At 58.4% G+C, this 55,101-nt stretch carries 57 protein-coding genes (2 of these 57 running past the window's edge); 29 read left to right on the top strand and 28 right to left on the bottom strand.

All coding sequences use genetic code 11. From position 1 onward, the window contains the following. The 3 genes in view from PFY00_RS17235 to PFY00_RS17225 are tightly spaced (each overlapping or abutting the next) and all read left to right on the top strand, a layout consistent with a single transcriptional unit that may run on beyond the window. Positions 1–496: the 3' portion of a cell division protein FtsX gene (locus PFY00_RS17235; RefSeq protein ID WP_271433884.1), read on the top strand. 392 nt of this gene lie to the left of the window's left edge; only the last 496 of its 888 coding nucleotides appear in the window; its start codon lies off the left edge, out of view; the stop codon is at positions 494–496. After that, on the top strand, positions 496–1,233 hold the full coding sequence (locus PFY00_RS17230) for a lysophospholipid acyltransferase family protein (protein ID WP_271433834.1): 738 nt from the start codon (positions 496–498) through the stop codon (positions 1,231–1,233). Before PFY00_RS17235 ends, PFY00_RS17230 begins: the two co-directional genes overlap by 1 nt. Further along, positions 1,214–1,831, top strand: a complete 618-nt coding sequence (locus tag PFY00_RS17225) for a pyridoxamine 5'-phosphate oxidase family protein (RefSeq protein ID WP_271433833.1) — start codon at positions 1,214–1,216, stop codon at positions 1,829–1,831. The genes PFY00_RS17230 and PFY00_RS17225 overlap by 20 nt, the downstream gene beginning before the upstream one ends. Positions 1,832–1,997: 166 nt before the next feature. Here PFY00_RS17225 and lpdA read toward each other — a convergent pair whose 3' ends face one another. The 10 genes from lpdA to mdh form a co-directional block, all read right to left on the bottom strand. Next, positions 1,998–3,386 carry a dihydrolipoyl dehydrogenase gene (gene lpdA / locus PFY00_RS17220; RefSeq protein ID WP_271433832.1) on the bottom strand — a complete coding sequence of 463 codons (1,389 nt, stop codon included), beginning with the start codon at positions 3,384–3,386 and terminating at the stop codon, positions 1,998–2,000. A gap of 172 nt (positions 3,387–3,558) precedes the next feature. After that, the gene (locus tag PFY00_RS17215) at positions 3,559–3,948 is read right to left on the bottom strand and encodes an MAPEG family protein (RefSeq protein WP_271433831.1); all 390 of its coding nucleotides are present in this window, start codon (positions 3,946–3,948) and stop codon (positions 3,559–3,561) included. A 424-nt stretch (positions 3,949–4,372) separates the two neighbouring features. After that, positions 4,373–5,890, bottom strand: coding sequence for a 2-oxoglutarate dehydrogenase complex dihydrolipoyllysine-residue succinyltransferase (gene odhB, locus PFY00_RS17210; RefSeq protein ID WP_271433830.1), 1,518 nt, complete (start codon positions 5,888–5,890; stop codon positions 4,373–4,375). A 4-nt stretch (positions 5,891–5,894) separates the two neighbouring features. Continuing rightward, complete coding sequence (locus PFY00_RS17205; RefSeq protein WP_271433829.1) at positions 5,895–8,867, bottom strand: 2-oxoglutarate dehydrogenase E1 component; 2,973 nt, start codon at positions 8,865–8,867, stop codon at positions 5,895–5,897. 84 nt (positions 8,868–8,951) lie between these two features. Next, positions 8,952–9,704 (bottom strand): alpha/beta hydrolase family protein, encoded by a 753-nt coding sequence (locus PFY00_RS17200; RefSeq protein ID WP_271433828.1) that lies wholly within the window; start codon positions 9,702–9,704, stop codon positions 8,952–8,954. A gap of 3 nt (positions 9,705–9,707) precedes the next feature. Next, complete coding sequence (gene sucD, locus PFY00_RS17195; RefSeq protein WP_271433827.1) at positions 9,708–10,595, bottom strand: succinate--CoA ligase subunit alpha; 888 nt, start codon at positions 10,593–10,595, stop codon at positions 9,708–9,710. Between the two features lie 21 nt (positions 10,596–10,616). Further along, positions 10,617–11,153, bottom strand: a complete 537-nt coding sequence (locus PFY00_RS17190) for a hypothetical protein (RefSeq protein WP_271433826.1) — start codon at positions 11,151–11,153, stop codon at positions 10,617–10,619. A gap of 182 nt (positions 11,154–11,335) precedes the next feature. Next, positions 11,336–12,529: an ADP-forming succinate--CoA ligase subunit beta gene (gene sucC / locus PFY00_RS17185; RefSeq protein ID WP_271433825.1), complete on the bottom strand. Its 1,194-nt coding sequence runs from the start codon at positions 12,527–12,529 to the stop codon at positions 11,336–11,338. A gap of 233 nt (positions 12,530–12,762) precedes the next feature. After that, positions 12,763–13,410, bottom strand: coding sequence for a class I SAM-dependent methyltransferase (locus tag PFY00_RS17180; protein ID WP_271433824.1), 648 nt, complete (start codon positions 13,408–13,410; stop codon positions 12,763–12,765). Positions 13,411–13,641: 231 nt separating this feature from the next. Continuing rightward, complete coding sequence (mdh, locus tag PFY00_RS17175) at positions 13,642–14,604, bottom strand: malate dehydrogenase (RefSeq protein WP_271433823.1); 963 nt, start codon at positions 14,602–14,604, stop codon at positions 13,642–13,644. Positions 14,605–14,795: 191 nt separating this feature from the next. Here mdh and PFY00_RS17170 point away from each other — a divergent pair, with 191 nt between their 5' ends. Further along, complete coding sequence (locus PFY00_RS17170) at positions 14,796–15,521, top strand: sulfite exporter TauE/SafE family protein (RefSeq protein WP_408648478.1); 726 nt, start codon at positions 14,796–14,798, stop codon at positions 15,519–15,521. Positions 15,522–15,540: 19 nt separating this feature from the next. Here PFY00_RS17170 and PFY00_RS17165 read toward each other — a convergent pair whose 3' ends face one another. After that, positions 15,541–15,861: a hypothetical protein gene (locus tag PFY00_RS17165; protein ID WP_271433821.1), complete on the bottom strand. Its 321-nt coding sequence runs from the start codon at positions 15,859–15,861 to the stop codon at positions 15,541–15,543. Positions 15,862–16,157: 296 nt separating this feature from the next. Here PFY00_RS17165 and PFY00_RS17160 point away from each other — a divergent pair, with 296 nt between their 5' ends. From PFY00_RS17160 to PFY00_RS17110, 11 genes are all read left to right on the top strand, one after another. Then, positions 16,158–17,009, top strand: coding sequence for an HpcH/HpaI aldolase/citrate lyase family protein (locus PFY00_RS17160; protein ID WP_271433820.1), 852 nt, complete (start codon positions 16,158–16,160; stop codon positions 17,007–17,009). Positions 17,010–17,014: 5 nt separating this feature from the next. Continuing rightward, positions 17,015–17,563, top strand: a complete 549-nt coding sequence (locus tag PFY00_RS17155; RefSeq protein WP_271433819.1) for an NnrU family protein — start codon at positions 17,015–17,017, stop codon at positions 17,561–17,563. Positions 17,564–17,567: 4 nt separating this feature from the next. Further along, entirely contained in the window at positions 17,568–17,771 is a 204-nt protein-coding gene (locus PFY00_RS17150) for a DUF1737 domain-containing protein (protein WP_271433818.1), read from the top strand. A 42-nt stretch (positions 17,772–17,813) separates the two neighbouring features. After that, a complete protein-coding gene (locus tag PFY00_RS17145) occupies positions 17,814–18,839 on the top strand; it encodes a MaoC family dehydratase (protein WP_271433817.1) in 1,026 nt (341 codons plus the stop codon). A gap of 97 nt (positions 18,840–18,936) precedes the next feature. After that, positions 18,937–19,713, top strand: a complete 777-nt coding sequence (locus PFY00_RS17140) for a DUF4344 domain-containing metallopeptidase (RefSeq protein ID WP_271433816.1) — start codon at positions 18,937–18,939, stop codon at positions 19,711–19,713. 237 nt (positions 19,714–19,950) lie between these two features. Further along, positions 19,951–20,334 (top strand): succinate dehydrogenase, cytochrome b556 subunit, encoded by a 384-nt coding sequence (sdhC, locus tag PFY00_RS17135; protein ID WP_271433815.1) that lies wholly within the window; start codon positions 19,951–19,953, stop codon positions 20,332–20,334. An 11-nt stretch (positions 20,335–20,345) separates the two neighbouring features. Further along, positions 20,346–20,717, top strand: a complete 372-nt coding sequence (gene sdhD / locus PFY00_RS17130; protein WP_271433814.1) for a succinate dehydrogenase, hydrophobic membrane anchor protein — start codon at positions 20,346–20,348, stop codon at positions 20,715–20,717. Positions 20,718–20,786: 69 nt separating this feature from the next. Continuing rightward, positions 20,787–22,589 (top strand): succinate dehydrogenase flavoprotein subunit, encoded by a 1,803-nt coding sequence (sdhA, locus tag PFY00_RS17125; protein WP_271433813.1) that lies wholly within the window; start codon positions 20,787–20,789, stop codon positions 22,587–22,589. A 2-nt stretch (positions 22,590–22,591) separates the two neighbouring features. Then, positions 22,592–22,885, top strand: coding sequence for a hypothetical protein (locus PFY00_RS17120; protein ID WP_271433812.1), 294 nt, complete (start codon positions 22,592–22,594; stop codon positions 22,883–22,885). Positions 22,886–22,902: 17 nt separating this feature from the next. After that, entirely contained in the window at positions 22,903–23,229 is a 327-nt protein-coding gene (locus PFY00_RS17115; protein WP_271433811.1) for a hypothetical protein, read from the top strand. 9 nt (positions 23,230–23,238) lie between these two features. Then, positions 23,239–24,018, top strand: coding sequence for a succinate dehydrogenase iron-sulfur subunit (locus PFY00_RS17110; protein WP_271433810.1), 780 nt, complete (start codon positions 23,239–23,241; stop codon positions 24,016–24,018). 169 nt (positions 24,019–24,187) lie between these two features. On the opposite strand, the gene PFY00_RS17105 is transcribed toward PFY00_RS17110, so the two are convergent. Then, positions 24,188–24,367 carry a hypothetical protein gene (locus PFY00_RS17105; RefSeq protein ID WP_271433809.1) on the bottom strand — a complete coding sequence of 60 codons (180 nt, stop codon included), beginning with the start codon at positions 24,365–24,367 and terminating at the stop codon, positions 24,188–24,190. A 147-nt stretch (positions 24,368–24,514) separates the two neighbouring features. Here PFY00_RS17105 and PFY00_RS17100 point away from each other — a divergent pair, with 147 nt between their 5' ends. Next, positions 24,515–25,369, top strand: a complete 855-nt coding sequence (locus PFY00_RS17100) for an urea carboxylase-associated family protein (protein WP_271433808.1) — start codon at positions 24,515–24,517, stop codon at positions 25,367–25,369. 36 nt (positions 25,370–25,405) lie between these two features. On the opposite strand, the gene PFY00_RS17095 is transcribed toward PFY00_RS17100, so the two are convergent. Continuing rightward, positions 25,406–26,734 (bottom strand): serine hydroxymethyltransferase, encoded by a 1,329-nt coding sequence (locus PFY00_RS17095; RefSeq protein ID WP_271433807.1) that lies wholly within the window; start codon positions 26,732–26,734, stop codon positions 25,406–25,408. Between the two features lie 104 nt (positions 26,735–26,838). Here PFY00_RS17095 and PFY00_RS17090 point away from each other — a divergent pair, with 104 nt between their 5' ends. Then, positions 26,839–27,723: a LysR family transcriptional regulator gene (locus PFY00_RS17090; RefSeq protein WP_271433806.1), complete on the top strand. Its 885-nt coding sequence runs from the start codon at positions 26,839–26,841 to the stop codon at positions 27,721–27,723. On the opposite strand, the gene deoD is transcribed toward PFY00_RS17090, so the two are convergent. The 3 genes from deoD to PFY00_RS17075 all read right to left on the bottom strand — a co-directional run bounded on the left by deoD (position 27,720) and on the right by PFY00_RS17075 (position 30,991). Continuing rightward, a complete protein-coding gene (gene deoD / locus PFY00_RS17085; protein ID WP_271433805.1) occupies positions 27,720–28,427 on the bottom strand; it encodes a purine-nucleoside phosphorylase in 708 nt (235 codons plus the stop codon). The two genes, PFY00_RS17090 and deoD, sit on opposite strands and share 4 nt — an antisense overlap. A 1-nt stretch (position 28,428) precedes the next feature. After that, positions 28,429–28,737 carry an H-NS histone family protein gene (locus tag PFY00_RS17080; protein ID WP_271433804.1) on the bottom strand — a complete coding sequence of 103 codons (309 nt, stop codon included), beginning with the start codon at positions 28,735–28,737 and terminating at the stop codon, positions 28,429–28,431. Positions 28,738–28,999: 262 nt separating this feature from the next. Continuing rightward, a complete protein-coding gene (locus PFY00_RS17075) occupies positions 29,000–30,991 on the bottom strand; it encodes a protein meaA (protein ID WP_271433803.1) in 1,992 nt (663 codons plus the stop codon). A 230-nt stretch (positions 30,992–31,221) separates the two neighbouring features. Here PFY00_RS17075 and PFY00_RS17070 point away from each other — a divergent pair, with 230 nt between their 5' ends. After that, positions 31,222–32,562: a 1-acyl-sn-glycerol-3-phosphate acyltransferase gene (locus PFY00_RS17070; RefSeq protein ID WP_271433802.1), complete on the top strand. Its 1,341-nt coding sequence runs from the start codon at positions 31,222–31,224 to the stop codon at positions 32,560–32,562. A gap of 8 nt (positions 32,563–32,570) precedes the next feature. Here PFY00_RS17070 and PFY00_RS17065 read toward each other — a convergent pair whose 3' ends face one another. Both PFY00_RS17065 and rbfA read right to left on the bottom strand, forming a co-directional pair. Continuing rightward, positions 32,571–33,320: a phosphodiester glycosidase family protein gene (locus PFY00_RS17065; RefSeq protein WP_271433801.1), complete on the bottom strand. Its 750-nt coding sequence runs from the start codon at positions 33,318–33,320 to the stop codon at positions 32,571–32,573. Positions 33,321–33,324: 4 nt separating this feature from the next. After that, positions 33,325–33,720: a 30S ribosome-binding factor RbfA gene (gene rbfA, locus PFY00_RS17060; protein WP_271433800.1), complete on the bottom strand. Its 396-nt coding sequence runs from the start codon at positions 33,718–33,720 to the stop codon at positions 33,325–33,327. Between the two features lie 86 nt (positions 33,721–33,806). Here rbfA and dapB point away from each other — a divergent pair, with 86 nt between their 5' ends. Together dapB and PFY00_RS17050 are read left to right on the top strand one after the other, a co-directional pair. Then, positions 33,807–34,625, top strand: coding sequence for a 4-hydroxy-tetrahydrodipicolinate reductase (gene dapB, locus PFY00_RS17055; protein WP_271433799.1), 819 nt, complete (start codon positions 33,807–33,809; stop codon positions 34,623–34,625). Positions 34,626–34,740: 115 nt separating this feature from the next. Further along, a complete protein-coding gene (locus PFY00_RS17050) occupies positions 34,741–35,103 on the top strand; it encodes a dihydrodipicolinate reductase (protein ID WP_271433798.1) in 363 nt (120 codons plus the stop codon). An 18-nt stretch (positions 35,104–35,121) separates the two neighbouring features. Here the strand turns inward: PFY00_RS17050 and PFY00_RS17045 are convergent, their stop codons facing one another. After that, positions 35,122–35,322, bottom strand: a complete 201-nt coding sequence (locus PFY00_RS17045) for a DUF1674 domain-containing protein (RefSeq protein ID WP_271433797.1) — start codon at positions 35,320–35,322, stop codon at positions 35,122–35,124. 100 nt (positions 35,323–35,422) lie between these two features. Between PFY00_RS17045 and PFY00_RS17040 the strand changes: the two genes are divergently transcribed. The 7 genes from PFY00_RS17040 to PFY00_RS17010 all read left to right on the top strand — a co-directional run bounded on the left by PFY00_RS17040 (position 35,423) and on the right by PFY00_RS17010 (position 44,226). After that, the gene (locus PFY00_RS17040) at positions 35,423–36,679 is read left to right on the top strand and encodes an RsmB/NOP family class I SAM-dependent RNA methyltransferase (protein WP_271433796.1); all 1,257 of its coding nucleotides are present in this window, start codon (positions 35,423–35,425) and stop codon (positions 36,677–36,679) included. Between the two features lie 121 nt (positions 36,680–36,800). Next, positions 36,801–38,549, top strand: a complete 1,749-nt coding sequence (locus tag PFY00_RS17035; protein ID WP_271433883.1) for a heparinase II/III family protein — start codon at positions 36,801–36,803, stop codon at positions 38,547–38,549. Positions 38,550–38,569: 20 nt separating this feature from the next. After that, the gene (gene purH / locus PFY00_RS17030; protein ID WP_271433795.1) at positions 38,570–40,159 is read left to right on the top strand and encodes a bifunctional phosphoribosylaminoimidazolecarboxamide formyltransferase/IMP cyclohydrolase; all 1,590 of its coding nucleotides are present in this window, start codon (positions 38,570–38,572) and stop codon (positions 40,157–40,159) included. Positions 40,160–40,396: 237 nt separating this feature from the next. Continuing rightward, positions 40,397–40,867 carry a signal peptidase II gene (gene lspA / locus PFY00_RS17025; RefSeq protein WP_271433882.1) on the top strand — a complete coding sequence of 157 codons (471 nt, stop codon included), beginning with the start codon at positions 40,397–40,399 and terminating at the stop codon, positions 40,865–40,867. A gap of 52 nt (positions 40,868–40,919) precedes the next feature. Beyond that, positions 40,920–41,438 (top strand): DUF3035 domain-containing protein, encoded by a 519-nt coding sequence (locus PFY00_RS17020; RefSeq protein WP_271433794.1) that lies wholly within the window; start codon positions 40,920–40,922, stop codon positions 41,436–41,438. A gap of 116 nt (positions 41,439–41,554) precedes the next feature. After that, the gene (locus tag PFY00_RS17015; protein WP_408648476.1) at positions 41,555–42,898 is read left to right on the top strand and encodes a M16 family metallopeptidase; all 1,344 of its coding nucleotides are present in this window, start codon (positions 41,555–41,557) and stop codon (positions 42,896–42,898) included. Next, positions 42,895–44,226, top strand: a complete 1,332-nt coding sequence (locus PFY00_RS17010; protein WP_271433793.1) for a M16 family metallopeptidase — start codon at positions 42,895–42,897, stop codon at positions 44,224–44,226. Before PFY00_RS17015 ends, PFY00_RS17010 begins: the two co-directional genes overlap by 4 nt. A gap of 71 nt (positions 44,227–44,297) precedes the next feature. Here PFY00_RS17010 and dapA read toward each other — a convergent pair whose 3' ends face one another. Beyond that, positions 44,298–45,173, bottom strand: coding sequence for a 4-hydroxy-tetrahydrodipicolinate synthase (gene dapA, locus PFY00_RS17005; protein WP_271433792.1), 876 nt, complete (start codon positions 45,171–45,173; stop codon positions 44,298–44,300). 138 nt (positions 45,174–45,311) lie between these two features. Here dapA and PFY00_RS17000 point away from each other — a divergent pair, with 138 nt between their 5' ends. Next, on the top strand, positions 45,312–47,390 hold the full coding sequence (locus tag PFY00_RS17000; protein WP_271433791.1) for a lytic transglycosylase domain-containing protein: 2,079 nt from the start codon (positions 45,312–45,314) through the stop codon (positions 47,388–47,390). An 18-nt stretch (positions 47,391–47,408) separates the two neighbouring features. On the opposite strand, the gene PFY00_RS16995 is transcribed toward PFY00_RS17000, so the two are convergent. Next, positions 47,409–48,290, bottom strand: coding sequence for a DMT family transporter (locus PFY00_RS16995; protein WP_271433790.1), 882 nt, complete (start codon positions 48,288–48,290; stop codon positions 47,409–47,411). Beyond that, entirely contained in the window at positions 48,287–48,985 is a 699-nt protein-coding gene (mnmD, locus tag PFY00_RS16990; RefSeq protein WP_271433789.1) for a tRNA (5-methylaminomethyl-2-thiouridine)(34)-methyltransferase MnmD, read from the bottom strand. The genes PFY00_RS16995 and mnmD overlap by 4 nt, the downstream gene beginning before the upstream one ends. Before the next feature lie 48 nt (positions 48,986–49,033). On the opposite strand from mnmD, the gene PFY00_RS16985 reads away from it, so the two are divergent. Next, positions 49,034–50,080, top strand: coding sequence for an NAD(P)/FAD-dependent oxidoreductase (locus tag PFY00_RS16985; RefSeq protein ID WP_271433788.1), 1,047 nt, complete (start codon positions 49,034–49,036; stop codon positions 50,078–50,080). A gap of 88 nt (positions 50,081–50,168) precedes the next feature. Here the strand turns inward: PFY00_RS16985 and PFY00_RS16980 are convergent, their stop codons facing one another. From PFY00_RS16980 to mutY, 6 genes are all read right to left on the bottom strand, one after another. Next, complete coding sequence (locus PFY00_RS16980; protein WP_271433787.1) at positions 50,169–50,612, bottom strand: MaoC family dehydratase; 444 nt, start codon at positions 50,610–50,612, stop codon at positions 50,169–50,171. Between the two features lie 102 nt (positions 50,613–50,714). After that, entirely contained in the window at positions 50,715–51,587 is an 873-nt protein-coding gene (locus PFY00_RS16975; RefSeq protein WP_271433786.1) for a TIGR01459 family HAD-type hydrolase, read from the bottom strand. A 33-nt stretch (positions 51,588–51,620) separates the two neighbouring features. After that, complete coding sequence (locus PFY00_RS16970) at positions 51,621–51,890, bottom strand: DUF1294 domain-containing protein (protein ID WP_271433785.1); 270 nt, start codon at positions 51,888–51,890, stop codon at positions 51,621–51,623. Between the two features lie 102 nt (positions 51,891–51,992). Beyond that, positions 51,993–52,913 carry a manganese-dependent inorganic pyrophosphatase gene (locus PFY00_RS16965; RefSeq protein ID WP_271433784.1) on the bottom strand — a complete coding sequence of 307 codons (921 nt, stop codon included), beginning with the start codon at positions 52,911–52,913 and terminating at the stop codon, positions 51,993–51,995. Positions 52,914–53,094: 181 nt separating this feature from the next. Next, positions 53,095–54,243, bottom strand: a complete 1,149-nt coding sequence (locus PFY00_RS16960) for an alkane 1-monooxygenase (RefSeq protein ID WP_271433783.1) — start codon at positions 54,241–54,243, stop codon at positions 53,095–53,097. 53 nt (positions 54,244–54,296) lie between these two features. Continuing rightward, positions 54,297–55,101, bottom strand: the 3' portion of a protein-coding gene (gene mutY, locus PFY00_RS16955) for an A/G-specific adenine glycosylase (protein ID WP_271433782.1). 257 nt of this gene lie beyond the right edge of the window; only the last 805 of its 1,062 coding nucleotides appear in the window; its start codon lies beyond the right edge, outside the window; its stop codon occupies positions 54,297–54,299.

Genomic DNA, 55,101 nt, shown 5'->3' with positions numbered 1-55,101 from the left:
AGGCTATGACAGCGACGGTCTCCGTCTGCGCCTGTCCGCAGAAGTGCCGGGCGCGGTATTGGACGAACACACGCGGTGGCGTCGCCCGCTGGTCGAAGCGGCGGGCAAACTGCGGTCTCTCGGCTGGTTGTCTATCGTGCTGATTGGCGCCGCGACTGGCGCAATGGTGACTCTTGCGGCCAATGCAGCGCTCGCGGCCAATGCACAGGTCATCGCGGTTTTGCGACTGGTCGGGGCAACCGATGGTTACATCGCGTCGGCCTTTGTGCGCCGGTTCACCCTGCGCACGCTCATGGGCGCGACGGCAGGCATGTTGCTGGGTCTATTGGCCGTGTTAATCACGCCGGGGTCCGACGAAACGGGCGCTTTCCTGACCGGTCTGCGCTTTGTGGGCTGGCATTGGATATTGCCCCTGTTCATTCCGCTGCTGGCTGCGGCAGTGGCCTATTTCTCAACAACCCATGCGGCGCGGCGCGTGTTGGAGGACCTTTCGTGATGATCCAGTGGCTTCGCTCCTTGTTCTTCAATTTCCAGATTTACGTCGTTATCGCGCTCACCGGGATCGTCATGTTCCCCTACGCGCTGGTGTCCAGGAATGGAGCGCGCAAAGCCTGCCTGTTCGTGTGCAATTGGGTTCGCTGGACGGCCCCGTGGATGGTTGGCCTGAAGACTGAGATCCGCGGCACACCCCCTAAAGGCGAGGCACTGATCGTCGCAAAGCATCAGAGTTTTCTGGATGTCTTCCTGATTTTTGGCGCTTTACCCGCCGGTAAATTCATCATGAAGCGCATCTTGATGTATTCGCCGATCGTTGGACAATACGGTATGCGCATTGGCTGTGTTCCGGTGGATCGGGGCAAACGAGGTGCCGCGATCAAGAAAATGGTGTCGGACGTTGAAAAAGGCGCCGCAGATCCCGGTCAGCTGATCATCTATGCGCAGGGCACCCGGATCGCGCCGGGGGTCAAAGCGCCATACAAGGTTGGCTCGGCTGTGTTGTACAAACAGCTTGAGCAAACGGTCTACCCGGTTGCCACCAACGTTGGGCTCTTTTGGCCCAAACGCGGAATTCTGCGCAAGCCGGGTTTGGCGGTGGTCGAGTTCCTCGATCCGATTGAGCCGGGGATGGATCAGGATGCGTTCCTTGCGCATCTGGAGGACGTCGTTGAAACGGCGTCGAACAACTTGATGCGTGAGGCGGGATTTGACCCAGATGCCCCAGTCACTGAATAAGATCGACTCGATCGATGCGCTTGAAGCGCTCTATCCCGATGTTGTGCCGTCGGCCCTTTCAAAGGTGGCCAAGCATCTGACCCCGCTCTACCGCCGATGGATCGAAGGCGCGCGGTTCTGTGTTCTTTCTACGGTTGGTCCAGATGGGGTGCACGGGAGCCCGCGCGGCGACGTTGACCCGATTGTCCGGGTTGCCGGACCGAAAACCATGCTCATGCCGGATTGGCGGGGCAATAACCGGCTGGATTGTTTGCGCGACATTGTTTCGGATGGACGAGCCGCGATGATCTTCATGGTGCCCGGAACCAACACGACTGTACGGGTGAACGGCCACGCCACGCTGACCGATGATGCTGATCTACGCGCAAGCTTTGAAAAGAAGGGCCGCCAGCCTGCCACGGTGATCGTGTTTGAGGTGACCGAGGTCTATACGCAATGCGCCAAGGCCTTGATGCGGTCGGCTTTGTGGTCTGGCGAGGACCAGTCTCAGGGCTTGCCCACAGTCGGGCAGATATTGGCTGATATGACCAACGGCGAAGTTGGTGGTGCGGAATACGACGCGACCTACGCCGAAAAGGCCCAGCCACGCATGTGGTGAGCTTGGCGGGTGGCTCTGTTTGGCCTGCGGCCAAAAGCGCCCACCCGCCAACCCTTGTGACGGTCAGGCTTTGGGCAGCCGAGGCATTCGATAGGCTGCTCCGGCATCGTCACGAGCCAAGCCCGTCCTGACGGTACCGATCAAAACCGGACAGTTCATATCGCCCTCAGCTATGAATTGCGCCGTCGCCGCAGGCCAGAGCCGCCTCGCGCACAGCTTCGGAGAAGGTGGGGTGGGCATGGCAGGTCAGTGCGATGTCCTCGGCTGATGCGCCAAATTCCATTCCGACACAGATCTCATGGATCAGGTCACCGGCCGCCGGTCCGATGATGTGTGCGCCAAGAATGCGGTCGGTTTCCTTGTCTGCGAGCAGTTTGACGAAACCGTCACCGGCAAAGACGGCCTTGGCCCGGCCATTGCCCATAAAGCTGAATTTACCGACCTTGTAGGCGCGGCCTTCTGCCTTGAGCTCTTCTTCGGTTGCACCAACGCTGGCGACCTCGGGGTGGGTGTAGATCACGCTGGGGATGACGCCGTAGTTCACGTGGCCATGTTTGCCTGCAATCACCTCGGCTGCGGCCATGCCTTCGTCTTCGGCCTTGTGGGCCAGCATGGGCCCGTCAATGCAGTCACCGATGGCGTAGATGCCCTTGACGTTGGTTTGCCAATGCGCGTCGGTTTTGATCTGGCCGCGGTCGGACATTTCCACGCCGAGCGCTTCGAGGCCCAGACCATCGGTGTAGGGTTTGCGGCCGGTTGAGACGAGCACCACATCGGCATCAACCGTGTGTTCGCTGTCGTCCTTGCGCAATTTGTAGGTGACCTTGGCCTTGGTCTTGGTGGTTTCAACGCCCTGCACAGCGGCACCCAGGGTAAAGGACAGGCCCTGCTTCTTCAGCAGTCTGAGGAAGCTTTTGGACACTTCCTTGTCCATGGTTGGCGTGATGGTGTCGAGGAATTCGACAACCTGCACTTCGGTCCCGAGCCGTGCATAGACGGACCCAAGCTCGAGCCCGATCACACCTGCGCCAATCACAACCATCTTCTTGGGCACTTTGCCTAGTTCCAGCGCGCCGGTCGATGAGACCACGATCTTTTCATCGATTGAAACGTTGGGGATGGAGGTCGGCTCGGAGCCGGAGGCAACGATGATGTTCTTGGCTTCGTGAATGTCGTCCCCAACCTTGACCTTGCCAGCCTCTGGTATGGAGCCCCAACCCTTGAGCCAGTCGATTTTGTTCTTTTTGAACAAAAACTCGATGCCCTTGGTGTTTTGCCCGATCACGTCATCCTTGTAGGCGAGCATCTGTGGCCAGTCGACCGATGGGCTTTTGCCCTTGAGGCCCATCTTGGCGAAGTTGTGCTCGGCTTCGTGCAGCTGATGGCTGGCGTGCAGCAGTGCTTTGGACGGGATGCAGCCGATGTTCAGGCAGGTGCCGCCGAGCGTTTCGCGGCCTTCGACGCAGGCGGTCTTCAGGCCGAGCTGGGCACAGCGGATGGCAGCCACATAGCCGCCGGGGCCAGAGCCGATGACGATGACATCATATTGGGACATTGGGGTCTCCTGTCTTTAGATCAGCGATGCACAGGGCATGGGTTTTCCGTGCAAACGGGATGAGAAATTCGGGCCGGGGGCAGGGGGCGCTGCCCCCGCGGCGCTGGCGCGCCTTCCCCCGGGATATTTGAGGCACAAAGAAGAGCCGGGTCGGATTGGAGTGCGGGGATGGTCATATCAGCGCCGCGATCAGCATGACGGTGGTTGCGCCAAAGCCAAGGAACCAGATGACAGAGCGCCATGGGCTGAGACCGAAGAGATAGGCCGGAACGTAAAGGACGCGTGCAATCAGGTAGAGCGCGGCGCAAGCCGAGGTCAGTTCGGTGGTCTGGTCCGAGTAGGTCAGGATCATGACCGCGATGCCGAATAGGATCAGCCCTTCGAAGTGATTGTTCAATGCGCGCTGGGCCCGGCCGGCATAGCCGGTGAGTTCGATTTTGGCGTCCCGCGGGCCCAGTGCCTTGCGGACCCCGACCTGACGGTTGCCCAGAAACGAGTAGAGGCAGAACTGCGCCACCTGAAGCAGCGCGGCGAGGGTGAGGGCGGTGAGTTCGGGGGTCATGTTTGCCTGCGGCCTCTGCGGCTGAGCAATAGAAACAAAACGCCCGGGATGCCGAATGTCAAAATGTAGGCGATCCAATTCCAATTAGAGAGCACCCAATCCCCAACCAGTCTGTTGGTCGCTTCATAGCCATAGACCTGCCTTGCTGCCATCCATGCAAGAAAGAGGAAAAAAGGAAAGTTTGCCCTTAACTTGAACCATCTTGATCTTGGTCGCCCCAACCAGTGACCGACTAGAACGAAGCCGACAATTAACGGCACAAGCCAAGTTGATAACATAGCGAAGCCATAAAAGCCGCTTTTGTGGATCGGTGCATCCAATGCAAACAGGCCGACACCCGCAACGCATGACCATACTACACATCCGAAGATGAGCAGGTTGCCTCTATGGGTTTGAGAAGGCGCCGACCGTTCCATCTCTGAGCTTACAAATCCATCAGCAACCGGCGTGGGTCCTCGAGCGCCTCTTTCACACGGACGAGGAAGGTCACAGCGCCTTTGCCGTCGACGATGCGGTGGTCGTAGCTGAGCGCGAGGTACATCATCGGGCGGATCTTGATTTCGCCGTTGATCACCATCGGGCGGTCCTGGATCTTGTGCATGCCGAGGATGCCGGACTGAGGCGGGTTCAGGATCGGCGAGGACATGAGCGAGCCGTAGACGCCGCCGTTGGAGATCGTGAAGGTCCCCCCCTGCATTTCAGCCATGGAGAGCTTGCCGTCGCGGGCGCGTTTGCCCTTTTCTGCGATGGCCTTTTCGATCTCAGCGAAGGACATGGAATCCGCGTCCCGGATCACCGGCACAACAAGGCCCTGCGGGGTGCCGGCCGCGACGCCCATGTGTACGAAGTTCTTGTAGACGATGTCGGTGCCGTCGATTTCGGCGTTCACTTCGGGCACTTCTTTCAGGGCGTGGCAGCAGGCCTTGGTGAAGAACGACATAAAGCCAAGGCGCGCACCATGCTTTTTCTCGAACTGGTCTTTGTACTCTTTGCGCAGCGCCATGACCTCGGTCATGTCCACCTCGTTGTAGGTGGTCAGGATGGCGGCTGTATTTTGTGCGTCCTTGAGGCGACGGGCGATGGTCTGGCGCAGGCGGGTCATCTTGACCCGTTCTTCGCGGGCGGCGTCATCGGCTGGCACGGGCGCGCGGGGGGCGGCTGTGGGTGCCGGCGTTGCGGCCGGTGCGGCGGCCGCCGCCGCAGCTGCGCGGGCAACGTCGGCTTTGGTTGCACGGCCATCGCGGCCTGTGCCCTGAACCTGATCACGGCTGACGCCTGTTTCGGCCATGGCCTTTTCGGCAGCAGGGCCATCCTTCACGTCTTTGGCGGCGCTGGCGCTGACAGCGGCTGGTGCGGCCTGAGGCGCTGCTGCCGCGGGTTGGGCCGGGGCACTGCCACCCGAGATCACCGCCAGTTTGCCACCCGCCTGAACCGTATCGCCTTCGCCCGCGATGATATTGGCAAGAGTGCCAGCGGATGGCGCCGGGACCTCGACGGAAACCTTGTCGGTTTCCAGCTCGCAGAGCATTTCGTCCTGGGCAACTGCGTCGCCGACTTTCTTGAACCATGTAGAAACGGTGGCTTCGCTGACTGACTCGCCCAGTGTGGGGACCATCACATCGACGGAATCGCCGCCTGCTGCGGGGGCTGCGGCACTGGAGCCAGCTGCGGCGGCCGCGGCTTTGGGGGCCTCGGCAGAGCCTGCCGCGCCTTCGGTGATATTGGCGAGCAGCGCATCCACGCCGACGGTTTCGCCTTCTCCGGCCACGATATCGGCCAGAGTGCCGGCCACGGGTGAGGGAACCTCGACCGTGACCTTGTCGGTTTCCAGCTCGCAGAGCATTTCGTCCACTGCGACGCTATCGCCGGGCTTTTTGAACCATGTTGCCACGGTGGCCTCGGTCACGGATTCGCCCAGGGTGGGGACGCGTACTTCGGTCATTGTCTTATTTCCCTTCGATCGTCAGCGCTTCGTCTACGAGCGCGGCTTGTTGTGCTTTGTGTGCAGAGGCGAGGCCCGTCGCGGGCGAAGCCGATGTGGCGCGTCCCACATAGCGTGGGCGGGCATTCTTGGCCTTGATGCGGCCAAGGACCCATTCAATGTTGGGTTCGATAAAGCTCCAGGCGCCCTGGTTCTTGGGCTCTTCCTGGCACCAGATCATCTCTGCGTTTTTAAACCGCTCGAGTTCCTTGACGGCCGAAATGGCCGGGAACGGATAGAACTGTTCGAACCGCAGCAGGTAGATGTCGTCGATGCCGCGCTTGTCGCGTTCTTCGAGAAGATCGTAGTAGACCTTGCCCGAACACATGACGACGCGTTTGATCTTGTCATCGCTAACCAGCTTGGTGTCGGAATGGCCCTTTTGGGCATCATCCCAAAGCACGCGGTGGAAGCTGGACCCGGTGGTGAAATCATCGGCGTCCGAGATGCACAGCTTGTGTCGCAGCAGCGATTTGGGCGTCATCAGCATCAGCGGTTTACGGAAGCTGCGATGCAACTGGCGGCGCAGGATGTGGAAGTAGTTCGCCGGGGTCGAACAGTTCGCCACGATCCAGTTGTCCTGACCGCAAAGCTGCAAGAAGCGTTCGAGGCGTGCGGACGAGTGCTCGGGGCCCTGACCCTCGAAGCCGTGCGGCATGAGACAGACAAGGCCAGACATGCGCAGCCATTTGGATTCGCCAGAGCTGATGAACTGGTCGAACATGATCTGCGCACCGTTGGCGAAATCTCCAAACTGCGCTTCCCAAAGAGTGAGCGCGTTGGGTTCGGCCATCGAATAACCGTACTCGAAGCCCAGAACCGCGTATTCAGACAGGGCGCTGTCGATCACTTCGTAGCGGGCCTGCCCTTCACGGATATGGTTCAGAGGGTAGTAGCGTTCTTCGGTTTCCTGATTGATCAGGCCGGAATGCCGTTGGCTGAATGTTCCGCGGGTGCTGTCCTGACCCGCGAGACGAACCGGGTACCCTTCGGTCATGAGCGAGCCAAAGGCCATGGCTTCGGCGGTGGCCCAGTCAAAGCCTTCACCGGTTTCAAACATCTTGCCACGGGTTTCCAGAAGCCGCGCAACCGTCTTGTGCAGCGGGAAGCCATCGGGCGCCCGGGTCAGGGCGTTACCGACCTGCTGCATGGTCTCGGGTTTGATTGCGGTCTCACCGCGCTGGTATTTTTCGGCATTTTGCTTGTCGAGATGCGACCAGCGTCCATCAAGCCAGTCGGCCTTGTTCGGCTTGTAGCTTTTGCCAGCCTCGAACTCTTCGTTCAGGTAAGACTGGAACGCGGCCTTCATGTCCTCGATTTCGCCTTCTGGGATCAGGCCATCTTTGACGAGTCGTTCCGTATAGAGCGAAAGGGTGGTCTTGTGGCTCTTGATCTTCTTGTACATCACCGGGTTAGTGAACATGGGCTCGTCGCCCTCGTTGTGACCAAAGCGGCGGTAGCAGAAGATATCCAGAACCACGTCCTTGCCAAACTTCTGGCGGAACTCGGTTGCGACCTTGGCGGCATGCACCACGGCCTCTGGATCGTCGCCGTTCACGTGGAAAATCGGCGCTTCAACCACCAGAGCGTTATCCGTTGGGTACGGCGACGAACGCGAGAAGTGCGGCGCGGTGGTAAAGCCGATCTGGTTGTTCACGACGATGTGGATCGTGCCGCCGGTCTTGTGACCGCGCAGCCCCGACAGCGCGAAGCATTCAGCCACAACACCCTGACCTGCAAAGGCAGCATCGCCGTGCAGAAGGATCGGCAGAACCTTGGTGCGGGCGTCGTCGTTTTTCTGGTCCTGCTTGGCCCGGACCTTACCCAGAACCACAGGGTTCACCGCCTCGAGGTGTGAGGGGTTGGCCGTCAGTGACAGGTGCACGGAGTTGCCATCGAATTCACGATCCGAGGACGCCCCAAGATGATATTTCACGTCGCCGGAACCGTCGACATCTTCGGGCTTGAAGCTGCCGCCCTGGAACTCGTTGAAGATCGCCTTGTAGGGTTTGCCCATAACGTTCGCCAGAACGGACAGACGACCCCTGTGGGGCATGCCGAAGACGATCTCTTCGAGACCGAGCGCGCCGCCGCGTTTGATGATCTGTTCCATTGCCGGGATCAGCGACTCGCCACCATCAAGGCCGAAACGTTTTGTGCCCATGTATTTGACGTGCAGGAATTTCTCAAAGCCTTCGGCTTCTACCATCTTGTTCAGGATGGCTTTTCGACCTTCGCGGGTGAACTGGATTTCCTTGCCAAACCCTTCGATCCGTTCCTTGAGCCATGCAGACTGTTCCGGATCAGAGATGTGCATGTACTGCAGCGCAAAGGTGCCGCAGTAGGTGCGTTTGACGATCTCGATGATCTGGCGCATCGACGCGATTTGAAGGCCCAGAACATTGTCGATAAAGATCGGGCGATCCATGTCAGCTTCGGTAAAGCCGTAAGACTTGGGGTCGAGCTCCGGATGGTTGGAGTTGTCGCGCATACCCAATGGATCGAGGTCGGCGGCCAGATGGCCCCGGATCCGGTAGGCCCGGATGATCATGAGCGCGCGAATGCTGTCCAAAACGGCGCGTTGGATCGCCTCATTGGAAACCTCGATGCCCTTTTCGGCGGCTTTCTCGGCGATCTTTTTGCCTGCGCCCTTGGCTTCGGCGGGCACCATCGGCATGGGCCACTCGCCGGTCAACGCGCCGGTCAGGTCATCTTCAGGGGCCGGAGGCCAATCACTTCGCGCCCAGGATGGGCCGGTGGCCTCTTTCTTGACGTCCAGTTCAGCGTCGCCCAACTCGCGAAAGAAGGCCTGCCAAGCCTCATCGACCGCATTGGGGTCGGCCGCATAGCGCGCGTACATCTGTTCGAGGTACTCGGCGTTGTGCCCCTGCATAAAGCTGGAGGCATGGAACTGGTCGTTTGAAGATTGATCGGTCATTGGGCTACCTCGTTACGGTTGGGACCGTTTTTTCTGGGACCGGGTTGGAAAGACGAAAGCGTGGACTGGATGCTCATGCGTGCCTCATCGCAAGTTCTTGCGGATTGCAGCATCAACGTGCCGGACGAGCGACGACCACTTGTGGTTCACGCCTTTCGGCACTGACAGGCTGGCATTGACCCCGGCGCTGCGCGCGAGGGTCACGTATTCTTCGGCCAAATGGGGGCGTGTGTTCGGATCATTGGCACCGGTGATGGCCACGACCTTGGTGTTGCGCGATACCTTTTTGGCGTATTTGTGGGGCGATTGGCTGGCGGTCCAGTTGTTCTTGCCGCGTCGATGGATGCGCCATCTTGGGACGTTGCAGGGACAAGAGACCAGAACAGCGACATCGACAATGCCCGGGGCGGTCGCGATGACCGTACCCAGCTGTCCTGCGCCACCGGAATGACCGACCACGATCATACGCTGCGGGCGCAGATCGTTTTTCATCGCCGCCAGAGAGGCGGCCAGAAGTTTGTTGTTGCGGCTGGTGTAGTGATCCTTGCCGCTGTTTGTACCCTTGGACCGTCCCGCTGAGCCGCGAAAGCCGGGTCTGACAAGGGTAACAACCGTGGTGCCTTTGGCGGCGGAGGCAAGCGCCTTGGCATAGCTGTCATAGCGGCCCGGGCCACCATCGCCGTGCAGGATCACCACGAGGTTGCGGTTGCCGCTGCCCCAGACGTCCCCGGCCATTTGCCCCATATCAAGCGCAAACGCGGGGGCAAAGCTACCCAGCCACAGCGCAAAGGCTGTGACTAGGTGAGTGGCAAAAGAACGCAAAGGGGCAACGCGCATGGTTTAGCCTTTGTCGATGGCTTCAAGAACGGCCTCACCCAGTGTCGCCGGGCTGTCAGCCACCACGATACCAGCTGAGCGCATGGCTTCGATCTTGTCCTCGGCGCCGCCTTTGCCGCCCGCGACAATCGCACCGGCGTGGCCCATGCGGCGGCCCGGAGGCGCCGTGCGGCCAGCAATGAAACCGGCGGTTGGCTTCCAGCGGCCCTTTTTCTTTTCGGACGCGAGGAATTCTGCCGCTTCTTCTTCGGCCGAGCCGCCAATTTCACCGATCATGATGATCGACTGAGTTTCATCGTCGGCAAGGAACATTTCCAGCACGTCGATATGCTCGGTGCCTTTGATAGGGTCGCCGCCGATACCCACGGCTGTGGACTGGCCCAGACCGGAATCAGAGGTCTGTTTAACCGCCTCATAGGTCAGCGTACCCGAGCGCGAAACCACACCGCAGGAACCGCGCTTGTGGATGTGGCCGGGCATGATGCCGATCTTGCAGGCGTCAGGTGTAATGATGCCGGGGCAGTTGGGGCCGATCAGGCGGCTTTTGCTGCCTTCCAGCGCGCGCTTGACCTTCATCATGTCGAGCACCGGGATGCCTTCGGTGATGCAGATGATCAGCTCCATCTCGGCGTCGATCGCCTCGAGGATCGAGTCCGCGGCGAAGGGCGGGGGCACGTAGATGACCGAAGCGTTGCCGTCGGTTACGTGCTTGGCCTCATGGACCGAGTTGAAGACCGGCAGATCAAGGTGCGTTGTGCCACCTTTGCCGGGGGTCACGCCGCCGACCATCTTGGTGCCATAGGCAATAGCCTGTTCAGAGTGGAATGTCCCCTGCGAGCCGGTGAGGCCCTGACAGATGACTTTGGTGTTTTCGTCTACGAGGACTGCCATTTGATTGGCTCCTAATTTCTTTTATCGGGTTTTGATTTCGTAATATTCGCCCGTTCCGCCGGCTGGATCGCACGACAGCAGGAGCGTGGTGTTTGCATCGGTTTTGACCAACGGATCGCAATCAATAACATAGGTAAGTCTGACTGCCGCGCCGGGCTTGTCTGGGAAGAGACCATCAATGTTGAATGGTACGTTCCTTTGCGGATCATACGGACCGCTTGGCCACGTCTTATATGCGGCGATATAGATCCGATGAGTCAGGGCTGGCCGCACCGGAAGCTGCGCAGATTCAGTAAAGAATGAGCGCCAAGCACCGGAAACGATATTTGCCAACCTTGAGTTTGGTTGCGCCTCGTAGGCCAGCACCCAAGTTCGCGCCAACTGGTTGGATTGCTCCGGCGTCATGCTCTCAAGTCCGACGACGCAAGTGCTTCCGTGGAACAGAACCGACACTGCCGGGTTTGGCGCCTGTATTACTCTCCGGGTCGTTTCGCGCCCGTTGCGAAGAGCAATTTTTTCTTCGGCAACCTGAAACCCAAACGTGCGGAACGCGTTCACGACTCGTTTCCGATCCGGCATTTTTGCGCAAGCCTCGACTGCTTTTCGCGCCACAGCAAAGCTTTTTGCATCGGCAGGAGAGCGACTAACATCCGCCGTACCAGTAGGCGGGTTAATGCACCCAGCCAGCACGACAGCGCACAGGCTCAGAGATATCGAAACGCGGAGCGGCATCAGGCCCATTACCCCTTAACCGCTTTCACGATCTTCTGGGCGCCGTCCTTGAGGTCGTCGGCGGCGATTACGTCAACGTCGGAGTTGTTGATGATCGCTTTGCCTTCTTCCACGTTGGTGCCTTCAAGACGGACAACAAGCGGTACTTGCAGGCCGACCTCTTTCACCGCGGCGACCACGCCTTCGGCGATGACGTCGCAGCGCATGATGCCGCCAAAGATGTTCACCAGAATGCCTTTGACGTTGGGGTCAGAGGTGATGATCTTGAATGCCTCTGTCACCTTTTCCTTGGTCGCGCCGCCGCCCACATCGAGGAAGTTGGCAGGCTCGGCACCGTACAGCTTGATGATGTCCATGGTCGCCATGGCCAGACCCGCGCCGTTCACCATGCAGCCGATCTCACCATCCAGAGCGATGTAGTTGAGGTCGTACTTGGAGGCTTCCAGTTCCTTGGGGTCCTCTTCGGTGGTGTCGCGCAATTCGGCAATGTCGGCGTGGCGGTAGACCGCGTTGCCGTCAAAGCCAACTTTGGCGTCCAGCACCTTGAGCGAACCCGCGTCGGTGACGATCAGCGGATTGATTTCCAGCATCTCCATATCCTTCTCAATGAAGGCTTTGTAGAGAATGCCCATCAGCTTGACGCATTCCTTGACCTGGGCCCCTTTGAGGCCCAGCGAGAAAGCAACACGGCGGCCGTGGTAGGCCTGATAGCCGGTGGCCGGATCAACAGAGAAGGACAGGATCTTTTCAGGGGTGGCCGCAGCCACTTCTTCGATGTCCATGCCGCCTTCGGTCGAGCAGACGAAAGACACGCGGCTTGTCTGGCGATCCACCAGCAAGGCGAGATACATTTCGGTCTCAATGCCCGAGCCATCTTCGATGTAGATGCGGTTGACCTGCTTGCCTGCAGGGCCGGTCTGATGTGTGACCAGCGTGCGGCCCAGCATCTTCTTGGCTTCTTGTGCGGCTTCTTCCACGCTCTTGGCCAGACGGACACCGCCAGCTTCGCCAGCATCGGCCTCCTTGAATTTGCCTTTGCCGCGTCCACCCGCGTGGATCTGTGCTTTGACTACCCAAAGCGGGCCGTCCATTTCTCCTGCGGCGGTCTTGGCTTCTTCTGCTTTCAGAACAACGCGACCGTCAGAAACGGGTGCGCCGTAGCTGCGCAGCAGCGCCTTGGCCTGATATTCATGGATATTCATCGGATGGGAGCCCCCGTCTTGCTTCGATTTCCTTAGGTATTGGCAGGACTACAGGGTGCAATAAAAGGAAACATTGACGCAGATCAGCAATTTCAGGGATTTTTTCGACATTTGTGATCACAGTTTAAAAAAGTGTGATCACAAAAATATTCAACTCATCGGCAACGTGATTCGAACACGCCGCTTTCTATTAAAATTAGCATGTTTCCGGCATCTTTCTGCGACTGCACATATTAGCGAATTTGCAGCCGCACCATTTTCTGCCCGCGTTCATGCCCCCAGTCGCCGATGTAGTGCGCAGACCAACCCGCATCATTTGTGATCTGTTCAAGTGCCGGGAACGTGTATTGCCACTTTTTATGCGCATCAGATGTGCTGTCTTCGTTGATGGCATCCCCTTCTGAAAACGTCACAAACAGCCGACTCGTTTCTTGAGCGACGGGGCGAAGGTTTTTGAGGCACAGGTGAATGTCTTCGGCCGTCAGGTGGGTAAACAGCGATTGTGCAATCGCATAGTCAAATCCGGTGACAAAGCTGAAATCGAAATCATATCCGTAGCCGAAAGTTGGTTTTTTTGTTTCGTTAAGGTCAAAAAGAAGCTCTTCGCGTAGGCCGGCTTCGACCAAGGCTGGTTCAGCTTCAAGTCCCTGGTAGTGACCGGTCTGAAGATAGGGGATCAGATATTGGCCCAACCTCAGACTTCCGCAGGCAATATCCAAAAAACGATGGTCAGGGCACAATCCCTGCGAGACCAGAAAGTGAAACTGGCGCCGCCCAATCCCATACCAGATTTCTGGAGCCTGCCCGCCCACAAACGCCCGGTGGCCGATGATCGGAATGCGTTCGGAGGGTGGCAGTTTGATCCATTCAGACCGCGGCATTGAGGGTTTGTTGGGCTGACGGTTTGCGCGGGGCGTTTTACGGTTGTCTGAAGTCACTTTGGATCCAATTCCTGCGGGGGCTCGAAAAATGAGTTAATGGCTGATGCACTCTAACCGCTCCTGCCTACGCACCGAAACATCCAATTTTCTGCGCGGTGCAATGCTTTGGCGTTCCAAAACAAAAACGCCCGGCACTGGGACCGGGCGCTTCAAAATTTCTTTAGCCAAGGCTTAGGCGAGCGAGCCGTCGATGCCTTTGCAGGCCTCGACCAGACCTTTGACCGCGTTGACCGAATTGTCGAACATTGCCTGCTCGTCCTTGGTCATCTTGATGTCCACGACCTTTTCGATGCCGCCGGCGCCGATGACAGTCGGGACGCCAACGTAGAAGCCATCAAGGCCGAATTCGCCGTCACAGTAGGCGGCACATGGCAGAACCCGCTTCTGATCCTTGAGGTAGGCCTCGGCCATTTCGATCGCGGAAGTGGCGGGTGCGTAGAAGGCAGAGCCGGTTTTCAGCAAGCCGACGATTTCGGCGCCACCGTCGCGGGTACGCTGAACGATGGCGTCCAGTTTGTCCTGTGTTGTCCAGCCCATGCTAACCAGATCAGGCAGAGGAATGCCTGCCACGGTCGAGTAGCGGGTCAGGGGAACCATGGTGTCGCCGTGGCCGCCCAGAACGAAGGCTGTGACGTCTTTCATGGAGACATCAAATTCAAGCGACAGGAAGTGGCGGAAACGCGCGCTGTCCAGAACGCCGGCCATGCCGCAGACCTTGTTGGTCGGCAGACCCGAGAACTGCTGCAAAGCCCAGACCATCGCATCAAGCGGGTTGGTGATGCAGATTACGAAGGCGTCAGGTGCGTTGTCGCGGATGCCTTCGCCAACGGCTTTCATCACCTTGAGGTTGATGCCGAGCAGGTCATCGCGGCTCATGCCGGGCTTGCGCGGAACACCGGCGGTCACGATGCATACGTCGGCACCAGCGATGTCAGCGTAGTCCTGTGTGCCCTTGAGGCGGGCGTCAAAGCCTTCGGACGGGCCGGATTCGGCGATGTCGAGTGCTTTTCCCTCGGGGGTGCCTTCGGCGATGTCGAACAGAACGACATCTCCCAGTTCCTTCATTGCTGCGAGGTGGGCAAGGGTGCCACCAATCTGTCCCGCGCCAATAAGGGCGATCTTGGGTCTGGCCATGAAAATGATCTCCGGTCCTTCGTGAGTTTGGGCGCGTGGTTAGGCTTTTGCGGCGCATCGTGCAAGGGTGCTGCGCTGCGGCGCAGCGGCGCGGTGGGGCTGTGCACGGGGTTGCGAACAGGCTAAAGCCCTTTAGATGTGAGGGCTTAAAGGGGCACAGCGTGGATATTCTGACTTTTCAGGTTTTCTTGATGGCCGTGCCGGCTGTGGTCTTTGCGGGCATCTCAAAAGGCGGATTTGGCTCTGGCGCGGCTTTTGCGAGCGCATCGATTCTGGCGCTGGTCTTGCCACCCGAGATCGCTTTGGGGCTGATGCTGCCATTGCTCATGCTGATCGATGTCAGCAGCCTGCCCAGCTATTGGCGCAAATGGGACTGGCCGGTTGCGCGGATCCTGCTGATTGGCGGCGTTCCGGGCACTGTACTGGGTGCATTGTTTCTTGCCTGGGCGAATCCAGATGCGATCCGCTTGCTCATCGGTGTGATCTGTCTGGCTTTTGTGGCCTGGCAGGCGGCGCAGAAATCACAAAGGCTTGGTCTTGAACGTATCGAGTTCGGGCAAAAGGCCGGGCTAACTTGCGGCGTTGGACTGGGCTTTACGAGTTATGTCAGCCACGCGGGCGGGCCGGCTGCGGCGATCTACATGCTCGGTCGAGGCTTGGACAAAACGACCTATCAGGCCACCACAGTTCTGGTCTTCTGGGCGATCAATCTGCTCAAATCGTTCTTTTATGCAGGTCTTGGCGTGTTCACCCGTGAAACGCTTTTGCTTGGGTTGGCACTGGCACCCTTTGCGGTGCTGGGCACATGGATTGGCATCAAGGCGCACCACCGCGTCCCGGCGCCCCTGTTTTTTGCCATTACCTATGTTTTGCTGACCCTGACAGGGATCAAACTGATCTGGGACGCGGTCACCTGAGTGCCTTTGCCAAATGGGGTCAGGCGTCGTCACCTTTGGGGGGCAGCGCTTCGGCCAGCTCTTCAAACGCCTGACCGCTCGCCACAAGGCAGGTCACACCGGCGGCCGTGGTGACAGTGATGGTCCATGTGCCGGTTTCCAGAGACGCAAAGACTTCGACAACGGAATTGTTGCCACCAAGTCCCATGCTTTGCCGGGACTCGCCATATTTCACTGCGAGACGTTCGACGATTTGTTCGCGCGGCGCGCATGTGGTGGCGGTTTGTGCGTCCACCAATGTTGCTGCCCCAATCAGAAACCCTGCCGACAGTATCGCCAGTTTGGTCCAGTCTTTCGTCATAGCTCTGCCCTTTCGGCTGCGCACGAGGGGTTCGGCAACTATGTTGCGCCCCGATGCGATGCGTCCTCTCAGTGTGCCGAACGGCCCTGTTCCGCCCGAATGGTCGCTGTTTCGATCTATGTGGAAAACGATCCTTTAGACTGGCTGACAAATGGTTAACGGCTCGTCCGTTGCATCAAAAGCGCCGGACTTTCTGCAATTGCGCTACGTTTTTCTGCGATGCGGCAAAAACGCCCTTGAAGTTTCGTTGAAAAAATGCCCCCTTCTGCGCAACTTTATTACCGTTGGAGTCGCAGATGGACATGCGTGCACGCCCTTACCGTTCCGTTCTCTATATACCCGGCAGCAAGGATCGCGCTTTGGAAAAGGCACGGGGCCTGCCCTGCGATGCGGTTATTTTTGACCTCGAGGATGCCGTCGCTCCGGCTGAGAAGATCGCTGCGCGCGACACGCTGCAGACGGCACTGGCCCAGAGCTACGGCAACCGGACGCGCATCGTGCGGATCAACGGCTTGGACACAGAATGGGGCGAAGCGGATGCGCGTGCTGCTGCGGATATGGATTGCGATGCTGTTTTGTTGCCCAAGGTAGAAAGCGCGGCGCAATTGGATGCGCTGGCCGCGCTGTGCGCCAAGCCGCTGTGGGCGATGATGGAAACGCCGCTGGGTATGCTGAATGCGGCGGAAATCGCGGCACACCCCAAATTGGCGGGTATGGTCATGGGCACAAATGATTTGGCCAAGGAACTGCAAAGCCGGTTTCGCCCTGACCGTTTGCCAATGCAGGCCGGACTGGGCTTGTGCCTGTTGGCTGCCAAGGCCCATGGCTGTGTGATCGTCGATGGCGTTTACAACGCGTTCAAGGATGACGAAGGCCTCAAGGTTGAATGTGATCAAGGTCGGGACATGGGCTTTGATGGCAAAACGCTGATCCATCCGGCGCAACTGGATATCGCCAACACGGCCTTCGCCCCATCCGAGGCCGAAGTCGATCTGGCCCGTCGTCAAATCGAAGCATTCGAAACCGCCGAAGCCGAAGGGCAGGGCGTTGCAGTCGTCGATGGAAAGATCGTCGAAAACCTGCACGTTGCCACGGCGCGTGAAATACTGGCAAAAGCAGAGGCAATAGAAACCCTCTCTGCGGAGTAATCTTCATGTTTGCCATTCTCGTAGCCGGCATTGCCCTCTGGGTCGCCGCCCATTTCTTCAAGCGCCTTGCGCCCGATGCCCGTGCCAACATGGGCGACAAGGGCAAAGGCATTGCTGCCCTTGCGATCATTGTCAGCCTTGTTCTGATCATCACCGGATATCGTGGGGCCGAGATCGTGACTGTCTGGAACCCGCCTGGTTTCATGGTTCACATCAACAACCTTCTGATGCTGGTCGCGGTTTTCATCTATGGGATGTCAGCCACCACCGGAACGCTTCGCGGTAAACTGCGCCATCCGCAATTGCTGGCAGTCAAGATCTGGGCCGTTGCGCATTTGCTGGCGAACGGTGATCTGGCTTCTATCATTTTGTTCGGCAGCATGCTGCTTTGGGCCGGTGGCTCTGTTGCGTTGATCAACCGCGCCGAAGAGTGGAACCGCCCGGAACCTGGCGATCCCTCAAAGAACAAGCTGTTGGTGATCATCACTATCGTCATGTTTGCCGTCATCACCGCCATCCACACCTGGCTGGGTGTCTGGCCGTTCCCGGGGTGATGTTATGAAACTGTATCGTTTTCTGACGGCTGACGACACATCCGCGTTTTGCCACAAAGTGACGGATGCGCTGAACAAGGGGTGGGCGCTGCACGGCGATCCCACCTATGCCTTTGACGCCGCAAATGGCGTCATGCGTTGCGGTCAGGCCGTTACCAAGGAAGCGCCCGGCACCTACACACCCGACACCAAACTAGGAGAGCATTAGCGCCCAGACTGTAGGGCGGTTGTGCGACTGAAGGAGATACTCATGAAGACCAATCCGGGGCGTTATTTCGAAGATTATCAGCTGGGTCAGGTGATCGACCATGCTGTGCCCCGGACGGTTTCAGGCGGCGAACGGGCCCTGTATCACGCGTTGTACCCGGCCCGTCACGCGCTTTATTCTTCGGATCAGTTCGCACAAGCGAGCGGACTGCCCGCGTCTCCGATTGATGATCTGGCGGCCTTTCACGTGGTGTTTGGCAAGACAGTGCCAGATGTGTCGCTCAACGCGGTTGCTAACCTTGGTTACGCAGAGGGCCGTTGGCTGAAGCCTGTTTATCCCGGGGATACGCTGCGTTCATCGTCTGAAGTCATCGGTCTGAAACAGAACTCGAACGGTAAAACCGGGGTCGTTTATGTACGCACCCGTGGATTGAACCAGCGTGACGAAACTGTTCTGGAATACTGCCGCTGGGTCATGGTGCGCAAAGGCAATCTTGATGCGCCTGCACCACAAACCACGCTGCCGGATCTCAAAAAGGTTCTGGCACCAGAGGATCTGGTCATTCCTGAGGGGCTGGACTTCACGAACTATGACTTCACTCTGTCGGGTGAGCCGCATCGCTGGGGCGACTATGAGATCGGCGAGCAGATCGATCACGTTGATGGCGTGACGATTGAAGAAGCCGAACACATGATGGCAACGCGCCTGTGGCAGAACACAGCCAAGGTGCATTTTGATCTGACGTTCCGTCCGGACGGTCGGTTGATCTATGGCGGGCATGTGATTTCGATGGCGCGTGCCTTGTCGTTCAATGGCTTGGCCAACGCCCAGATGATTGTCGGCTTGAACGGTGGGGCGCATGCCAATCCGTGTTTTGCGGGCAATACGGTCAAAGCCTGGTCCGAAGTGCTGGATAAAGCTGAAACATCTGCGCCGGGCGTGGGTGCAATCCGGCTTCGTTTGGTTGCGACGAAGGGCGGTCAACCCTTTGCGCTGAAAGGTGAAGACGGAAAATACGGGCCGGATGTATTGCTGGATCTCGACTATTGGGCGCTGATGCCGCTCTGATCCCGTCGAACGAAACGGTTTTCGCGCTGCTCTTTTACAAACCGCCCGCGCCATGTTTGACTGCCTCAGGTTCAAGCAGCGGCATCAGGGGGCTGATATGAAAATTCCGGGGTTATCAACGGACTGCACACGTGCAGTTTGGGGTGCGGGGCTTGCAGTCGGTTTGTTTGCTGCTGCCTCTGCACTGCATGCCGATCAAGATCGCGAAGATGCTTTTGTTGAAGCGAACCTGATTTCGATCTTTTATCATGAACTGGGCCATGCGCTGATCGATCACCTTGGATTGCCGGTGTTCGGACAAGAGGAAGACGCCGCAGACGTGGCGTCGATCCTGCTGATCAATGACCAGTTTGATGAGCCAAGCGCAGTTGATATCGCCTATGATGCGGCTTTCGGATTTCTGGCTGAGGCTGAAATCGCGCAAAGCGAAGGCGCCGACGTTGCCTATTGGGATGTGCATGGGCCGGATGAGCAGCGGTATTACACGCTCGTTTGCCTGTTTGTCGGGGCCAATCCGGATGAACGCAACGATGTGGCTGAGGATCTCGGCTTGCCCGAGGAACGGTTTGAAACCTGCGAAGAAGAGTTTGAACTGGCGCAGGACAGTTGGGGCCCGGTTTTTGACGATCTTGAAAATGAAGATGCCGAGGGCAAGCTGGTTTTCGAAGGGACGCGCGATAACCTGACCGCCGATGTGGTCTTGGCTGAGGTGTCCGCTTTGAATGATGTGTTCTCCTACCCGGACGACATTCCGGTTCGTGTTGAGCACTGTGGCGAGGCAAACGCCTTCTATGATCCGTCAGACGGCTCGATCACCATGTGTCTGGAATTCGAAGACCATCTGCGGGACTTGTTTGCCGAAATGGCGGACTAAGCCACGCCTGACCCCGCATCTGGTTGATTCTCGGTACATGCTGCTGTGCAGCAACGCCACAGTGGCAAACAGATGACTTTTGTGATCACATGTTTTTAAGTGTGATCACAAAATTCGAAAATCACGCGAATTTTTTCGAAAAACAGCCTGACTGCGGCGCCTCGTCCCGCCTCGGGCACGTGACTTGTAGAATAAAAACGTTACAAATCCCTCCAAGGGAACCGAAAGGACTTCGTCATGGCCGACGTGAACCGGGGCAATCGCCCGCTTTCGCCGCATCTGCAGGTGTATCGCCCCCAGTTGAACTCAATCACTTCCATTCTGACCCGTATCACCGGCAATGCGTTGCTGGTCGGGTCATTGATGATCGTCTGGTGGCTTCTGGCCGCTGCGACTTCCGAATCCTATTTCGCCGTAGCAAACGCGGTGTTGACCTCATGGTTCGGTGATCTCGTCATGCTCGGGTCGCTTTGGGCGATTTGGTATCACACGCTTGCAGGTGTTCGGCACCTGATCTGGGACAATGCCAAGATGCTTGATCTGGAAAGCGCGGACATCCTGAGCTGGATCGTCGTCATCGGGTCGGTCGTACTGACCATCTTTACCGTCATCGTGATCTGAGGAGCGTTTCAATGGCATTTCTGACAGACCGTAAACGCGTTGTGGGCCTTGGGTCCGCAAAGACCGGAACCGACCATTTCTGGGCGATGAAGAAAAGCTCGGTTGCGTTGCTGATCCTTGTCCCGCTTTTCATCTTCACCTTTGGTGGGATCCTCGGGGGCACTTATGAGGAAGTGGTCGCCTACTACAGCCGCCCGTTCCCCGCGATCATCGCCGCGCTGACCTTGTTGGTCGGCTTCAAGCATTTCAACGATGGTGTGCAGGTCCTGATCGAGGACTACGTACACGGCACGATGGAAAAAGTGCTGATCCTCGTGATGACTTGCGTCAGCTACGGCGCTGCAGCGGTGGGTGTTTTTGCTATCGCGCGGCTGGCTCTCTGATCGCTGAATTCTGAATGACACGCCGCCCGGCAGACATGCAGGCGCGGCCCGCAGACACAGGTATGAACAATGGCTGCATATGAATACGAAACCCATGACTATGACGTTGTGGTAGTGGGCGCTGGTGGCGCAGGTTTGCGCGCCACGCTGGGTATGGCGGAACAGGGCTTGCGCACGGCTTGTGTGACCAAGGTTTTCCCGACCCGTTCACATACGGTTGCGGCGCAGGGCGGTATCGCGGCGTCCTTGTCCAACATGGGCCCCGACAGCTGGCAGTGGCACATGTACGACACGGTCAAGGGCTCTGACTGGCTGGGTGACACCGACGCTATGGAGTATCTCGCGCGCGAGGCACCCAAGGCGGTCTACGAGCTGGAGCACTATGGCGTGCCGTTCAGCCGGACCGAAGAAGGCAAGATCTATCAGCGCCCGTTTGGCGGCCATACAACCGAATTCGGAGAAGGTCCGCCCGTTCAGCGAACCTGTGCTGCGGCGGACCGGACAGGCCACGCGATCCTTCACACACTTTATGGCCAATCGCTCAAGAACAACGCCGAGTTCTACATCGAGTATTTCGCCATCGATCTTCTGATGGAAGACGGTGAATGCAAGGGCGTCCTGTGCTGGAAGCTGGACGACGGCACCATGCATGTCTTCAACGCCAAGATGGTCGTACTGGCGACGGGCGGTTATGGCCGTGCTTACTTCAGCGCCACATCGGCACACACCTGCACCGGCGATGGCGGTGGCATGGTGGCCCGTGCGGGTCTGCCGCTTCAGGATATGGAGTTTGTTCAGTTCCACCCGACCGGCATTTATGGTTCGGGCTGCCTAATCACCGAAGGCGCGCGCGGTGAGGGCGGTTACCTGACCAACTCCGAAGGCGAACGGTTCATGGAGCGCTATGCGCCGAACTACAAGGACCTTGCGCCACGTGACTACGTTTCGCGCTGCATGACGATGGAAATTCGCGAAGGCCGCGGTGTTGGCACGGGCGGTGATCACATTCACCTGAACCTGTCTCACTTGCCCAAAGAAGCGCTGGCGGAACGTCTGCCGGGTATTTCTGAAAGCGCCAAGATCTTTGCAGGTGTCGATGTCACCAAGGAACCGATCCCGGTTCTGCCGACGGTGCACTACAACATGGGCGGCATTCCGACCAACTACTGGGGCGAAGTGCTGGATCCGACCAAGAAAGATCCAAATGCCGTTGTGCCGGGTCTGATGGCCGTTGGCGAAGCGGGCTGCGCTTCTGTGCATGGGGCCAACCGCCTTGGCTCCAACTCGCTGATCGATCTCGTGGTCTTTGGCCGTGCCGCCGCAATCCGGGCGGGCAAAGTTGTTGATGCCGATGCACCAACACCCACTGCACCAACCGCTGAAATCGACAAGGCGTTTGATCGCTTTGACGGGCTTCGTCATGCGGATGGCAGCACACCAACGGCTGATCTGCGTCTTGAAATGCAGAAAACCATGCAGGCGGACGCTGCTGTTTTCCGCACCGATGCCACGCTTAAGCAAGGCGTCGAAAAAATGACGGCCATTGCTGGGAAAATGGGTGATCTGAAGGTTACGGACCGCAGCCTTGTCTGGAACTCGGACCTGATGGAAACGCTGGAGCTTGCGAACCTGATGCCGAACGCATTGGCGACCATTGCCGGTGCCGAGGCCCGCAAGGAAAGCCGTGGTGCCCATGCGCATGAAGATTACGCTGAGCGTGACGACAAGAAGTGGCGCGTACACACCATTGCGCGGGTCGACGCCGAGAAGGTCGATCTCAGCTACCGTCCGGTTGTGGTTGATCCGCTGACCAGCGAAGATCAGGGCGGGATCGAGTTGAAGCGGATTGCGCCAAAGGCAAGGACATTCTGACGATGAAATTTGTATGCGCATCAGCCCTGTCTGCGATGCTCCTTGCGACGCAGGCGCAGGCAAACCCCGTGCTTTTGGCCTTTGATGCCAGCTCGGCTTGCCGTGCGGCGGTTGATACCAGTGTCGTCTATCTGAAATCGACAAAGAAGAGCGGCGCAAACGGGGTCCGATTGCAGTTCAAGAAGGTCAAAGGCAGCTCGGCGAGCAATGCGGACTACCGCAAGGAAAAAGACGCCTTTTTGGCCTGCATCAAGGAACGCTTGGCGCCGCATTCGGTTGAGGTGAAATCCAATTGAGACATGCGGGTTCAAAATTGAAAACACGGTTTCTGGCGGCGCCGGTTCTGGGAATGGCGCTGTTTGCTTCGGCCTGCTCGCCGCAGGCGCAGGATCAGATCGCCCGAGAAGCGGCACGCTCGGCCATAACACCAGTCATTGCCGAACGTTTTCCGGGCGTTCCCTTGCAGCCCGCGGTTGACTGCATCATCGACAATGCCTCGGCGGTCCAGATCCGCGCGTTGGCGGCCGATGCAGTTGTTGGCCCAAATGAGAATACGGCACAGATCGTGTCTGACATCGTCTCAAAGCCTGAGACCCTGACCTGCCTGGCGGCCGAAGGCTTGCCGGCCCTTCTTCGATAGGAGCGACAGATGGTTCAATTCACACTGCCCAAGAACTCCAAGGTCCGTACCGGCAAGACATGGCCGAAACCGGAAGGCGCAACCAATGTGCGCAAGTTCAGCATCTATCGTTGGAGCCCGGACGACGGTGAGAACCCGCGCGTCGACACGTATTTTCTGGACATGGACCAGTGTGGCCCGATGGTTCTGGATGCACTGATCAAGATCAAAAACGAAGTCGACCCGACGCTCACCTTCCGCCGGTCCTGTCGTGAGGGGATCTGCGGATCCTGTGCGATGAACATCGACGGCATCAACACGCTGGCCTGTATCTACGGTTTGGATGAGATCGACGGCGACGTGAAGATCTATCCGCTGCCCCATATGCCGGTGGTCAAGGATCTGATCCCGGATCTGACGCACTTCTATGCCCAGCACGCCTCTATCATGCCATGGCTGGAAACCAAGACGAACCGCCCGGCCAAGGAGTGGAAGCAGTCCATCGAGGATCGCAAAAAGCTTGATGGTCTTTATGAATGCGTCATGTGCGCATCCTGCTCAACGTCCTGCCCCAGCTATTGGTGGAATGGCGATCGTTACCTCGGGCCAGCAGCCTTGTTGCATGCGTATCGCTGGATCATCGACAGCCGCGACGAAGCCACGGGCGAGCGTCTGGATGAGTTGGAAGACCCTTTCAAACTCTACCGCTGCCATACCATCATGAACTGCGCGAAGACTTGCCCAAAGGGCCTGAACCCGGCGCTGGCCATCGCTGAAATCAAGAAGATGATGGTGGATCGCGCCGTTTGATTGAGACCTCGGGCCGTGTGGGTTTCGCACGGTCCGAAGCCTTTGCGCGTGTTGCGGCTTGGGTCATTGATGGTCCCGGTTTTGCCTTTTTGCGCTGAATAGCCGTATCAAAACTATGGCAGGTGCAGTATGCTCCGGCGCCATTGCGGATTTTGTAGTCGTGCTGCATTCAAACCTGTTCGATCCGTCCACCGCTTTTGATCGTCCCGAGGGGTGAGCCGTGCTCGTCGTCGTTGGTCTTGTCATCGCTTTCATTCTGCTGGTGCTCTTCACCAATCGTGAAACGCGGATTTGCCGCTGGCGTGAATTTCCGCAGCGGGGTGCAGACAGCCAGTGGCGGTGTGTTCATTGTGGGGCGGAAACCACCGCGCCACGTGGGAAATCACCACAGGTTTGTTTGCGTCCCCCACCTGAGCAAGATCGCTAAACGACGTCCGGGTCTTGTCAAAATGGCCTGCCGGGTCTTGAGTGGTCTGGCACACAATCAGGATCAAGTATGACGCAGTACGTAACCCCGCCCTCTGACGCAGACGACCGCCGCGCGGTTGAGCCTGTGATCTGCTACCCCAATGAAACACTGCCAAAGTCTGACTTGGCGCTTTACCAAAATGCTCTGGATACTGCGGAAACGGTTTCGGTTGTTCAGGCTGCCCCGCGTGAGGCCTGCACGTTCCAAGCGCCCGCAGGCAGTTTCTTTCGGGTTACTTCAGTTGAGGGACCGCAGGTTGGGGACCTGAACTTGTGGAACGCGCGTGATCTGTCGGAACGCTTCTATTCAGGCAAGACACGGGCATTGCATGGCACGCATGTGACCATCGGTGAACGCATGTGGTCGAGCTTTCCGCATTTGCGTCCCATGGCGACAATCGTCGAAGACAGTCTGGCGTGGTACGGTATGGATCGTTTCGGCGGGTCGGTACACGACGTCATCGGTACGCGCTGTGATCCGTATACGGGCAATCTGCTTTCGGACGTTCAGTATCACCATTGTTGCCATTCCAATCTGACCCGCGCGCTGGCGGATGCCTTGGGGGTCAGTCTGCAAGAGGCCGAGCCGCATGTGCACGACGTTCTGAACGTGTTCATGTGCACGGGCTTTACGCGCGACACCGGGCAGTACTTCATGAAGGCCTCACCTGTGAGGCCGGGGGATCATCTGACCTTCTTCGCCGAGATCGACGTTCTGGGCGCCCTTTCGGCCTGTCCGGGCGGCGATTGTTCTGCCAGCCACACGTCAGATGTGGCGCAATGCTATCCCTTGCAGGTCGAAGTCTTGCGCCCGGCAGAGGGTGCCTTGGCCGACTGGCAAAGCCCGGAACCAAATGGGTATGATCAAAGCCACGGCCGATGATACAGACGGGCGCTAAGGCCCGTCCAATCGCCCAGATCATCCGCTGTGTACGAAATGCACCGTATCGAACTGCCGGCGCCACTGTGTCACTTGCGGGGCCAGCGCTTCGGGATCGTTGCGGCGCAAAGCCTCGGCGATCAACCCGGCGAGTTTCGGCATGTCTTTGGCGGTCATACCCCAACGCACCAATTCTGGTGTGCCGATGCGCAGGCCGTTCATATCCCCGTCCGCCCGCGCTTCGATTGGCAACCCGATGCCACATGTCAGAAAGCCCGCACGTCTGAGCACCTTGCTGGCGGTCTGCCCGCCCCCGAGCGGCACAGCATTCAGCGCAAATTGATGCGATGCGGTAAAGCCTTTGCCAGCCCCGAATACGTCAAGCCCATTCGCTGCGAGGTTTTCCGCCAGCGCCTGCGCGGTCTCGATCATTGTTTCGGCATAGGCCGCGCCGAAGTCACGCCAATCCAGAAGGCTCATCGCCAGTGCGGCGGATTTGGCGGCGTCAAAATTCGCAGTCATCCCCGGAAAGGCAATGGCGTCGAGTGTTTCGGCGATCTTCGCATCATTGGTCACGATCAACCCGGAAGGTGGGCCACCCAGCGACTTATATGTGCTCATGGTCATGACGTGCGCGCCTTGTTCGAGTGGGTTGGGCCACTGACCACCGGCAATCATCCCGCATTGGTGGGCTGCATCGAACATCACCCATGCGCCGACCGTGTCTGCGATCTCTCGCACTGTGGCGACGTCATGTGGCCATAGGTTCAGCGATCCGCCCACGGTGATCAGCGCCGGTTTGACGCGTTCTACCATGTCGCGAAGTGCGGTCAGATCCAGAGTGTAGTCCTCCGCATTCACCGGGGCGTCGAAGGTGTGCAGCCCGTATAGCCCGGCGCATCCGCCAGCATGGTGGGTGACGTGGCCTCCGATGCTTGCGGGGGGCGCGATGATCTGCTGGCCGGGTTTTGTCAAAGCCATGAAGGTGTAGAGATTTGCCATCGCGCCCGACGCAACCCGGATTTCAGCGAATTTTGCGCCAAAGACCTCGGCGGCCAGTTCTGCCGCGATCACTTCGACTTCTTCGATTGCCTCCAGACCGGTTTCATATTTATCGCCCGGATGTCCCAGCGATGGTCGCACGCCCATGCCCGAAGCCAGCAAGGCTTCGGCCCGAGGATTCATCACATTGGTCGCGGGATTGAGGTTGAAACACTCCTGTTCATGAATGGCGCGCGAACGGTCAGCCAAATGGGCGATGCGCTTTGCGATATCGTGTGCAGCGGACGTGCTGGCCGTTTCGGCATAAGCGAGCGACATCTCATCGCTGTGTGGCGGTAACCAGGAACGTGGGGCAAGCGCAGTCATAGGGGCCTCCTAGTGTGGTGTTCTGAGCTTGATTGAAAAGGATTGGCAGAAGTCACGCAAACCAGTATTCATGAAATCTACCCTTAGAAAAACTAAAGTTAACTATGGCTGTTGATCCGCCCCGCCCAAAGCCGCCGCCCTTGACCGCACTCAGGGCGTTCGAAGCCGCCGCGCGTTTGGGTAAGTTTTCCAGCGCCGCAGATGAATTGGCGGTGACCTCGGGGGCCGTATCGCAGCAAGTGCGCATTCTTGAGGACTGGGCGGGTGTAAAGCTGTTTGATCGAAAGGCACAGGGCGTCGTTCTGACCGCATCGGGGGCGCGCATCCTGCCGCTGTTGTCGAACAGCTTTGACACCTTGGGACAGGTCACACAGGTCTTGCAGGATGAAGCGGGGCGCCACATGCGGATTGCGGCGTTGCCAGCGATTGCGCAGCTTTGGTTGGCGCCGCGTTTGCCAGCTTTGCGCCATGCTGTTCCGGGCCGTGAGGTTTCGGTCACGGCACTGGAACAACCGCCCAACCTGCTCCGCGAACCTTTTAGCTGTGCGTTGTTTCTTTTGCCGAACGGGCGGGGGCTATCGTTGGAAGAAGACATCTTGCTGCCAGTTTGCGCTCCGGCTCTGGCAGGATCACTCAAACAGCCCGATGATCTTCTGGCGTTGCCATGGTTGATTGACACGTCGTGGGGTGCAGACTGGCAGACTTGGCTTGCCGGGGTGGGGCTGAAAGCACCGGATCGCCCCAAAGGGCCACAGTTCTCTCTGTATTCCATCGCTGTTCAAGAAGCGCTCGCAGGCGTTGGGGTTCTTATGGCGCACAAAGTGCTGGTGCAAAGATATCTGGAGACGGGAGAATTGGTCGCGCCTTTTGATTTGCCGGTAAAAACCGGCAAATCACTGGCGTTGCTGACACCAAATGGGCTGACACGTAAATCGCGCGATCAAGTGGCGGCGCTCTTGACCGATACAGCGATCAAGGATTGGACTTAGCTTGGAAATGCAGCTTCGAGCGCAATTTCCACCATTTCGCCAAAGGACCGTTCCCGGTCTTCCGATGGCAAAGCCTCGTGTGTGACCAGATGATCAGAAACAGTCAAAACAGCCAAAGCACGCACGCCATAGCGCGCGGCAAGAATATAAAGCTCCGCCGCCTCCATTTCGACACCCAGAATGCCATGACGCATCATTTGTTCATTCAGATCAGGGCGTTCGTCATAAAAAACGTCTGATGAATAAATGCCGCCGACGTGGTGCGTGATACCGCGTGCAGAGGCTGCATCGGCAGCTGACCGCAGAAGGCCATAATCGGCGCAGGGTGCAAAATTGAGTTCCCGGAAGATGCCGCGCGATGGTGTCGAAAGCGTCGAAGCCGTCATCGCAAGGATTACATCGCGAATCCCGACCATGTCCTGCATACCGCCACATGAGCCAATCCGGATCAGTGTTTTGGCACCGTAGTCGCGGATCAACTCATTGGCATAGATGGACAGGCTGGGCATGCCCATGCCGCTTCCATGGATGGTGACCGGATTCCCTTTATAGGTTCCGGTAAAGCCCAACATCCCACGCACGCGGTTCACGCACTTTGCGTCGTCGAGAAAGGTATTGGCCGCCCATTCCGCCCGCAGCGGATCGCCGGGCATAAGAACTGTTTCTGCGATTTGCCCGGGTTCTGCGCCGATGTGGATTGTCATTTTAAAGTGCGAGGTCCTCTAGTGATTTGCCGGATTTCAGCGCCTCAACAACCCAATTGGGTTTGCGGCCCCGACCAGTCCAAGTTTGCGATGCATCCGCAGGATTTGCAAACTTTGGTGCGCCCTTGGAGCCTTTGACTGTTGCACCCATAACCTCATCCAACGAGAAACCAAACTCTTTGGCTGCTTTTTCCGCAGCACGCTTTGCTTCGGCTTTGCGACGGGCGTCTACTGATTTCAGCGCTTTTTCCGCGTCCTTGATCAGTTTTTGCAGTTCGTCACGCGACAGTGTTTCCAGATCGATATTCATTTGTCTTCTCCTGCTGAACTCTATTGGTGTTCGGTGCCTGAGCAAAAAACATCAAGCCATCATTTTGTGAAAAGCGTGATTTAAAAACCGAAACAAAGGAACATACGCGCAATAAGTGACGCCAATTCGCGTGAATAAACGCGCTAAGGTTTAACGTCGTATTAATCGGTCAATTTAGGAAAGAGTAGACGATGTCAGGCCAAATGAAAATGGCACCGGAGACCGGTGCCATCTGGCTTGCGACATCAATCGGTTGCCGGGCTTATTCGGCGGCAACGGCCTTTGGATCGACCAGTGTCACGATGTCTTTCATGATCATGTTCAGCTCAAAGTCTTTTGGTGTGTAGACTTTGGCAACGCCCATGGCCCGCAGACGGGTGGCGTCTTCTTCGGGAATAATGCCGCCGACAATCAATGGAATATGCCCAAGGCCCGTTTCACGCATACGGGTTACAACATCCTCGACGAGGGGGATGTGGCTTCCGGAGAGGATGGAAAGCCCGATCACATGCGCGCCGTTTTGCGCGGCCTCAATAATCTGCTCAGGGGTCAGGCGAATGCCCTCATAGTCGATCTCCATTCCGCAATCGCGGGCCCGGAAAGCAATTTGCTCGGCGCCATTGGAGTGCCCATCAAGACCCGGCTTGCCGACAAGGAAGCGCAATCGCTTGCCAAGACGATCCGAAACGGCATCCACTGCCGCGCGAATGTCATCGAGTCCTTCAGTCTTGTTGCTTGGCGAAGACGAAACGCCCGTTGGTGCGCGGTACTCGCCGTGAATGGCGCGCATTTCGCCCGCCCACTCTCCTGTGGTCACGCCGGCCTTGGCGCAGGCGATTGACGCGGGCATGACATTTTCACCCGCTTTCGCTGCGGCGCGCAATGCTTCGAGTGCCGATTCTACGGCCTCTGCGTCGCGTTCGGATTTCCATTCGTTCAGGCGCAGGATTTGTTCCTGCTCGACCGCGGGATCGACAACCATGATGCCACCGTCTTCACCGACCAGCGGGCTCTGCTCACCTTCAGTCCAGCGGTTAACGCCGACAACAACCGTTTCATTGCGTTCGATGCGGCCAAGGCGTTCCGCGTTGGATTCAACGAGGCGGCCCTTCATGTATTCGATCGACCCGATGGCGCCGCCCATGGAGCCGATGTTGGCCAATTCAGCGCGTGCGCCATCCTTTAGCGCTTCGACTTTGCGATCCACGGCGGGGTTGCCATCAAAGAGGTCTTCGTATTCCAGCAGATCGGTTTCATAAGCCAGGATCTGTTGCATGCGCATGGACCATTGCTGATCCCATGGGCGGGGCAGGCCCAGTGCTTCGTTCCAGGCAGGAAGCTGTACAGCACGGGCGCGCGCGCGTTTGGACAAGGTCACAGCCAGCATTTCGATCAGGATGCGGTAGACGTTATTTTCCGGTTGCTGTTCGGTCAGGCCAAGCGAGTTCACCTGAACACCATAGCGGAAACGGCGGAATTTCGGGTTTTCGACGCCGTAACGCTCTTGCAGGATTTCATCCCACAGATCGACAAAGGCACGCATCTTGCACATTTCGGTGACGAAACGGATGCCCGCATTCACAAAGAAAGAGATACGTCCGCACAGCGCCGGGAAATCTTCTGGATCGACACGTGGCTGGAGTTCATCCAGCACGGCACAGGCCGTGGCCAAGGCAAAGGCAAGTTCTTGTTCGGGCGTCGCGCCGGCTTCTTGCAGGTGATAGGAACACACGTTCATCGGGTTCCACTTTGGAACGTTTTTGTAGCAGTATTCGGCCACGTCGCCGATCATCTTGAGCGATGGTTTCGGTGGGCAAATATAGGTGCCGCGCGAAAGGTATTCCTTGATCAGGTCGTTTTGCACCGTGCCCTGAAGTTTGGACACGTCCGCGCCCTGTTCCTCGGCCACGGCGATGTACAGTGACAGCAACCAAGGCGCGGTTGCATTGATCGTCATGGACGTGTTCATCTGTTCGAGCGGAATCTGATCGAACAGCGTGCGCATGTCGCCCAGATGGCAGACCGGAACGCCCACCTTGCCGACTTCGCCGCGTGCCAGAATGTGGTCGCTGTCATAGCCCGTTTGCGTGGGCAGATCGAAGGCCACCGAAAGACCAGTCTGGCCCTTGGCGAGGTTGCCACGATATAGCGCATTCGAAGCTTTGGCCGTGCTGTGCCCGGCATATGTCCGGATCAGCCATGGGCGATCCTTGGCAGGGGTTTCGGCTGTCTGGGCGGCTTTCTGTTCGGTCATGAAGGTCTCCGTCCACGAGAATCATTGGGTCGCAATCATGTTGCGTTGTGGCGAGTTATTGCGAAATATTATGTCGCTGTCAATTCGCCGCGCTGCAGCGTGAGCAGGTGCAGCATAAACGCAACCCTGTTTTCATGACAGTGTTTTGCGTGCGCGGATCGTCACGTCATGGCAACAGACTATACAGACGAACCCTTGCAGTGGGTCACTTGGTCGTTCACGGTGGCCCGATGACCGCACCTGTGACGCTTCCTCTATGGTTTTTTGTACTGATCGTGCTTTTCGCGGCGGTCACTTTTGCCTCTCATTTTCTGTTTCCCTCTGTGCGCTGGTTTTTCCGGCGGCGGATGCAAAAGGCCGTGGACCGGCTGAACGAACGGCTTGATCGTCCGATTGAACCCTTTCGTCTGCTGCGCCGCTACGATCTGATTCAGCGCATTCTGTATGATCCTGAGGTCACTCAGGCGATTGTGGATCACGCCAAGAAAGAGGGCATTCGAGAGGACGTCGCCTTTCAGAGGGCGCAGCGCTATGCCAAGGAAATCGTTCCCAGCTTTTCGGCATTTGCCTATTTCGGCTGGGGTGTTCGACTGGCGCGCTGGTTGTCCAATGCGCTTTACCGGGTTCGGCTGGCGCATCACGACGAAGAGGCTCTGTCCAAGGTCGATCGTGATGCAACTGTGGTCTTTGTAATGAACCACAGGTCCAATATGGACTACGTGCTGGTCACTCATCTGGCTGCGGATCGTTCGGCCTTGTCTTATGCTGTGGGCGAATGGGCACAGGTATGGCCGCTGTCTGGACTGATCCGAATGATGGGGGCCTACTTCATTCGCAGAAAATCGCGCAACGCCCTCTATCGCATGGTGCTGAGGCGCTATGTGCAGATGTCGACGGCGGGCGGTGTCACGCAGGCCATTTTCCCCGAAGGTGGTCTAAGCCTGAATGGTGCTGTGCAGCCGCCGAAAATGGGTCTGCTGACCTACATGGTCGATGGGCTGGATTTGTCTGAACGCGACGTGGTGTTCGTACCCGTGGCCCTTAACTACGATCGCGTTCTCGAAGACCGAGTTCTGATAGCCGCAGACAAGAAGGGCGGCCGCCGGTTTGACGCGAAGATCAGCCATGTCGCCAAGGCAATCATTCGGCAGCTGTGGCTGCGTGTGACAGGCCGGTTTCATCGGTTCGGATATGCAGCCGTCAGTTTTGGCGCGCCGGTTTCCCTGAGGGACGCGCCCGAACTGGCCGAAGACTCGGAGGCTTTGGCGGAACGTTTGATCGCGCGAATTTCGGCTTTGATTCCAGTGTTGCCAGTCCCATTGATCGCACGTCTTCTGTTGAACGGCGCTGAAACGCGTGCGGACCTTGAAATTGCCTTTTCGGAATTTGCGGAAAAGCTACAGGGCGTTCATATGCATGTCCCGCGCGACAACCGGGACTACGCTGTCGAGGTCGGATTGCGCGCGCTGCTGGAACGGGGCCTGATCACAGAAGACAACGGCAAACTGCGGGTCGTCGAAACGGATGTTCTGCAGTTTTATGCCAATTCCATTGAGCAGGTTCAGACCTGACCGATGCGTTAGCTTTCGGGTTCGACAACAGCCACGATCGGGCCCATCTGGCGGCCCCGATCGTCGCGCCCCAGACGAGGCGCAAAGAGTCTTGATACGTTGCCATCCAGAAAAAGCGCATTGGGCAGTTTCAGGACATCCCGGAAGAACTTGGCGAATTCGTAGAACGTGACAGCGTTGTCCGAAATTGCAAAGACCGCCCGGCGCCCATCGATCGACGTGCCCACAGCGTTGCGAATATGGCGCGACGTGCTGTCAGGCAGAAATCGGGGATGCAGCGCGCCGTCGATCACAAGCATCGGGCCGGATTGCGTTGCATGTGTGCAATCCGGGCGGGACGCCAGATAATCGCGCGTCTCGATAACGTCTGCACGTCTGTCCCGAATGCAAAAGATACCATTGGGCAGCAGACCGAAATTGCCTGGACCGGCATTTGGGATCACACGCATCTGTTCGGCACCGTCTTCGACATAATGTCCGACCGGTGCCCGATCCGGGTGATACATGCCGGCATTCATCGCAAAGGCCAGTTTCTTGTCAAAGGCGCCAAGCATCGTTTCAAGTTCGGAAAAGTGGCCGTACACGATACCGGTTGGGTCAGCCCGGAAAAGGCGCAGTTCCTCGGTCGCCGGGTTGACCTCGCATACAGCATAGCTGTTGCCACTGTGTTCCAGCGTTTCGCATTCGACAGCCTTTGCAGCCTGTGGGCTGAGCCAAAGAACGCCGCAGAGCGCAAGGCTGATGGCTGCGCAGCGCAAGAGGCTAGCTCTCCAGATCGCGGCGCACCGCGTCCTGACTGAGCAACCGCCGCGTTTCATCCATGCGGTCAAATGTTTCGTCGAGACGGAACCGAAGCTGCGGCGTGTGCTTAAGGGTCAAACCGCGCGAAATCGCGCGGCGCATTTCTCCGCGATTGCGGTGCAACAGGTCGAACATGTCCTCCTGCCCTTTGCCGCCCAGCGGGACCAGATAGACTGTCGCGATCTGCAAATCAGGGGAAACCGTGACTTCGCTGACCGTCAGATTCAATCTGTTCAGATCGGGATCGTGGATATCGCCACGCATCAGTGTTTCCGACAACTGCCTGCGGATAAGCTCGCCTACGCGGAGCTGCCTTTGACCGGGGCCGCGCCCCTCTTTTGAGTGTTTGCCTGCCATGGCCCAGATGTACGCATATCGCAGGGCTTTGCCAAGCGGCGCAACGCAGGTTATGCAAGCGCGAATAAGCAAGGGAGTGCCGAGACATGAGCGATCTGCCGGGTGTGGTGGTTACAGGCGTATCAGGCCGTATGGGTCAGATGCTGGTGCGTGAGATTCTGGCGCATGACGGCATGCGGTTGGTCGGCGCTCTTGAACGGGCCGGACACGATTGGGTCGGGCGCGATCTGGGGCAATGTATGGGCGGCGTGGAGCTGGGTGTTGTGGTCGAAGACGACCCACTCGAAGTTTTTGCGCGCGCGCAGGCAGTGATTGATTTCACCGCACCGGCCGCAACGGTGGCCTTTTCCGAACTGGCGGCACAGGCTCGCGCGGTTCACGTGATTGGAACCACTGGGCTGTCGGACGATGACATTGCGGCCATCGACCGTGCAGCGCGCCATGCGGTGATTGTCCGGGCTGGCAATATGTCTCTGGGCGTTAATCTTCTGACGCAGGTCACGAAACAGGTTGCGGCCGCTTTGGACGAAGATTGGGATATCGAGATCATTGAGGCCCATCATCATCACAAGGTGGATGCCCCGTCCGGTACGGCTCTCATGCTAGGCGAAGCTGCTGCCGAAGGGCGCGGCGTTGCGCTTGATGATGTGTCTGACCGGGGCCGGGACGGGATCACTGGCGCGCGTAAACGTGGTGATATCGGCTTTCATGCAGTGCGCGGTGGCGACATTGTGGGTGAGCATGAGGTGCTGTTTGCCGCTGCTGGGGAGCGCATCGCCATCAAGCATATCGCCTCTGATCGGGCATTGTTTGCCCGCGGTGCATTGAAGGCCGCGCTGTGGGGCCAGGACAAAGGTCCCGGCGCCTATGACATGCTGGACGTTTTGGGCCTCAAGGCGACCTGAACATCACGACCAGCGGAAAGTTGCACAGCGCACAGTTCGGGCTGATCTTTGTTTGATCTAAATTTTTCCGCCCTACGTATCTTTTCACGACAAACATGCATGCCGTGGGGTGACGATGATGCGCGGAACAATTTCAGTTGCTGGGGTCCTGCTGGGGCTGGTTTTGGCCGGCCCCGCCGTTGCTGAATTTTCCAAGGTGTCGGATCGCGCGTCTTTTGTTCAACTGGTACAGGGCAAAACGTTGACTCGCCCTCTGGTCAAACTGCGGGTTGCCCCGGATGGCAGCATTAGCGGCAAAGGGGCACGCTGGGACGTGACGGGCAACTGGCGTTGGCAAAACGGTTACTTCTGCCGGGACTTGAATTGGGGCGGCGATGAACTTGGTTACAATTGTCAGGAAGTGCGGGCAAATGGTAATCGCATCCGGTTCACATCGGATCAGGGCAATGGCGACTCGGCTGATTTCAAGCTTAGATAAGTATACCCGAAACGCGCCTCAGAAATCGATCGCGATGCCCTTCTTTTCCCAATCACCATAGCGGACAGGCTCTGGCCCATCGCGCCCGCCCAGCTCTTTGGGGGCAGGGTTTGTTTCGGATTCAGCCTCCAGCTTTGCACGCCGTTCTGCCGCCTCGGCAAGGGCACGTTGCGCTGCTGGGGGCAATTCACGGTTCGGGTCTTGTGTATCGTTGTCCATCGCGGCTTTCCTAAGCTCTGTCCCGCTGATATACGCCGCTGCGCTGTTTGAGCAAGCTTTTGCCGCGTGCCCTCTGGGGCCATCAACTTCTGGAGCCTACATGTCCAATCGCTACAGCCCGGCCCGCAAGGCGGCCGTCGATCTATTGGGCTTGGTCTTGAACGATGCCAAACGTTTGGGCGAGGCGGCGTCCAAGCTGAACGAATTGGCCCCGGCTGACCGCGCCGCCGCACTACGACTTGCGGCTGATACCCTGCGGGGGCTTGAGCGTGCAGACAGATTGCTTAAGCCGCATTTGCGCAAAGCGCCCGCTGGACGGGTCATGAATATTCTGAGGCTGGGAGCGGTTGAACTGGCCACGGGCGGCGCGGCGCATGGTGTCGTTAATGACTGCGTAAATATTGCCGCGGCAGGCAAGCGAACCGCCGGGATGCGCGGGCTGATCAATGCGGTTCTGCGCAAATTGGCAGCAGAGGCCCCGGAAAAATGGCAGGTGCTGCGAGTTCCTCGGTTGCCCAAATGGCTGCGCGGTCCCTTGGTGGACGCTTGGGGCAGCGACGCAGTCACCGCTATGGAGGCGGCGCATTTTTCAGGCGCACCACTGGATATCTCCGCCAAACACGATCCCGCGGCAGTGGCTGAAGCGCTGGGCGGAACGCTCCTGCCAACCGGTACAATCCGCTTGATGGATGCGGGGCAGGTGACGGCTTTGCCGGGGTTTGAGGCAGGCGATTGGTGGGTGCAGGACGCCGCTGCGGCAATGCCCGCGCGTCTTTTGGGTGATGTCAGAGGCCAGAGCGTACTGGATCTTTGTGCAGCACCGGGTGGCAAGACACTTCAGTTGGCGGCGGCTGGCGCTGAGGTCACGGCGCTTGATTTGTCGGCGGCGCGTTTGGCCCGCGTCGAAGAAAACCTATCGCGCACCGGACTTCGGGCCAAACTGGTCGAAGGAGATGCGCTGGAGCACAGCGGCCAATACGATGCCGTTTTGTTGGACGCGCCCTGTTCGGCAACCGGCACAATCCGGCGGCATCCAGATTTGCCGCATATTCAGTTGGGTGAAAAAATCGGCGCCCTTATTGAACTGCAGGCCGCGATGCTGGCCCATGCCATAACTCTGGTCAAACCCGGTGGGCGGCTGGTTTTTGCCACGTGCTCGCTCTTGCCGGACGAGGGCGAATGCCACATCGAAGATATGCTTGCCGTGCATCCGGAGCTTGCGCTTTTGAAGCCGGAAAGTGCTGGAATTGAAGCGACTTGGCTGGCGCCGGACGGTGGGCTGCGTCTGCGTCCTGATTATTGGTCTGATAAGGGCGGGATGGACGGTTTCTACATGGCGGCTTTGCAAAAGGCCTGATTCACACAAGCCTAATGACTTGGCACGCCAGTCGCGCTATTGTGTGCGCAACAAAAGCGGGAAACACCGCATAGGGCAGAGCAGCCCACACAACAGTTTTGGGCAGGACAAGGTCAGTCATATGGATCGGGTGCAGCATTTGCGTGCGAAACAGGCGCGGTTGATGAACCGTTTCCATGCGCGTATCGCGGCGCGTGCCCGGGCTGCGACGGGGTTTGTTTCCCAGCCCGAACCAAGAACCATTGGCTATTTTGCGCGCGGACGACAATTGGTTGCCGGCAACTTGATGTTCTCGGGGCATCTGGTCGAAGCCAAGGACGCGATGATCTGGGATTTGCCGCATCCTTCGGCTGACTACGCCGAAGAAATCCATGGCTTTGCATGGCTCGATGATCTGGCCGCGGTCGGTGATACAAAGGCCCGCGAATTGGCGCAGGGCTGGTTATGGGGCTGGATCGACCGCTACGGGCGTGGTCAGGGTGTGGGCTGGACCCCCGAGTTGACCGGGCGCCGTGTCATTCGCTGGATTCACCATGCACTGTTTGTGCTGCGTGGCCGGACGCCGGAACAATCGGAACAGTTTTACAAGGCCTTGGCGGCGCAGACGCAATTCCTCGCGCGGCGCGGGCAAAAGGCGATGCCGGGGCTGCCCAAGTTTGAGGCGCTGACCGGCTTGCTTTATGCCTCATTGTCGATCCAGGGCATGGAGGGGCACACGGCCGCTGCGCAATCCGGTCTTGAGGCCGAATGCGCCCGTCAGATCGACAGCCAGGGCGGTATCCCGACCCGCAATCCAGAAGAGTTGCTGGAAGTCTTTACTTTGCTGACCTGGGCGCAGGCGGCGCTCGAAGAGGCGGGCAAGGAACCGGGTGCCGGTTTGGTTGATGCGATTGCACGCATCGCACCGACGCTGCGCACTTTGCGGCATGCGGATGGTGGTCTTGCCCGGTTCCATGGCGGCGGCCGGGGTTTGGATGGTCGTCTGGATCAGGCTCTGGCCGCGTCTCGCAGCAAGAAGCGGCAGGTCAAGGGGTTGGCGATGGGTTATGCCCGTCTGTCCGCAGGACGGACCTCTGTTCTGATCGACGCGGCCGCGCCGCCAAAGGGACGTGCTTCGATCCAATCTCACGCCTCGACGCTGGCATTCGAAGTGACATCGGGTCGTCGCCCGCTGATCGTGAATTGCGGGTCCGGCCAGACCTTTGGTTCCGAATGGCGTCGGGCCGGGCGGGCTACACCGTCTCATTCCGCGCTGTGTCTCGAAGGGTTTTCCAGCGCGCGCTTGACCACTTCGCGATGGGTTGGTCTGGCCGAGCACGAACTGCTCGAAGACGGCCCCAAAGAAGTTCCGGTCGAATTGCAGCACCTTGCCGATGGTTACCGCTTTGAGGGTGGGCATGATGGCTACGTGCGGGAACAAGGCCTGACACATGCACGCAGTCTGAAGCTCAGTCTCGATGGCCGTTCGCTTGAAGGTGAAGACTATCTGGTCGCGCTCGACAATACCGACAAGAAACGGTTCGACAAAGCCATGGATGGCGTGAGGCTGGCCGGCTTGCCGTTCCAGATTCATTTTCATCTGCACCCAGAAGTTGATGTTGCGCTCGACATGGGCGGTGCTGCCGTCTCGATGGCGCTGCGATCTGGCGAAATCTGGGTTCTGCGCTCGAGCGGTGCCGCGGAAATGACCATTGAGCCGTCCGTTTACCTCGAAAAAGGGCGACTCCAGCCACGCGCGACAAAACAGGTTGTTCTATCTGGGCGCGCGATGAAGTATGCGACGCGCGTCCGCTGGTCTTTGGCTAAGGCGCATGAAACGGCTGTTGCTGTTCGTGACCTGTCCCGGGATGAGGCGGATCTGATGATCTGAACCACCTCGGGAGCTCCGACATGCAAGACCTCGCCCCAATGCGCCGCGCGCTGATTTCCGTATCCGACAAGACTGGCCTGATCGACTTGGCCGCGGCATTGGTTGAACGGGGGGTCGAAATTCTGTCAACGGGTGGATCCGCCAAGGCCCTGCGCGACGCAGGCATCGATGTACGCGATGTGTCTGATGTTACAGGCTTTCCAGAGATGATGGACGGGCGGGTTAAGACCTTGCACCCCAAAGTGCACGGCGGTCTTCTGGCGCTGCGCGACAACGATGATCATGTTGCCGCTATGGAAGCGCATGACATCGGGGCAATCGATCTGCTGGTGGTGAACCTCTACCCATTCGAAGAAACCGTCGCCAAGGGCGCCGACTACGACACCTGCATCGAAAATATCGACATCGGTGGCCCGGCCATGATTCGGGCGGCTGCCAAAAACCATGCTTTCGTGAACGTTATCGTGGACATCGCGGATTACACGGCGCTGCTGCATGAATTGGATCAGAACGGCGGGCAGACCTCTTTTCAGTTCCGCCGCCGTCTCGCGCAGATCGCCTATGCCCGCACGGGTGCCTATGACGCAGCCGTAAGCACCTGGATGGCAGATGCCATGGAAGAACAGAACCCACGTCGACGCGCTTTTGCCGGGCATTTGGCCCAGCCCTTGCGCTATGGCGAGAACCCGCATCAGCGCGCCGCATTCTATGTCGACGGCTCCAACCGGCCGGGCGTGGCGACTGCCGAACAGCTGCAGGGCAAGGAACTGTCCTACAACAATATCAATGACACGGATGCCGCGTTTGAGCTGGTCAGCGAGTTCGATCCGGCTGACGGCCCGGCCTGCGCGATCATCAAGCACGCCAACCCTTGTGGCGTCGCGCGCGGTGCCAGCTTGCAAGACGCCTACCAAAAGGCATTCGACTGTGACCGCACCTCTGCTTTTGGCGGGATTGTGGCCTTGAACCAGCGTCTGGACAAAGCAACCGCAGAACAGATCGTCGAGATTTTCACCGAGGTGGTTATTGCGCCGGGTGCAGATGACGATGCGATTGCTGTTTTCGCCGCCAAAAAGAACCTGCGCCTGTTGACGACCACAGGTCTGGCAAACACGCGCGAAACCGGGCTGGCCTATCGTCAGGTGTCTGGCGGTATGCTGGTACAGGACCGCGACAGCGGCTTTATCGGGATGGATGACCTGAAAGTCGTTACCAAGAAGGCACCAACGGATGCGCAAATGCGCGATCTGCTGTTTGCATGGAAGGTGGCCAAGCACGTCAAGTCCAACGCGATTGTCTACGTCAATGGCGGCGCGACGGTTGGTGTCGGTGCTGGTCAGATGAGCCGTGTGGACAGCGCACTGATCGCCGCCAAGAAAGCAGAGCGCATGGCCGAAGCCATGGGTCTTGACGCGCCGTTGACCCAAGGGTCTGCAGTGGCCTCTGACGCCTTCTTCCCATTTGCGGACGGATTGATGGAAGCTGCAGGCGCGGGCGCGTCTTGCGTGATCCAGCCTGGCGGTTCGATGCGTGATGACGAAGTGATCGCCGCCGCTGACGAGGCTGGACTGGCCATGGTCTTTACAGGAATGCGCCACTTTCGGCATTGATCCGCCAATTGGCCGCTGTCCCTTACGTCAACCGCGTGAGGGGCAGTTGTGCAACGTGTGGGTGTAGTTTAGTTTTCAGATGGTCCGGGGCCGTGGTTGGCGCTTGTTAGTGGCACGTTTTGGTAGGCGGTTGACACAAATAGCTTCTTTTACTGTGATCGGTCGTTTTTTATGACCTAGAAAACGACAATGAGGCGAGCGGTGTCTGCAAGAAAATCCAAATCCAGCGGTGGCGCGATGCGAACGGTTTGGTTGTGGACGGCCGTCATCTTCGTTCTGGATCAGCTGTCCAAAATTTGGGTCGTGCACGTCATGGACCTGGCGACCAAACTGTCGATTGACGTGTGGCCACCTTTCCTTAATTTCCGGATGGCCTGGAACTATGGGATCAACTTCGGTCTGTTGGCTGGAGATGCACCAGCGACGCGTTGGATTTTGATATCGGTGGCGATCGGCATTGTGCTGTTTGTGCTGGTCTGGATGCGACGGGACCCTCCGGGCCGCGCGGGTCTGGTATTTGCCGGACTTCTGATAGGCGGGGCACTGGGCAATGTTGTTGACCGATTGCTTTATGGGGCTGTGGCCGATTTCCTGAACATGTCCTGCTGCGGTTTCGACAACCCGTTTGCATTCAATGTGGCCGATATCGCGATCTTCGTCGGGGCAATCGGCCTCGCGTTGTTTCCGGGTAGCAAAAACGCCTCGTGACGCCGCCATTTAGATGCGCTAAACCGGGTTCAACTAAACTTGGAGGGTTGCGATGCGTCGTGCGCATCTGGTGGCGGGCTTGGCCCTTGTAGGGCTGACAGCGTGTAGCGGAGAAGGCCGGGACATTACCCTGCATGATCTTCGCACGAACTCGGGCAAGCCCGAGGAATTCTCGATTGTTCCCAATAAACCCTTGGAACAACCGGAAAACTATCGCGAATTGCCACCACCCACACCGGGCGGGTCCAATCGCACGGATCAAACACCGTTGAAAGATGCCGTGGCGCTTCTGGGTGGGAACCCATCGCGACTGGATGCTGGCGATGGCGTGCCGCGCGGAGATGGTGCAATCATCAATCAGGCGAGCCGTTTTGGTCGTGATCCCGGCATTCGGCAGGAACTTGCCGCTGAAGATCTGGCATTCCGAAAGCGCAACTCGCTGTTTACTTGGTCCCTCGTGCCGCAGGATGACTACAAGCGCGCTTACCGCCGTCAGGCGCTCGACCCGTATGCATGGCTGGAGCGGTTCCGCCGCGCCGGAGCGCGCACACCGTCGGCCCCGCCTGAGTAATTCAGGGTATTCCTTGGGCGCAGGCCCAGAGGCTATTCTCACATAACCGTCACAGCGGCTTGAACTACGCCGGGTTAGGCGTACCTTCCTGTCACAGTCATTGATAGGGAGTGATCATGCGCAGACTTGCCCTTTGTTTCGTCTTTGGAGCCTTGGCGGCAATGCCCGCCCGCGCACAAGGCATCGATGATGCCGTCACCAGTTTCGAACTGGACAATGGGATGGAGGTCGTCGTGATTGAAGACCATCGTGCGCCCGCGGTTGTGCACATGGTCTGGTATCGCGCCGGTTCAGCTGACGAGCCGCGTGGCAGTTCCGGGGTCGCGCATTTCCTTGAACATCTTTTGTTTAAAGGCACCGAAAAGCTGGAGCCGGGCGAGTTTTCCAAGGTCGTTGCCGCCAATGGCGGAACGGACAATGCATTCACCAGCTTTGACTATACCGGATACTTCCAGCGGATTGCCGCAGATCGTCTTGGGTTGATGATGGAGATGGAGGCTGACCGCATGGTCAATCTTCAGCTGGGTGAAGAGGACATTCTGACAGAGCGTGAAGTCATCATCGAAGAACGCAATCAGCGAGTCGAAAACGATCCGGGCGGGTTGATGAATGAACAGCGTCGCGCGGCTCTCTATCTGAACCATCCTTACGGCACACCGATCATCGGTTGGCGCCACGAGATGGAAACGCTCGATCTGGAACAGGCACTGACGTTTTACGAACACCACTACGCGCCGAACAATGCGATTCTGATCGTGGCCGGCGATGTGACACCGCAAGAGGTGCGCAGCCTTGCCGAAACGCACTATGGCCCAATCCCGGCGAACCCAGATTTGCAAGCGCGCGAGCGCGTGAAAGAACCACGCCACATGGCTGAGCGGCGCATTGTGATGCGCGACCCGCGCGTTGCCCAACCTTATGTCATCCGCAACTATCTTGCCCCCGAACGGGATCCGGGCGCGCAGGAAAAGGCTGCGGCCTTGACGATGCTGGCGCAGGTACTGGGCGGTGGTCAGACGTCTGTTCTGGTTCAGAAACTGCAATTTGAGACGCAAAAGTCCGTCTATGCCAGCGCCTTCTATGATGGCACGTCGCTGGATGACACGACGTTTGGGCTGATCATTGTACCGGCGCAGGGCGTTTCTCTCGAAGAGGCAGAGGCGGCGCTGGATCAAGCCGTCGCCGAATTTCTGGACGAGGGCGTAGACGCGGACCAATTGGAACGGATCAAGTTCCAGCTAAGAGCCCAGCAGGTCTATGCCCGCGACAGCGCCAACCAATTGGCGCGCCGCTATGGTGAAGCGCTCACAACAGGTTTGCGGGTTGAAGACATTCAGGCTTGGCCAGATGTTCTGCAGGCCGTCACAGAAGACGATATTCTGGAAGCTGCGCGCTCTGTGCTCAATCGCAATGCATCGGTGACCGGCTATCTCATGGATGCCGAGGAGGTGACCCAATGATCCGTTTCATGCCCCGCCTTTTGCTGACGGCGACATTCGTATTCGGCGCCTTTGCAGCCAAGGCTGAAATTTCCATTCAGGAAGTGACCAGCCCCGGCGGTTTTGAGGCTTGGCTGGTGGAAGAACCTTCCATCCCGTTTGTCGCGCTGGAACTGCGGTTCCGGGGGGGCGGGTCACTGGATTTGCCGGGCAAGCGAGGAGCGACCAATTTGATGGTTGGCTTGCTTGAAGAGGGCGCCGGCGATCTGGATGCTCGCGGCTTTGCCGAGGCCAAGGAATCGATCGCTGCCCGCATCGGATATGACAGCGGGGATGACACGGTTTCGATCTCGGCGCAGTTTCTGACCGAAACGAGGGATGAAGCCGTCGCTTTGCTGCGCGAAACGCTGATAAATCCACGGTTTGACGAAGATGCGATTGAACGGGTGCGTGCACAGGTTCTGTCCGGCATCCGTTCGGACCTGCGCGATCCCAATGCAATTGCTGGCACGGCCTTTGACGCGCTGGTTTTTCAGGATCACCCCTACGGTACGGCACGAGAGGGCACCATTGAAACGGTTAGCGCTCTGACCCGCGACGACATGGTGGCGGCGCACAAGGGTGCGCTGGCCAAAGACAGGGTCTACATCGCAGCCACGGGCGACATTTCGGCAGACGAACTGGGCACCTTGCTGGATGATCTGTTGTCTGACTTGCCGGATACCGGATTGCCGTTTCCAGAGCCTGTCGATGTCGTGACAGAGGCGGGCGTGACAGTGGTGCCGTTCGAAACGCCGCAGTCTGTGGCGTATTTTGGACATGCGGGTCTGGCCCGTGACGATCCTGATTTCTTTGCGGCCTATGTAATGAACGTTGTTTTGGGCGGCGGCGGTTTTGAGGCGCGTCTGATGACTGAGGTCCGTGAAAAGCGCGGCCTGACCTATGGGATCTATTCCTATCTCGTCCCCAAGGATCACGCGGCACTGTTCATCGGCAGTGTGGCATCAGCCAATGATCGTATTGCCGAAGCCATTTCGGTCGTTCAGGAGGAATGGGCGAAAATGGCACGTGATGGTGTGACCCAGGATGAGCTATCGCGCGCAAAGACCTATCTGACCGGCGCTTATCCGCTGCGTTTCGACGGCAATCAGCCGATTGCACGCATTCTGGTTGGGATGCAGATGGACGATCTGGGCACCGACTATGTGACGACACGAAACGCCAAAGTGGAAGCGGTCACACAGGAAGACATTGCACGTGTTGCTGCCAGATTGCTTCAGCCTGACGCCCTGCGCTTTGTTGTGGTGGGTCAGCCGGTAGGTTTGGGCGAAGAGGCGCCCAGCCAGTAACCGCAGTCCTTTCGACATTAAAAAAGGGCGCGGAAACGCGCCCTTTTTTCGTTTCACTGTGTCTGCTGCAATCAGTTGAGCAGGCCTGCATGGCGCAATCCAGCGTCCAGCTTGTCGCGGGTGGATTGGCTGACCGGCAAAAGCGGCGGCCGCACGTCTTCTTCGCACAGACCCAGTTTGGACATGGCATATTTCGCACCGCAAAGGCCCGGCTCGGTGAAGATGGCCTGATGCAAGGGCATCAAACGATCCTGCAGTTGCAATGCTGTCGCATAGTCGCCAGCAAGGCAGGCTTCCTGCATTTGCGAGCAAAGCTTGGGTGCAACGTTGGCCGTGACCGAAATCATGCCAACACCGCCCTGTGCGTTGAAGCCATGCGCAGTCGCATCCTCGCCGGACACCTGAATGAAGTCCGTCCCACATGTGATCCGCTGCTGGCAGACGCGGGCCAGATCACCGGTCGCGTCCTTGACGCCGATGATGCGGTCCAGCTCGGCCAGTTTGCCCATGGTTTCGGGCGTCATGTCCACGACGGAACGGCCCGGGATGTTATAGATCACGATGGGCAGGTCGCAGCATTCGTTTAGCATTGTGAAATGCGCAATCAGCCCGTCCTGAGTCGGCTTGTTGTAGTAGGGCGTAACAACCAGCGCCGCCGTGGCGCCGACTTTGTGCGCATGCTGCATAAAGCGCATCGACTCGGCTGTGTTGTTCGATCCGGCCCCGGCTACAACAGGCACGCGTCCCGCGGCAGCTTCGACCACACATTCGATTACGGCTTCATGTTCAGCATGGGTCAAGGTGGGGCTTTCGCCGGTGGTTCCGACCGGAACCAAACCGTGAGAGCCTTCGGCGATATGCCACTCGACCAAACGTTTGAGCGTGTCAAAATCCACTGCGCCGTCCTTGAACGGCGTGACCAGGGCTGGCATTGATCCCTTAAGCATGACACGCTCCTTTGTGTTTGTTCCGTTTTACGTTTCAGGAGGATTTCCGCTTGCCTGCGGGAATGTGATTTGAAGCAGCCCGCGACGGTATTATCCTCAAGGGGCGTCTATTCCTTTTAACGTGAGAAATTGCAAGATATGTCGCGCCTGAGCCTGTCTGTTTTTGCCTTCTCGCTGATTTTCGGCGGCACCTTGGCTTGGTCACAGCCCAAGGAACCGGCCCCTTTGCGCCCTCAGGCGCGTCCTGACACCGTGGCGCAGGCGCAGGCCGCACCGCCCGAACCGCAACCCGCCGCCGTGGCTGAAACCGTGGAAGTCGACCCGAATGCGCCGGGTCAGGCTCTGGCGCGGGCCATGGCATCCATGCGTGCAGGCGATTGGGCCGCAGCACGCTCGGCGGCCCGTGCAGATGGCCAGATCGCAGTGGATATCATTCTTTGGCACGCGCTTCGCGCAGGCCGGGGCGATGCCACCGAAGTTCTGGACTTTCTTGATCGCAACCCCGATTGGCCGGGTTTGCCGTATCTCAAGGAAAAATCCGAAAAGACGGTCGGCGATCTGGAGCCAGAAAAGCTTTTGGCGTTCTTTGACGACACGCGTCCAAAGACCGGGGCCGGGGCACTTGCGCTGGCCCGTGCTCACCTGAAGCAGGGCGATGAAGGCGCCGCCGAGGCAGAAGTGGTTCTGGCATGGCGCACGCTTGCGCTCGACGCGGAAGAGCGCGCTGCTTTTCTGGAGGGCTGGGCCACAGTTCTGAAGCCTCATCACGAGGCCCGTTTGGATATGGCGCTCTGGCGCGGCTGGACAGTCAACGCCGGTGCAATGCTCCCGCTGGTCAGCGACGATTGGCGCCGCCTTGCCGAAGCGCGCATGGGGCTGCGCAATCAAGCGGCCGGGATCGATACCCTGATCGAAGCTGTCCCTCAGACACTGGCAGATCATCCGGGGCTGGCATTTGAACGTTTCCTATGGCGCGCCCGCAAAGGCAGGGTTCAGGGCGCTGTCGATCTATTGCTTGAACGCTCCGCGCGTTTTGAAACCTTGGGCGAGCCATGGGCATGGGCGCGGCAACGCCGTGACCTGGCCCGAGACAAGATGCGTGACGGTGATGTGCTTGAGGCCTACCAGATCGCGTCAGCCCACTTTCTTGTGGATGGCCGCGACTTTGCCGATCTCGAATGGCTTTCCGGGTATCTCGCACTGCGGTTTCTGGATCGTCCTGATCTGGCAATCCAGCATTTTGAGCGGTTCAAAGGCGCCGTGTTTACACCCATTTCACTGGGCCGTGCCGGATATTGGCTGGGCCGGGCGCATGAAGCCTTGGACCAAAAAGATCTGGCTGCGGAACACTACAAGATGGGCGCGCAATATCAGACGTCTTTCTATGGGCTGCTTGCGGCGGAACGTGGCGGTTTCCCAGTCGATACATCTCTGTCCGGTCAGGAGACCTTTGAAGACTGGCGCACTGCAGAATTCACCAAGACCAGTGTTTATCATGCAGCGCTCTTGCTGCTGGCAGCCAACGAACCTGTCTTGGGCGAGCGGTTCATCACGCATCTGGCCGAAACGCAGGACCGCACCGGAATGGGCCAGTTGGGCACAATGCTGCGCGATATGAACCGCCCCCATATTCAGGTCATGCTCGGCAAACGCGCAGCACAGTTCGGGATTGAACTGGCGGAACCCTACTATGCGTTGCACCCGATTATCCTGAAAGGCAGCTACCCGGTCGACAAGGCTCTGGTTCATGCCATCGCCAGACGTGAAAGCGAATTTGATCCCGGGGTTCAGTCCGGCGTTGGGGCGCGGGGCTTTATGCAGTTGATGCCGGGGACGGCCAAGGATGTTTCAGGTTGGCTTGGGATGGAATACAGCCGGACACGCCTGATGACGGATCCGGCGTATAACGCTGTGCTTGGGTCCGAATATCTGGCCAATCTGGCCGAACGCTTTGACGGAAATGTCGTTATGATGTCGGCAGGCTACAATGCGGGGCCCGGCAGGCCTTTGCAGTGGATGGAACGTTTTGGCGATCCGCGGCGGGGGCAGGTGGATGTGGTGGACTTTATCGAGTTCATCCCCTTTGACGAAACCCGCAACTACGTGATGCGGGTTGCAGAAAGCCTACCGGTCTATCGGGCAAGGCTTGGCCGTGATCCGCATCCGATCCCGTTCAGCAAGGAACTGGCAGGCGCGACGTTGAAACGGCTGCGGTAGTGGTCGCGGATTGCGGCTCTAGCCCACCTTGCGGGCACGCCACAGGGTGAACAGGCCAGCCGCTACGATCAGACCCGCCCCCAAAGCGACATTCAGCCGGACGGTTTCGCCAAACAGCATGACGCCCATGGCGCTGGCGAACACCAGTTGCAAATAGGCAAATGGCTGAACGGCGCTGGCCTCGGCCACTTCATAGCAGCGGATCAACAAATAGTGGCCGAGCGCGCCGGTTATGCACAAGGTCGCCATCCAGCCCCAATCCGGCGGTGTCATGGGTTCCCAGAACCACAGACCGACCGCGGTGGCCAGAACGGCGCCTGCAACGCCGGTGTAGAAGAACGATGTGGTCGCGCTGTCGACCCGCCCGACGTAGCGCGTCAGCAACCCATAGAGCGCAAACATCAGCGCCGAGACGAGCGGGATGACAGCATAGGGTGAAAACACGCCGCCGGACGGTTGCAGAATGATCAGCACACCAACAAAGCCAACGCCGATGGCCGCCCAGCGTCTCCAGCCGACACGCTCCCCCAGAATTGGCCCCGAAAGTGCCGCGATCAGCAGCGGATAGCACGCGAAGACCGCGTGGCTTTCGACAAGACCCAGATACACAAAGGCCAGAACCATCACGTTGATTTCAGCGGCCAGCAGCAGTCCGCGAAAAATTTGCATTCCGGGCAGTTCCGTCTGCATGGCCGCGCGCAATCCCCCCGGTTTTCGCCCTGCAATTGTCACGACAAATGCAGCGAAGAACCAGTAGCGGACCATCACCACCATCATGACGTTGTATTCACCGGCCAGATGGCGCGACAGACCGTCCTGCACCGCAAAGACAAAGGTCGTTGCCACCATCAGCCAAATGCCCAAGGGCGTGTTCAGTTGCTTTTGATGACCCGTGTTCATGTGTCGGCCTTACGCGCTGTGGTCATGTGGCGCTTGCGGCCAAAGCCCTTTATTCTTTCGACGTCGAACCCTGCATCGGTCAAGGCGCGGCGTACATGCCCGGCAGCGGTATAGGTGGCCGCTGTGCCTGTCGGGGCTGTGTGATCGTAGACCGCCTTCATCAGGTCGTCCCCCCAGAGCTCGGGGTTCTTGGCGGGTGAAAACCCGTCCAGAAACCAAGCGTCCGCTTGTCCAGTCCACGCAGGCAGGGTGTCCCGAGCATCTCCGACCACGAGTGTGAATCGCAAATCGGGCAGTGAAATTTCCCGTGCGCCCACACGCCAGAAACCGGCAAGCTCTTGACCGATGCCAGACAGTTCTTCGAATGCGGATTGCGCGGTGATCATGTCTTCTGGAGGCAAAGGGAAGGCTTCGAAGCTAGTGAAATGCAAAACGCCGGATTGATGGCTCGCCCGCCACGCGCTCAGTGCCGCCAAGAGATTGAGCCCGGTTCCAAACCCGAGTTCCGCGATGTGAAAATCCGGCTTAAAGCGGTTCGGCAGATCGTTTCCCGACAAAAAGACATGCTGCGTTTCAGCGTGGCCGTTTTCTAGCGAGTAGTAGGGATCGTCAAAGCGCTGCGAGACCGGAACCTGCCCATTCCATTCAAGCCCTTTCGCTGGCTGGTGTGTCTCTGGGCTGCTCTGGTCACTCATGCGGTTTGCCTCTACCTAACACAGTGTTGATGGCGATGAGGCGATCCAATGGCAAGTGTCGATGTGACTATACGGGGTGCAGGGGTTTTCGGTCTGTCCGTCGCCTGGGCTTGTGTGCAGCGTGGAGCGCGTGTGCGGGTCGTCGATCCGTATGGTCCCGGTGCCGGGTCATCTGGCGGGATCGTTGGTGCGCTGGCGCCGCATGTGCCTGAAAACTGGAACAGCAAGAAGGCGTTTCAACTGGACAGCCTTTTGATGGCTGAAGGCTTTTGGGCTGCAGTGAAACAGGCATCCGGCATGGATCCCGGTTATGGCCGGACCGGGCGGCTGCAACCTGTTCAGGATGCGGCGGGTCTGGAATTGGCCCGATCCCGCAGCTCTGGCGCTGCGCAACTTTGGAAAGGTCAGGCAATCTGGGAAGTGGTTCAGGTGTCCGACGCGCCGGGCTTTGAACCGGTTAGCCCGTCGGGCTTTTTGATCCGCGATACCCTCAGCGCACGTATGCATCCTCGGCGCGCTTGTGCAGCCTTGGCCGCGGCCTTGCAGGCGCAGGGTGCGCAGATAACCGATACGGCAGAAGATTCAGGAGCGGTGGTCTGGGCCACGGGCTGGCAGGGGCTGCGGGACATGACCGAGGCACTGGGCGGTCGCAAGGTCGGCGATGGCGTAAAAGGGCAGGCGGTGTTGCTTGCCTATGATGCTGGTCCGGATGCACCGCAGCTCTTTGTCGATGGATTGCACATTGTGCCGCACAAGGACGGTACGGTTGCCATCGGGTCCACATCAGAGCGTGAATTTGCAGATCCGATTGCGACCGACGAACAGTGTCAGACCTTGGTAGATCGCGCGCGGGCCGGGTGCCCGGCTTTGCAGGATGCTAAGGTTATCGAACGCTGGGCGGGGGTTCGGCCGCGGGCTCGCAGCCGCGCGCCTGTTCTGGGGCATTGGCCGGGGCGCGCCGGGCACTTTGTCGCCAACGGCGGCTTCAAGATCGGTTTTGGTATGGCCCCAAAGATTGCCGAGGTGATGGCTTCGCTGGTGCTGGATGGGCGCGATGATATCCCCGAAGCATTTGTTCTCGAAAATCAGCTGTAACGAAAAACGCCGCCCGGAAAAGGCGGCGCCAGTTGACGAAAAATCCGACCGATGCGGAGCGTGTCGGCGGCAGCCCCGCTGGTCCTGGTCAGTCGAATTTGCGAGACGGGGCGAGAACCTTGGCTTCACCCATCAGAACCTTCTTGCCATCGACCGAGCAGTGGCAATCCAGCGTGACACGGCGCTTGGCATGATCGATGTCCACGACCTTGACCTCGGCATAGACCATGTCGCCGGGGCGCACGGGGGCAAGGAACTTCAGCGTCTGGCCCATGTAGACCGTGCCATGCCCCGGAAGCTGTTCGCCAATCACAGCCGAAATCAATCCGGCGGTCAGCATGCCATGTGCGATGCGGCCCTCGAAAATGGTGTCCTGAGCGTATTCGTCGTCCATGTGCACCGGATTGCGGTCGGTCGAAACCTGCGCGAACATTTCAATGTCTTCATCGGTGACCTGCTTCATCAGGTAGCGAGACATCCCCATTTCGATGTCTTCGATGCAGATCGTTCCACGCGGCAGGTTGTCCAACATCTCGCCCTCCAGGGTCGGTCATTGAGTAATAAAAGCGCAGCCAGAAAGCCTGACTTGGAATATTATTACTTTGCAGATGCAGCAAAATCAAGGGGAAATTGATCAGCCCAGCGTCCCGATGGAAAAGGTCGGGTTGATCATTTCCTTTTGAATGTAATCAGTTAGCGCGTCAGGATCCGGAGCTTGCGTTGTTTTCGTTTCAACCCGAGCAAGTCCCCCAGTGATGAAAAGGGAATCAATATCTTCGCCCATGGCGCCGCGAATGTCGGTGATTGGCCCATCTCCAATCGCGAGGATAGCGCTGTCAGCAACGTCTTTGCGATGCTCGGCCAGACGGCGCCGCGCCAGATCGTAGATCGGTGGATGCGGTTTGCCGAAATACAGGCTTTCTCCGCCCATCTCGGTATAAAGCTTTGCCAAGGCGCCAGCGCACCATTCCCGTTGCTCGCCGCGGTCCACAACGATGTCAGGGTTGGCACACAGCAGCTTGAGCCCTTTTTGCTTGGCAAACAGAAATTCGGGGCGGTTTACATCCGGGTCGGCGTGCGGATCAAAGGGGCCGCAGCAGACGATGCCCTCGGCCTCTTCCAGTGGAACCTGTGTGATCGGTTCGGGGTCATTCAGCAGCTTGATGGGTTCAAAGAAGGGCAGGTCGTGCTTTTGGCCCATGAACCAGACCTTGTTGCCGACCGCACCGCCAAACATTGCGACGCGTGCGCTGTCACCGGATGTGGCGATATCGTCATACGCTTCTTCGGGCACTTTGAACCGTACCAGCTGTTTGGCGACTTCATGGCGGGACCGGGGGGCATTGGTGACAAGGATCACACAGCCGCCGCGGGCCCGGTATGCTGAAAGCGCCTCAACCGCCGAAGGGATTGCCGTCACCCCATTGTGCACGCATCCCCAAAGATCGACGAACAATGCGCCGTAGCGGTCAGAAATGTCAGAAAGTGCCGAGATGATTTGTGTCATGGGTCATGCCTGTCTTGCGCTTTTGCCCGGACACTAGAGCATCGGCCAAACAATCAAAAGGTGGCCGAGGCCAATGGCGTTGAGCAAATGTCCAAAAGGTTGTTTGCGGGTTTTGTGTCGCAGGGATTGCTGGGCCAGTTTGGCGCCGATCCAGCCACCAGCGGCGGCCCAGAGCAGCAAGACGCGTTCAGGGATGCGCCACCCATTGTGTCGCGCGCGCCGCTTGTCGAACCAGAACAGCCCAAAGGTGCAAAGGCTGGCGAAACCCAGCCAAGCAAGCGCAATGGGCCAGATCATATCCATGGCTCAAACCCAAGCCTCAGCTAAAGGGCGCAACAAAAAAGGGCGGCGCGATGCGCCACCCTTCGATTTCTTGTCTGCTTTTAAAACAGCCATTCAGTCCCATCAGACCTTGAGGTTCGGAATGATCTGCTTTTTGCGGCTCATCACACCGGGCAGAACAACGCTGTCGCCCGAAACCTCAGCGCCAAAGCTCTTGGCTGCAACGGATTTCACCAGATCGTTCGGAACCAGCAGTGTGGCTTCTTCGCGCAGAATATCCACGACAAACAAAAGCACCTGATCAACGCCGTCTTCCTTGGCCACATCAACCATCGAGGCCATCAGGCTGTCCTTTCGGCCCAGCGGCATCTCAGGGGCGGTGGTTTCCAGAACCGAAACGCGGAACTTGGTGCCATCCACTTCGTATTCCTTGGAGTCCATGCGGATCAGTTCGGCATCCGAGAAGGCCGAGACGTCGGATTTGGCCGCGAACATCTGTGCAGCATATTCGCTGATATCAACGCCCAGATCTTCGGCCAGCGCGTGCGCGACGGCTTTGTCTTCCTGCGTGGTGGTCGGGCTGCGGAATTCCAGTGTGTCGGACAGAATGCAGGTCAGCATTGCACCCTTCACGGCCTTTGGAGCCTGCGCCAGATCCTTGCCAATCATCTTCCACATGATCGTGGCCGTGCAGGCCAGCGGCTCGATGCGGATATCGATCGGGCCTTTGGTTTCCAGACCGCCGACCAGTTTGTGGTGATCAATGATGCCACGGATGTCAGCGCCGTTGATGTTGGCAGGCAGTTCCGCGGGGTTGTTGGTGTCGACGATGACAACCGGTGCGTCGTCTTCGACGTCCGTGATGATCTCAGGCTTTTCCAGCCCCCAATGCTGCAGCATGAAGGCCGCTTCGGTGTTGGGCTCACCCAGCAGCACAGGTTTGGCCGCTTCGCCTTTGATTTCGGAAAGATACCAGGCCCAGATGATCGGGCTGCCGGTGCTGTCGGTGTCTGGGCTCTTGTGGCCGAAAACCTGAATGGTCATGTCTGTCCTCGTGCTGAAATAGGCGGTTTGCGCGCCTTCTAGCGCTGCATCGCCGCAAAGCCAAGCCGTGCCGCCTGCGACATGCGCCCGCGCGGCGCTCGGGCTGGCAGAAAGCCGCCTTGCTTCTTCTTTTTGAAAATACGCAAGCGACGGCAGCGCGGCCGTGCCTTGTTTGGCCGCTTTAGCGCGGCATTGGTGTCTGGGCCTTGTTGTAATCGGTCCAGTCAGTGATTTCCGGGTAATACATATCCCGCCATTTACGCACACGCGGGTTCATGATGCGCCGCCAGAGCGGGGGCACCATCGCGGCCATGGTCATCACCGGATAGCCATAGGGCAATTGCGGCGCATCTGCTTCGGTGTAGTTTTGCAACAGCGGAAAGCGCCGGTCCGGTTTGTAATGGTGGTCAGAATGGCGCTGCAGATTGATCAGCAACCAGTTGGACGCCTTGTGCGCTGCATTCCACGAATGGCGGGGCATGACGTGTTCGTATTTGCCGTCGCCTAGATGTTTGCGTGACAGGCCATAGTGCTCGACGTAGTTCACCAGCTCGAGCTGCCAGATTGCGACGCCGGCCTGAATGGCGAAAAAAACCAGCCCGGACCAACCCGCGATGGCAAACGCCAGCAAGAGCAGGACACCCTGCAGAAACCAATAGGTCCAGAACGGATTTGAGCTGTCCCACCATGGCAGGCCCTTGCGCTGCAGCATCGCTTTTTCAGCCTCAAAGCTGGATGTCAGGCTTTCGCGCAGGACACGGGGGTAGAACCGGTGAAATCCTTCGTTGTAACGCGCAGATACCGGATCGCGCGGTGTGCCCACATAGCGATGGTGCACCAAAAGATGTTCTGATCGGAAATGTGAATAGAGCACCATGGCCAGCAGCAGATCACCCAAGCTGCGTTCCAGCTTGTTTTTCTGGTGCATCAATTCGTGGCTGTAGTTGATGCCGATGGTCCCGGTCATGACGCCGGTTCCAAAGAAGACGCCGAACTTCTCCCAGCCGTTCAGATGTCCGGCCTGCGCCACATACCAGATTAGCCCAAAGAGCGAGACAAACTGAAGCGGAACCCATGCGATGGTGATCGCCTTGTACCAAAACAAATCATCTTCAGAGGTTTCCAGGTCCGCATTGTCCAGATTCAGGCCCAACGCGGCGTCGAGCGCCGAAAACAGGTACCATGTTGCCAAGATCGGCAGCAGCACCCACAGCCCACCTTGCACGGCACCGATCCAGACCAGCGGGATCAGGACAAGGGACATCCAGAACGGCAGCGCCTGTTTCAAAGGCGCGAGCTTTTCGGCTGAGATGATGTTTGCGTTGGCCATCTGACTGCTCCGGCTTTTTGCGGTTTATACCCTAGCAAAGCGTCTATCCCAAGTCAGGAGCTGCCACTTTGCGCAAGGTCAAACGCCTTTCTCATCACTGTTGGCAGGTCCGAGGGGCGAAAATCGGGCAGCGCGATGAAATCTCCGCGTTCCGGTGCGCGGTCCATGGGGACAAGTGCGGTTTTGACAGTCAGGCGCAGATGGAAATGCGTGAAGGTATGGCGCGCTTCGGCTTGAACCGTTTTCCACTCTGCCGATATTGGCTCCGCTTCAGTTGGCGGCGTCTCGGTCCACTCGGTTCCGGGCCATCCCAACATGCCGCCAAGAAGTCCTTTGTCTGGCCTGCGTTCCAAGAGCCATGCGCCATCAACGCGGCGGGCCAAATAGGCCGTGCCGACACGGGTTGGTTTGCGTTTCTTGGGTTCTTTGCGGGGCAGGTCTGTAGTGGTTCCGTTCGCAAAGGCACGGCAAGCAGGCCGCCACGGGCATAGCCCACAAGCGGGGTTCTTTGGGGTGCAGATGGTTGCCCCGAGATCCATCACCGCCTGCGCATAGCAGCCCGGTCTTTCATCGGGGGTCAGGGATGCGGCGTATTCTGTCAGGACAGGTTTGCTTTTGGGCAGCGGTTGATGTTCGTCAAACAAGCGGGCCATCACGCGTTCAACATTGCCGTCGACGACGACTTCGGGATGGTCAAAGGCAATGGCTGACACCGCGGCGGCTGTGTAGCGCCCGACACCGGGCAGGGTGAGCAGGCTTGCATGGTCGTCCGGAAAATGGCCGCCGTAGTCTTCAGTAACCGCACGCGCGCATTTGAGCAGGTTGCGGGCGCGGGCGTAGTAACCCAACCCGGCCCAT

Source organism: Thalassococcus lentus (assembly GCF_028023555.1).
Classification (GTDB): Bacteria; Pseudomonadota; Alphaproteobacteria; order Rhodobacterales; family Rhodobacteraceae; genus Thalassococcus_A; species Thalassococcus_A lentus.
Note: the sequence above shows the minus strand (reverse complement) of the source record. Positions and strands in the feature narration are given on the sequence as shown.

Excerpts from the sequence above, each read along its gene's own strand:
- PFY00_RS16980 (WP_271433787.1), bottom strand. The coding sequence starts at position 50,612 with ATGTTGGACAACCTGCCGCGTGGAACGATCTGCATCGAAGACATCGAA.
- PFY00_RS17075 (WP_271433803.1), bottom strand. The coding sequence starts at position 30,991 with ATGACCGAACAGAAAGCCGCCCAGACAGCCGAAACCCCTGCCAAGGAT.
- PFY00_RS17215 (WP_271433831.1), bottom strand. The coding sequence starts at position 3,948 with ATGACCCCCGAACTCACCGCCCTCACCCTCGCCGCGCTGCTTCAGGTG.
- PFY00_RS17095 (WP_271433807.1), bottom strand. The coding sequence starts at position 26,734 with ATGACTGCGCTTGCCCCACGTTCCTGGTTACCGCCACACAGCGATGAG.
- PFY00_RS17010 (WP_271433793.1), top strand. The coding sequence starts at position 42,895 with ATGATCCGTTTCATGCCCCGCCTTTTGCTGACGGCGACATTCGTATTC.
- dapB (WP_271433799.1), top strand. The coding sequence starts at position 33,807 with ATGAGCGATCTGCCGGGTGTGGTGGTTACAGGCGTATCAGGCCGTATG.
- PFY00_RS17120 (WP_271433812.1), top strand. The coding sequence starts at position 22,592 with ATGAAATTTGTATGCGCATCAGCCCTGTCTGCGATGCTCCTTGCGACG.
- dapA (WP_271433792.1), bottom strand. The coding sequence starts at position 45,173 with ATGCTTAAGGGATCAATGCCAGCCCTGGTCACGCCGTTCAAGGACGGC.
- sucD (WP_271433827.1), bottom strand. The coding sequence starts at position 10,595 with ATGGCAGTCCTCGTAGACGAAAACACCAAAGTCATCTGTCAGGGCCTC.
- PFY00_RS16965 (WP_271433784.1), bottom strand. The coding sequence starts at position 52,913 with ATGACCATTCAGGTTTTCGGCCACAAGAGCCCAGACACCGACAGCACC.
- PFY00_RS17100 (WP_271433808.1), top strand. The coding sequence starts at position 24,515 with ATGACGCAGTACGTAACCCCGCCCTCTGACGCAGACGACCGCCGCGCG.
- PFY00_RS17145 (WP_271433817.1), top strand. The coding sequence starts at position 17,814 with ATGAAGACCAATCCGGGGCGTTATTTCGAAGATTATCAGCTGGGTCAG.
- odhB (WP_271433830.1), bottom strand. The coding sequence starts at position 5,890 with ATGACCGAAGTACGCGTCCCCACCCTGGGCGAATCCGTGACCGAGGCC.
- PFY00_RS17020 (WP_271433794.1), top strand. The coding sequence starts at position 40,920 with ATGCGTCGTGCGCATCTGGTGGCGGGCTTGGCCCTTGTAGGGCTGACA.
- mdh (WP_271433823.1), bottom strand. The coding sequence starts at position 14,604 with ATGGCCAGACCCAAGATCGCCCTTATTGGCGCGGGACAGATTGGTGGC.
- PFY00_RS16995 (WP_271433790.1), bottom strand. The coding sequence starts at position 48,290 with ATGAACACGGGTCATCAAAAGCAACTGAACACGCCCTTGGGCATTTGG.
- rbfA (WP_271433800.1), bottom strand. The coding sequence starts at position 33,720 with ATGGCAGGCAAACACTCAAAAGAGGGGCGCGGCCCCGGTCAAAGGCAG.
- PFY00_RS17180 (WP_271433824.1), bottom strand. The coding sequence starts at position 13,410 with ATGCCGCGGTCTGAATGGATCAAACTGCCACCCTCCGAACGCATTCCG.
- PFY00_RS17045 (WP_271433797.1), bottom strand. The coding sequence starts at position 35,322 with ATGGACAACGATACACAAGACCCGAACCGTGAATTGCCCCCAGCAGCG.
- sdhA (WP_271433813.1), top strand. The coding sequence starts at position 20,787 with ATGGCTGCATATGAATACGAAACCCATGACTATGACGTTGTGGTAGTG.
- sdhD (WP_271433814.1), top strand. The coding sequence starts at position 20,346 with ATGGCATTTCTGACAGACCGTAAACGCGTTGTGGGCCTTGGGTCCGCA.
- PFY00_RS17225 (WP_271433833.1), top strand. The coding sequence starts at position 1,214 with ATGCCCCAGTCACTGAATAAGATCGACTCGATCGATGCGCTTGAAGCG.
- PFY00_RS16985 (WP_271433788.1), top strand. The coding sequence starts at position 49,034 with ATGGCAAGTGTCGATGTGACTATACGGGGTGCAGGGGTTTTCGGTCTG.
- mnmD (WP_271433789.1), bottom strand. The coding sequence starts at position 48,985 with ATGAGTGACCAGAGCAGCCCAGAGACACACCAGCCAGCGAAAGGGCTT.
- deoD (WP_271433805.1), bottom strand. The coding sequence starts at position 28,427 with ATGACAATCCACATCGGCGCAGAACCCGGGCAAATCGCAGAAACAGTT.
- PFY00_RS17040 (WP_271433796.1), top strand. The coding sequence starts at position 35,423 with ATGTCCAATCGCTACAGCCCGGCCCGCAAGGCGGCCGTCGATCTATTG.
- lpdA (WP_271433832.1), bottom strand. The coding sequence starts at position 3,386 with ATGTCCCAATATGATGTCATCGTCATCGGCTCTGGCCCCGGCGGCTAT.
- PFY00_RS17070 (WP_271433802.1), top strand. The coding sequence starts at position 31,222 with ATGACCGCACCTGTGACGCTTCCTCTATGGTTTTTTGTACTGATCGTG.
- PFY00_RS17165 (WP_271433821.1), bottom strand. The coding sequence starts at position 15,861 with ATGACGAAAGACTGGACCAAACTGGCGATACTGTCGGCAGGGTTTCTG.
- PFY00_RS17015 (WP_408648476.1), top strand. The coding sequence starts at position 41,555 with ATGCGCAGACTTGCCCTTTGTTTCGTCTTTGGAGCCTTGGCGGCAATG.
- PFY00_RS16975 (WP_271433786.1), bottom strand. The coding sequence starts at position 51,587 with ATGACACAAATCATCTCGGCACTTTCTGACATTTCTGACCGCTACGGC.
- sdhC (WP_271433815.1), top strand. The coding sequence starts at position 19,951 with ATGGCCGACGTGAACCGGGGCAATCGCCCGCTTTCGCCGCATCTGCAG.
- PFY00_RS17160 (WP_271433820.1), top strand. The coding sequence starts at position 16,158 with ATGGACATGCGTGCACGCCCTTACCGTTCCGTTCTCTATATACCCGGC.
- PFY00_RS17150 (WP_271433818.1), top strand. The coding sequence starts at position 17,568 with ATGAAACTGTATCGTTTTCTGACGGCTGACGACACATCCGCGTTTTGC.
- PFY00_RS16960 (WP_271433783.1), bottom strand. The coding sequence starts at position 54,243 with ATGGCCAACGCAAACATCATCTCAGCCGAAAAGCTCGCGCCTTTGAAA.
- PFY00_RS17200 (WP_271433828.1), bottom strand. The coding sequence starts at position 9,704 with ATGCGCGTTGCCCCTTTGCGTTCTTTTGCCACTCACCTAGTCACAGCC.
- PFY00_RS17155 (WP_271433819.1), top strand. The coding sequence starts at position 17,015 with ATGTTTGCCATTCTCGTAGCCGGCATTGCCCTCTGGGTCGCCGCCCAT.
- PFY00_RS17000 (WP_271433791.1), top strand. The coding sequence starts at position 45,312 with ATGTCGCGCCTGAGCCTGTCTGTTTTTGCCTTCTCGCTGATTTTCGGC.
- PFY00_RS16970 (WP_271433785.1), bottom strand. The coding sequence starts at position 51,890 with ATGGATATGATCTGGCCCATTGCGCTTGCTTGGCTGGGTTTCGCCAGC.
- PFY00_RS17140 (WP_271433816.1), top strand. The coding sequence starts at position 18,937 with ATGAAAATTCCGGGGTTATCAACGGACTGCACACGTGCAGTTTGGGGT.
- sucC (WP_271433825.1), bottom strand. The coding sequence starts at position 12,529 with ATGAATATCCATGAATATCAGGCCAAGGCGCTGCTGCGCAGCTACGGC.
- PFY00_RS17110 (WP_271433810.1), top strand. The coding sequence starts at position 23,239 with ATGGTTCAATTCACACTGCCCAAGAACTCCAAGGTCCGTACCGGCAAG.
- PFY00_RS17205 (WP_271433829.1), bottom strand. The coding sequence starts at position 8,867 with ATGACCGATCAATCTTCAAACGACCAGTTCCATGCCTCCAGCTTTATG.
- PFY00_RS17090 (WP_271433806.1), top strand. The coding sequence starts at position 26,839 with ATGGCTGTTGATCCGCCCCGCCCAAAGCCGCCGCCCTTGACCGCACTC.
- PFY00_RS17170 (WP_408648478.1), top strand. The coding sequence starts at position 14,796 with ATGGCCGTGCCGGCTGTGGTCTTTGCGGGCATCTCAAAAGGCGGATTT.
- PFY00_RS17080 (WP_271433804.1), bottom strand. The coding sequence starts at position 28,737 with ATGAATATCGATCTGGAAACACTGTCGCGTGACGAACTGCAAAAACTG.
- PFY00_RS17035 (WP_271433883.1), top strand. The coding sequence starts at position 36,801 with ATGGATCGGGTGCAGCATTTGCGTGCGAAACAGGCGCGGTTGATGAAC.
- lspA (WP_271433882.1), top strand. The coding sequence starts at position 40,397 with ATGCGAACGGTTTGGTTGTGGACGGCCGTCATCTTCGTTCTGGATCAG.
- PFY00_RS17230 (WP_271433834.1), top strand. The coding sequence starts at position 496 with ATGATCCAGTGGCTTCGCTCCTTGTTCTTCAATTTCCAGATTTACGTC.
- PFY00_RS17050 (WP_271433798.1), top strand. The coding sequence starts at position 34,741 with ATGATGCGCGGAACAATTTCAGTTGCTGGGGTCCTGCTGGGGCTGGTT.
- purH (WP_271433795.1), top strand. The coding sequence starts at position 38,570 with ATGCAAGACCTCGCCCCAATGCGCCGCGCGCTGATTTCCGTATCCGAC.
- PFY00_RS17105 (WP_271433809.1), bottom strand. The coding sequence starts at position 24,367 with ATGAACACACCGCCACTGGCTGTCTGCACCCCGCTGCGGAAATTCACG.